The organism is uncultured Shewanella sp. (assembly GCF_947491715.1).
GTDB lineage: Bacteria > Pseudomonadota > Gammaproteobacteria > Enterobacterales > Shewanellaceae > Shewanella.
Window position 1 is genome coordinate 1 of the sequence record NZ_CANLKR010000040.1, and the last position, 46657, is coordinate 46657.

Annotated in this window: 29 protein-coding genes and 1 tRNA gene; 19 read left to right on the forward strand and 11 right to left on the reverse strand. The window is 39.8% G+C overall.

What is annotated here, in order from left to right:
* The 4 genes from Q0779_RS19855 to rplY all read left to right on the forward strand — a co-directional run.
* The coding region (locus Q0779_RS19855; protein WP_298775361.1) for a response regulator at positions 1-496 on the forward strand (496 nt) is incomplete at its 5' end.
* A 154-nt stretch (positions 497-650) separates the two neighbouring features.
* On the forward strand, positions 651-2033 hold the full coding sequence (locus Q0779_RS19860; RefSeq protein ID WP_298775364.1) for a L,D-transpeptidase family protein: 1383 nt from the start codon (positions 651-653) through the stop codon (positions 2031-2033).
* A gap of 115 nt (positions 2034-2148) precedes the next feature.
* The gene (locus tag Q0779_RS19865; RefSeq protein WP_298775366.1) at positions 2149-2697 is read left to right on the forward strand and encodes a DUF882 domain-containing protein; all 549 of its coding nucleotides are present in this window, start codon (positions 2149-2151) and stop codon (positions 2695-2697) included.
* A 183-nt stretch (positions 2698-2880) separates the two neighbouring features.
* Complete coding sequence (rplY, locus tag Q0779_RS19870; RefSeq protein WP_298775368.1) at positions 2881-3168, forward strand: 50S ribosomal protein L25; 288 nt, start codon at positions 2881-2883, stop codon at positions 3166-3168.
* Between the two features lie 45 nt (positions 3169-3213).
* Here rplY and Q0779_RS19875 read toward each other — a convergent pair whose 3' ends face one another.
* The 4 genes from Q0779_RS19875 to sodB all read right to left on the reverse strand — a co-directional run bounded on the left by Q0779_RS19875 (position 3214) and on the right by sodB (position 8821).
* Positions 3214-4731, reverse strand: coding sequence for a SpoVR family protein (locus tag Q0779_RS19875; protein WP_298775369.1), 1518 nt, complete (start codon positions 4729-4731; stop codon positions 3214-3216).
* Between the two features lie 8 nt (positions 4732-4739).
* The gene (locus Q0779_RS19880; RefSeq protein ID WP_298775371.1) at positions 4740-6008 is read right to left on the reverse strand and encodes a YeaH/YhbH family protein; all 1269 of its coding nucleotides are present in this window, start codon (positions 6006-6008) and stop codon (positions 4740-4742) included.
* Positions 6009-6056: 48 nt separating this feature from the next.
* Positions 6057-7991 (reverse strand): PrkA family serine protein kinase, encoded by a 1935-nt coding sequence (locus Q0779_RS19885; RefSeq protein WP_298775372.1) that lies wholly within the window; start codon positions 7989-7991, stop codon positions 6057-6059.
* Positions 7992-8236: 245 nt separating this feature from the next.
* Complete coding sequence (gene sodB, locus Q0779_RS19890) at positions 8237-8821, reverse strand: superoxide dismutase [Fe] (protein WP_298775373.1); 585 nt, start codon at positions 8819-8821, stop codon at positions 8237-8239.
* A 230-nt stretch (positions 8822-9051) separates the two neighbouring features.
* Between sodB and Q0779_RS19895 the strand changes: the two genes are divergently transcribed.
* The 6 genes from Q0779_RS19895 (at position 9052) to Q0779_RS19920 (ending at position 17232) form a co-directional block, all read left to right on the forward strand.
* Positions 9052-9390 (forward strand): Grx4 family monothiol glutaredoxin, encoded by a 339-nt coding sequence (locus Q0779_RS19895; RefSeq protein WP_298775374.1) that lies wholly within the window; start codon positions 9052-9054, stop codon positions 9388-9390.
* Positions 9391-10225: 835 nt separating this feature from the next.
* The gene (locus Q0779_RS19900; protein ID WP_298775376.1) at positions 10226-10873 is read left to right on the forward strand and encodes a LysE family transporter; all 648 of its coding nucleotides are present in this window, start codon (positions 10226-10228) and stop codon (positions 10871-10873) included.
* Positions 10874-11047: 174 nt separating this feature from the next.
* Positions 11048-13186, forward strand: a complete 2139-nt coding sequence (rlmKL, locus tag Q0779_RS19905) for a bifunctional 23S rRNA (guanine(2069)-N(7))-methyltransferase RlmK/23S rRNA (guanine(2445)-N(2))-methyltransferase RlmL (RefSeq protein ID WP_298775377.1) — start codon at positions 11048-11050, stop codon at positions 13184-13186.
* Positions 13173-13412: a glutaredoxin family protein gene (locus Q0779_RS19910; RefSeq protein ID WP_298775378.1), complete on the forward strand. Its 240-nt coding sequence runs from the start codon at positions 13173-13175 to the stop codon at positions 13410-13412. Before rlmKL ends, Q0779_RS19910 begins: the two co-directional genes overlap by 14 nt.
* Positions 13409-15340 (forward strand): ABC transporter ATP-binding protein, encoded by a 1932-nt coding sequence (locus tag Q0779_RS19915; RefSeq protein ID WP_298775379.1) that lies wholly within the window; start codon positions 13409-13411, stop codon positions 15338-15340. The genes Q0779_RS19910 and Q0779_RS19915 overlap by 4 nt, the downstream gene beginning before the upstream one ends.
* 26 nt (positions 15341-15366) lie before the next feature.
* Positions 15367-17232, forward strand: a complete 1866-nt coding sequence (locus Q0779_RS19920; RefSeq protein ID WP_298775380.1) for a DUF3466 family protein — start codon at positions 15367-15369, stop codon at positions 17230-17232.
* Positions 17233-17423: 191 nt separating this feature from the next.
* Here Q0779_RS19920 and fabA read toward each other — a convergent pair whose 3' ends face one another.
* Together fabA and Q0779_RS19930 are read right to left on the reverse strand one after the other, a co-directional pair.
* Positions 17424-17939: a bifunctional 3-hydroxydecanoyl-ACP dehydratase/trans-2-decenoyl-ACP isomerase gene (gene fabA, locus Q0779_RS19925; protein ID WP_298775383.1), complete on the reverse strand. Its 516-nt coding sequence runs from the start codon at positions 17937-17939 to the stop codon at positions 17424-17426.
* Positions 17940-18009: 70 nt separating this feature from the next.
* Positions 18010-19704 carry a S16 family serine protease gene (locus Q0779_RS19930; RefSeq protein ID WP_298775386.1) on the reverse strand — a complete coding sequence of 565 codons (1695 nt, stop codon included), beginning with the start codon at positions 19702-19704 and terminating at the stop codon, positions 18010-18012.
* A 282-nt stretch (positions 19705-19986) separates the two neighbouring features.
* On the opposite strand from Q0779_RS19930, the gene Q0779_RS19935 reads away from it, so the two are divergent.
* Positions 19987-20077, forward strand: a tRNA-Ser gene (locus tag Q0779_RS19935).
* A gap of 286 nt (positions 20078-20363) precedes the next feature.
* On the opposite strand, the gene Q0779_RS19940 is transcribed toward Q0779_RS19935, so the two are convergent.
* A complete protein-coding gene (locus Q0779_RS19940) occupies positions 20364-21575 on the reverse strand; it encodes a multidrug effflux MFS transporter (RefSeq protein ID WP_298775389.1) in 1212 nt (403 codons plus the stop codon).
* 150 nt (positions 21576-21725) lie between these two features.
* On the opposite strand from Q0779_RS19940, the gene Q0779_RS19945 reads away from it, so the two are divergent.
* Both Q0779_RS19945 and Q0779_RS19950 read left to right on the forward strand, forming a co-directional pair.
* Entirely contained in the window at positions 21726-22157 is a 432-nt protein-coding gene (locus tag Q0779_RS19945; protein ID WP_298775391.1) for a hypothetical protein, read from the forward strand.
* Between the two features lie 199 nt (positions 22158-22356).
* On the forward strand, positions 22357-23601 hold the full coding sequence (locus Q0779_RS19950; RefSeq protein WP_298775408.1) for an alpha/beta hydrolase-fold protein: 1245 nt from the start codon (positions 22357-22359) through the stop codon (positions 23599-23601).
* Between the two features lie 131 nt (positions 23602-23732).
* Here Q0779_RS19950 and Q0779_RS19955 read toward each other — a convergent pair whose 3' ends face one another.
* Both Q0779_RS19955 and Q0779_RS19960 read right to left on the reverse strand, forming a co-directional pair.
* Complete coding sequence (locus tag Q0779_RS19955) at positions 23733-24722, reverse strand: hypothetical protein (RefSeq protein WP_298775394.1); 990 nt, start codon at positions 24720-24722, stop codon at positions 23733-23735.
* A gap of 27 nt (positions 24723-24749) precedes the next feature.
* Positions 24750-25229 carry a CesD/SycD/LcrH family type III secretion system chaperone gene (locus Q0779_RS19960; protein ID WP_298775397.1) on the reverse strand — a complete coding sequence of 160 codons (480 nt, stop codon included), beginning with the start codon at positions 25227-25229 and terminating at the stop codon, positions 24750-24752.
* Positions 25230-25916: 687 nt separating this feature from the next.
* Between Q0779_RS19960 and Q0779_RS19965 the strand changes: the two genes are divergently transcribed.
* Positions 25917-26738, forward strand: a complete 822-nt coding sequence (locus Q0779_RS19965) for a DUF3891 family protein (RefSeq protein WP_298775398.1) — start codon at positions 25917-25919, stop codon at positions 26736-26738.
* Between the two features lie 14 nt (positions 26739-26752).
* On the opposite strand, the gene tolC is transcribed toward Q0779_RS19965, so the two are convergent.
* Together tolC and Q0779_RS19975 are read right to left on the reverse strand one after the other, a co-directional pair.
* Positions 26753-28102 carry an outer membrane channel protein TolC gene (tolC, locus tag Q0779_RS19970; protein WP_298775399.1) on the reverse strand — a complete coding sequence of 450 codons (1350 nt, stop codon included), beginning with the start codon at positions 28100-28102 and terminating at the stop codon, positions 26753-26755.
* Positions 28103-28201: 99 nt separating this feature from the next.
* Complete coding sequence (locus tag Q0779_RS19975; RefSeq protein WP_298775400.1) at positions 28202-28951, reverse strand: hypothetical protein; 750 nt, start codon at positions 28949-28951, stop codon at positions 28202-28204.
* Positions 28952-29920: 969 nt separating this feature from the next.
* Between Q0779_RS19975 and Q0779_RS19980 the strand changes: the two genes are divergently transcribed.
* The 5 genes from Q0779_RS19980 to Q0779_RS20000 all read left to right on the forward strand — a co-directional run bounded on the left by Q0779_RS19980 (position 29921) and on the right by Q0779_RS20000 (position 46453).
* The gene (locus tag Q0779_RS19980) at positions 29921-33202 is read left to right on the forward strand and encodes a non-ribosomal peptide synthetase (RefSeq protein WP_298775402.1); all 3282 of its coding nucleotides are present in this window, start codon (positions 29921-29923) and stop codon (positions 33200-33202) included.
* Between the two features lie 97 nt (positions 33203-33299).
* Entirely contained in the window at positions 33300-35105 is a 1806-nt protein-coding gene (locus Q0779_RS19985; protein WP_298775403.1) for a non-ribosomal peptide synthetase, read from the forward strand.
* Positions 35106-35150: 45 nt separating this feature from the next.
* Positions 35151-40661: a type I polyketide synthase gene (locus Q0779_RS19990; protein ID WP_298775405.1), complete on the forward strand. Its 5511-nt coding sequence runs from the start codon at positions 35151-35153 to the stop codon at positions 40659-40661.
* A 63-nt stretch (positions 40662-40724) separates the two neighbouring features.
* On the forward strand, positions 40725-44786 hold the full coding sequence (locus tag Q0779_RS19995; RefSeq protein WP_298775406.1) for an amino acid adenylation domain-containing protein: 4062 nt from the start codon (positions 40725-40727) through the stop codon (positions 44784-44786).
* The gene (locus Q0779_RS20000; protein WP_298775407.1) at positions 44783-46453 is read left to right on the forward strand and encodes an MDR family MFS transporter; all 1671 of its coding nucleotides are present in this window, start codon (positions 44783-44785) and stop codon (positions 46451-46453) included. The genes Q0779_RS19995 and Q0779_RS20000 overlap by 4 nt, the downstream gene beginning before the upstream one ends.
* The last annotated feature ends 204 nt before the right edge of the window (positions 46454-46657 follow it).

The following is a 46657-nucleotide window of genomic DNA, read 5'->3' on the forward strand; positions in this document are numbered from 1 at the left end:
TAATACAGATAATACAGATAATACAGATAATACAGATAATACAGATAATACAGATAATACAGATAATACAGATAATATCGAGAAGGTGGATCTGGCAAATAAAAATATTTATAAGCCACTTATTTTAGTCGTAGAAGATAACCTTGTTAATCAAAAAGTGGCGACGATGCTTTTGAAAAAAGGAGGCTATGATTATGATATTGCAAATAATGGCCAAGAAGCCGTGGATAAAGTGTGTTCGGGTGAGCAATACTCGGTTATTTTAATGGACTGTATGATGCCCATTAAAGATGGTTTTCGTGCAACAGAGGAGATCAGGGCATATGAGAAAGACAAAGAAATTAATCCTGTAGCGATCATAGCGCTAACGGCGAGCGTATTAGATGAAGATATCCAGCACTGTTTTGATTGCGGTATGAATGATTATACGGCCAAGCCTTTCAAAAAAGAGGCATTATTAGCTAAGATAGATAAATATATTCAACTGATCACATAAATCTCCATTGAAAGATTGGTTTAGATCTGTAGGAGAATATTGAAGGTTATTTTTGGGTATAATGAGTCACCTCTACATTTTGTCACAAACAGTCGTTTAATTTTCGCCATACTTAAGTAGTAGCCCTTTAGTCTCGATTGATGGTGATAATGTGATGTTTAAGCGAAGTGCTTTAATATGTTGTCTTGTTGTTTATCTTTCTTCAATTTCATTGTTTGCTCAAGAGCGTGAGAAATTAAGCCGTCAATTAATCGCCGATCACTTGTTATTCCTATCCTTTGTTGATCCAGATAGCGCCTTCTATGATTATTACTTGCTTGTTGAAAACAAAGATCTGACTTATCACAGCGCATTGAGAAACAGTATTGAATCTGAAGTATCGAGTTATTGGGAAGGTAAAGCGATCCCTTTGAAAGATCCATATTTTAGATTAGAAGCTGATGTTTACCAACGGGCCGTTGGGCTGGAACCTCAGCTTGATGACTTTTTGTTTCTAACGAATAATATTAAGCATTTTACATGGCTAGAAGACTCTTATTCTTGGCCGCTGTTATCTTTGACTCGACTGATTAAGGAAGGAGATAAGGATCCTGTTCTCAATCAAATTGGGTTGAGATTATGGTTATTAGGGGATTTGATGGACTCTAGTATGATAGGCAGTGATTATACCGAACAACTGGTTGGGGCGGTGAAAATATTTCAACAACGTCATGGTTTAGAAACCGATGGTGTTATTGGTCCTGCAACTTTGCGTTGGTTAAATGTGAAACCTCGAGATAGAGCGAGAATGTTGGCTGAAAATTACGTTAAGAAGCATACTTTCTTGGCTAATCGAGAGCCGCAATTTATTGTGATTAATATTCCGGGCTTTGACATGTTACTTGTTGATAATGGTGAAATAAAGTTAGATTCCCGTGTGATTGTCGGTAAGCCTTCACGTCAAACACCTTTACTCAGCAGTGCAATAACAAATGTCATTATTAATCCTAGTTGGCGAGTTCCCAAGCGTATAATGTACCGTGATTTATTGCCTAAAATTAGACGCAATGGCTTGTATATTAATCAAGGAAATTATGAAGTGTATGATAGAGATGGGCAACGATTGTTTCGCACTCCCTCTCAATGGAGTGATATTGCTAAAGGCGCTTTTCCATATCGTTTAGTACAAAAACCAGGGGAAAAAAATACCTTAGGGCGTTATAAGTTTTATTTTCCAAATGACTTCAGTATTTATTTACATGATACAGTGACACCTAACTTATTTAACAAAGCTAATAGAGCATTATCATCAGGATGTATTCGTGTTGAAAAGGTCAAATTTTTGGCTGACTGGATGGCAGAGAATTTAGTGAACGATAAAAAAACATGGCAACGAATGCAAGTGAAACGAGAAGAAAGTCGTTGGTTTTCTCTCAAGTCATCCTTGCCTGTGCATCTTGTTTATTGGACATCTTGGCTAGATAAAAAGGGGAAAGTGCAACACCGAGCTGATATTTATAACCAGCAAAAAGCGCAATTACTTTCAGTGGCTCACTAACCTTATTCAACAACTTAGCAAGGGAAATGTTAAATAACAACCATATTGCTTGCTTTGTGACCAATTAAAGGGTAGCTTCTCCTCTGTTGTTTATTTATTGTTCAGTGGGGATTCAGTGTCTGTTGTATGTTCTGCTCGAAGACAGTTATTGTTAGGGCTCGGAGGCGCTGCTGCGTTTTCGGTATTACCAAAAAAAGCCAATGCTAGTCGGTCCACAAAAGGCGTGAGAACCTTGAGTTTTTATAATCGCCATACAGGGGAGCGTGAACAAGGAAGTTACTGGGTTGATGGGGATTATCAAACTAATATTTTAACTGAGTTTAATCAAATACTACGGGATTTCAGGCAAAACGAGACCATTCCGATGGATAAGCGTTTGTTTGATTATGCCTTTAAACTTCAAAATGCACTTAATGTGAAAGAAGAAATTCATATTATTTCTGGTTATCGCTCACCGAAAACGAATGCAATGTTAGCAAGAAGAAGCAGTGGTGTGGCGAAGCACAGTTATCATATGAAAGGAATGGCGCTTGACCTTGCTTTACCGAGTGTAAAATTGGCCGATGTCAGAGAAGCGGCTATGTCATTGAAGCTGGGTGGCGTGGGATATTATCCTAAGTCAGGGTTCGTGCATATTGATACCGGCCCAGTAAGGCATTGGTGAGGGAATAAATCTTCAAACAGGGCTCACTAGAGCCCTGTTTTTATTGTTTTGTTTGCCTATACATGGATTAGAATAAAGTGTTTGTTGGTTTGTCGCTTTTGTGGTAGGATGCGCTTCGCTTTAAAGCAGGGTATTTTTGGTCGAAAAAAATGCCTTTTATTTTTTAATTTTAGTGAGTAAATTATGTCTTATACTATTGTTGCACAAATCCGTACTGAATTAGGGAAAGGTTCGAGCCGCCGCCTACGTCATGCAGATAAAGTTCCTGCTGTTGTTTATGGACCAGGTAAAGAAGCGATTTCTATTGTTTTTGATCACAAAGATATCATTAACATTCAAGCTAATGAAGATTTCTACACTTCAGAGCTGACATTAACTATTGATGGTAAAGACACGAAAGTACGTGTTCAAGATATGCAACGTCATGCGTTTAAGCCTCTTATTGAGCATGTTGATTTCAAATTCGCTTAAATTTTAATAAGCGAAAAAAGCGCCTGAAAGGCGCTTTTTTTATGTCTAATGAGAAACTTTCTCTGGGCAAGCTGCGAGTAAAACAATATCTCCTTGTTCATTTTCTTGTTCGATTTTTACGTTAAATCCCCACAGTTCGTGTAAATGTTTAACGACTTCGTGACAACTGTCGTCGAGTGGAATTTGATGGGTAGGAATATACCTGAGTGTGAGGGAACGATCGCCTGAAATGGCAACATTTTGAACTTGGATGTTGGGTTCTAAATTGGATAAGTTGTATTGCTGGGATAACATTTGCCGAATATCTTGGTAGCCTTGTTTATCATGAATCGCTGACACTGATAAATGATCCTTGCTATTGTCATCAAGAATAGAGAAGAGTTTAAATTGCCGTATGATGTTAGGTGAAAGGTATTGGCTAATGAAGCTTTCATCTTTGAAATTTTCCATTGCGAAGTGCAAGGTGTCTAACCAAGGTGTCCCAGCGATATCGGGAAACCAGTGTTTATCCTCTTCAGTAGGGGATTCACAAATACGCCTTAGATCAACAAACATATTAAAACCAAGAGCATAAGGATTAATACCGTTATAGTAAGGACTATTATAGGCGGGTTGTGTTACGACATTAGTGTGGTTTTGTAAAAATTCAAGCATAAAACGCTCGGTCACTTTTCCTTCATCGTAGAGGTGGTTGAGAATGGTGTAGTGCCAAAACGTTGCCCAACCTTCATTCATGACTTGTGTTTGTTTTTGCGGATAAAAATATTGCCCCATCTTGCGCACTATACGCACGATCTCGCGTTGCCAAGGTTTGAGTAGAGGCGCATTCTTTTCAATAAAATAAAGAATATTTTCCTGAGGCTCTGAGGGGAAGTTAGGTTCTTTTGTTTCAGCTATCGTTGCTTTGGGGGTGGGGATGGTTCGCCAAAGATCATTAACTTGGCTTTGTAGATAGGCTTCACGTTCTTTTTGTCTGAGTTGTTCTTCTTTGAAGGATATTTCACTGGGGCGTTTGTATCGATCGACACCGTAATTCATTAGAGCATGGCAAGAGTCGATAATACTTTCTACGGCTTCTATCCCGTGAACTTCTTCACATTCACTAATATAGTTACGAGCAAAGACAAGGTAATCAATAATAGAACTTGCATCTGTCCATGTTTTAAATAAGTAATTATTTTTGAAAAAGCTATTATGGCCAAAACTGGCATGGGCCATGACAAGGGCTTGCATCGTGATGGTATTTTCTTCCATAAGGTATGCAATGCAGGGATTGGAGTTGATAACAATTTCGTAGGCTAGTCCCATCTGCCCACGTTTATAACCTTGCTCTGTTTGAATAAAACGTTTTCCGAAAGACCAGTGAGTATAACCTATCGGCATACCTATGCCAGCATAAGCATCCATCATTTGTTCAGCGGTGATCACTTCAATTTGATTAGGGTAACTCTCTAACTTGTAATGCGCCGCAACACGTTCAATCTCTATTAAATAGTCTTGTAGTAAATCAAAGGTCCAGTCTGGTCCATCATTTAGTGGTGTTCGAATCGTTTTTTTCCCCATAATGCCCCCTAAACCGATTGTTTCTTGAATAATTCTCTAAAAACAGGATAGATATCGTCAGCGTGTTTAATATGTTGAACGGCAATGTTGGAAAATGATTTTTGCAAGTTTTCATATTCTCGCCAGAGTGTCTGGTGAGCTCTATTGGTAATTTCAATATAACTAAAATAACGAACGAGAGGTAAAATATTTTTTTCCAATAGCTTATGGCATTGAGGAGAGTCATCAGCCCAATTATCACCGTCAGATGCTTGTGCTGCGTAGATATTCCATTCAGTTTCAGGGTATCGTTTTTGTTGAATTTCATGCATGAGTTTTAGTGCACTTGAAACTATGGTTCCTCCTGTTTCTTGAGAATAGAAAAACTCTTGTTCATCGACTTCTTTGGCTTGGGTATGGTGCCTAATATACACGACTTCGAGGTTTTTATAGGTTCTTGTTAAAAATAGATATAAAAGTATGTAGAAGCGCTTAGCAATATCTTTTGTGGCTTGATCCATTGAACCTGAGACATCCATTAAACAAAACATGACAGCTTGACTTGAAGGGATTTCTTTTTTGATGAAATTATTGAATCGTAGATCGAAAGTATCAATAAAAGGGACTTTGGCAATCTTGTCTTTTAAGGTTTTAATTTCAGCTCTTAGTGTGATGATTTTTTCAGCTTCAGCACCGGGTGTATCTTCTAGTTGCCTTAATTCATCTTCTAATTTTTTAAGCTCTGCTCTTTTTGAGGCAGATAAGGCAATGCGTCTAGCCAGAGATGAACGTAAAGAGCGGACAATATTGATATTCGCGGGGACACCATCATTGGTAAATCCGGCACGAACAATTTGATATTCGACTAATTTATTGAGCTGGTTTTTTTGTAAGTTGGGCAGTTCTAAATCTTCAAATAGCAGTTCTAGGTACTCATCTTTTGATATTTGAAAAATGAAATCATCTTGGCCTTCACCGCTATCAGAGGCATCCCCTGGACCCGAGCCACCTCCTTCACCTGAGGGAGGACGATCTATTTTATCGCCCCGCATAAATTGATCGTTACCTGGATGGACTCTTTCTCTTATTCCCCCTTGGCCTTGATGAAAAGAAGGTTCATTAATATCACGGGTTGGAATACTGACTTCTTCTCCTTTATCTACATCGGTGACACTGCGACGGGTGACGGCATCACTGACTGCCTGTTTAATCTGTTTTTTATAGCGATGAATAAATCGTTGACGATTAACGGTGCTTTTACCTTTAGCATTTAAGCGTCTATCAATAAAATTAGCCATATGGACCTCCAAAACGACGAGATCAATTGATCTCGTCTCACCACTCAGTTAAGAAGACTTACGCACTCTTAAATACCATTCAGATAAGAGCCTGACTTGTTTTTTTGTATAGCCTTTTTCCATCATTCGGTTAACAAAGTCATCGTGTTTTCTTTGATCGTCATTGGAGGTCTTAGTATTGAAAGAGATAACAGGTAGTAAATCCTCAGTATTAGAAAACATTTTCTTTTCTATTACCGTCCTCAGTTTTTCATAACTGGTCCAAATGGGGTTCATACCATCATTGTTGGCTCTTGCTCTGAGTACAAAATTGACAATCTCATTGCGGAAATCTTTGGGGTTACTTATCCCTGCTGGTTTTTCAATTTTTTCGAGTTCTGCATTTAAGGCAGCACGGTCGAATAATTGTCCTGTATCTGGGTCTCGATACTCTTGATCTTGGATCCAAAAATCGGCATACACGACATAGCGATCAAAAATATTTTGTCCGTATTCAGAATAAGATTCGAGGTAAGCTGTTTGGATTTCTTTACCAATAAATTCGACATATTTAGGAATGAGATAACCTTTTAAGAATTCAAGATAGCGCTCTGCAACATCAGCAGGGAACTGCTCTTGTTCAATTTGCCGTTCTAATACATAAAATAAGTGAACGGGGTTAGCGGCAATTTCGGTATTATCGAAGTTAAAGACCCTAGAGAGGATTTTAAAGGCGAAACGGGTCGATAAACCTGACATTCCTTCATCGACGCCTGCATAGTCGCGATATTCCTGATAGGACTTTGCTTTAGGATCGGTATCTTTTAAGCTTTCCCCGTCATATACGCGCATTTTAGAGAAAAGAGATGAGTTTTCTGGTGGCAGAATGCGAGATAAGACACTAAATTGTGCCAAGGTTTCTAATGTGCCAGGGGCACAAGGAGCCTGATGGAGTTCAGAGTTACTGATCAGCTTTTCATAAATCTGGATTTCTTTGGTTACGCGAAGACAATACGGGACTTTAACAATGTAAACGCGGTCAAGAAAAGCTTCATTGGTTTTATTATTTCTAAAAGTCGACCACTCAGATTCATTTGAGTGGGCAAGAATTATCCCGTTATAAGGCAGTGCGGACAGTCCCTCTGTGCCGTTATAGTTGCCTTCTTGAGTGGCTGTGAGTAAAGGATGTAGCACCTTTATTGGAGCTTTAAACATTTCCACAAATTCCATAATACCTTGATTGGCACGGCATAATGCGCCTGAATAGGAATAAGCATCGGCGTCATTTTGAGCAAAGTGTTCTAACTGTCTGATATCAACCTTTCCCACTAGAGAAGAGATATCTTGGTTATTCTCATCTCCAGGCTCTGTTTTGGCTATGGCAATTTGATCTAAAATGGAAGGGTAGACTTTAATGACTTTGAATTTAGCTATGTCCCCACCGAATTCATGGAGTCGTTTGACTGCCCAAGGTGACATGATGGATTTTAAGTAACGTTGGGGTATTTGGTATTCTTTCTCGATTAATTTGCCATCTTCTTCAGGATTAAAAAGGCAAAAAGGGTGATCATTGACAGGACTTCTTACTCCATCAGCACTTAAGACATAAATGGGAATATTTTGCATTAAGGCTTTGAGCTTTTCTGCTAAAGATGACTTCCCTCCGCCAACTGGCCCCAATAAATAGAGAATTTGTTTTGACTCTTCTAGTCCTTGGGCTGAATGCTTAAGGTAAGCCACTATTTGCTCTATGGCGTCTTCCATGCCATAGAATTCATTGAATGCGGGGTATTTGGAGATTAATCGGTTAGAAAATATTCGACTAAGAATCGGATCTTTAGCCGTGTCAATTTGTTCTGGCTCTCCGATAGCGAGTAATAAACGCTCAGCTGCAGAAACGTAGGTGGTTTTATCTTTTTTACAAAGAGTTAAGAATTCTTCTAATGAATACTCTTCATCGAGTTTTTTTTCATAGCGTTGCTGGTAATGTTCAAAGATACCCATAGTGCACTCCCCCCCTGATACGCCAAAATATAATGATAGTGGTTTGAATGATTTGGCCCACTATTATTAATTTTAGACCTAAAAAGGGGACTTGGTATGTAAATCTCAATAAAAACAACAACAAATAGTTGCGATTGCAACAGTTGCATTTGTTTGTGGGAGGTAATGGTTGAGGGTTAGGGGGACGGTAAGTGGTTAAAAAGCAGATATCACTGATACCTGCTTATCAATAATAAAAAATGATATTACGCAGCAAAGTTCTGGTTAACAAACTCCCAGTTTACTAATTCCCAGAAGTGTGCCAGATAATCAGGGCGAACATTGCGGTAATCGATATAATAAGCATGTTCCCACACATCAACGGTAAGTAGAGGTGTCACGCCTTCATCTGTTAATGGTGTTGCTGCATTGCTAGTATTAACAATGGCTAATGAACCGTCGGCTTTTTTGACTAACCAAGTCCAAGCACTGCCGAAATTGTTTACAGCAGAATCGGTGAATTGTGCTTTAAAGGCATCAAATGAACCAAAGCTTTTTTCAATGGCGTTGGCAATTTCGCCTGTTGCAGCGCCACCAGCATTGGGGGCTAAACCATTCCAGTAGAAAGTGTGGTTCCAGATCTGAGCTGCATTGTTAAAAATACCGCCAGATGAGGTTTTAATGATGTCTTCAAGTGATTTGCTTTCCAGCTCAGTGCCTTCGATCAAACCGTTTAGCTTAACCACATAGGTTTTGTGATGTTTACCGTAATGAAACTCGATAGTTTCTTGAGAGATGTGTGGCTCAAGGGCGTCGTTTGCGTATGGTAATGCTGGTAGTTCAAAAGCCATTAGCTTTCTCCATTAACTCTAAGTTTATGTTTATATGTCTTGCTCACTGTTAATCATTTTACCCAATAAAAGGGGTGAGTGTCTCTTTCTTTGTGAAATATTTTAAAAATATTTATCCTTGATTTGTTTTTGTCAATACCCTTTTAAAAAGTAGGTTTTTGTTCTGGTGTAACCTGACGTACAATAGTTGCTAGACATAGGTTATGTTTTACCAGCTTAGGAATAAAAAAATGGAAACAGTAGATAAAATTAAACAGCAACTTTCTGAAAACCCAATTATTTTATATATGAAAGGGTCGCCTAAGTTACCGAGCTGTGGTTTTTCATCTCAAGTTGCTCAGATCATGATTAATTGTAATGAGCAATTTGCGTATGTGGATATTCTTCAACATCCTGATATTCGTTCTGAATTACCTAAATATGCCAATTGGCCGACATTTCCTCAGCTATGGGTTGAAGGTGAGTTGATTGGCGGTTGTGACATTTTGACTGAAATGTATCAAAAAGGGGAATTACAGCCCATATTGAAAGAGACGGCGGATAAATATAGGACGGAAGAGCAAGATTAATTTGCTTTTTGATAAAATGGCCGATCACTAATATGTTGTTCGGCTGTTTTGACGCCATACCGGTTTGTATGGTAATGACATTACTGCTTTTGAGTACCGTTTTTATCACCTAAAAAATATGTGGTGATGATGTGAATCGACATATCATTTCATTCGCTCGTTTTCCTTTATAGAGCAAATCGAGAGGATATTTTGCAACTGGACGTCATCATAATGTGAAGCGACACCTTACGTATTGTTTAATAAGATCCTTGAAGTCATATCCAGTTAGTCGTTAATATCAAAGTCGCAATTGTCTTTTATTTACTGAAAAAGTAACAGGCTCTGCTTTAAACTGTAATGTGTTTGTTTGTTAAACATTAGGTTAGAATAATTGCACTTATAGCATTTTAGACTGAACTAGTATGACAAATTGATGTACTTGATGTGTCTTATTCTCTATTTATATATTAATCAGTAGTAAAATTACCTTTTAGTTATTTTATATTACGTTCGTTGATAATTTGTAATATATTGATTTTATTGCTTTAAGTTTGTTATTGATAGCTTCGTAATTCAATTGTTAACAATAAATATTTGTTAAAAACTACTGATAATTAAAGGTATTTAATTTGTTTTTTGATTGAGATAAATAATGAGTATAGGGAAAGAAGGTGTGCCAATAATATCGATTGTGTGATGAATTAATACGACATTATCTTTCTTGTCATCGCGATTTTAACGTTGTTACTCTAAAGTACTGCATTAATATCCAATACATAAATTATTTGTGAATATAATTTAATGAATATAATGATAGCCTTTATTTATTGTTTTTCAGTTAATGGTTGTCAATATGGTATCAATGATTTTACTTGGTTTGTCCTTTTCTGCCCCTATCGGGCCAGTATCGGCAGAAGCAATTAGACGCGGGTTGATTGGCGGCTTTATGCCAGCTTTTAAAGTAAAATTTGGAGCAGCGTTAGGGGATATCGTATTTATTGTTGCTGCTTTTTACGGTATGTCAAAGATAGCGAGTAATACGTTATTGTTGGGGGTGTTGTCTTTATTCGGTGGTGCATTACTGCTTTATATTGGAATCAAAAACATCATAAAAGCGATTAAGTATCGTGAAATGTTGAATCAAGATAATCATGATGATACTGACGCAGGGAAAGCAAATCAGGTTGAAAGTTTATCTAATGGAGTGCAAGTGGGTTTTGGTATTTCGATTATGAATCCTTTTGCTTTGGCTTTTTGGTTAACTATTTTTACCAGTGGCGAATTTAGTTGGGGGACGGATAACACCAGTATTCTTTTGAATGTGTCATATCTATTTATCGGGATTTTGCTTTGGGATGTGATTTTGGCCGGTATGCTAGAAGGGGGGAAGCGGATTGTGAATGCCGTGACCATTCGACTCGTGACGGGTGTTGCTGGTTGTTACCTCGCTTGGATTGGTATGACATTTGTTTTTGATAGTGTGATGCGTTTGATGGGATAGAAACCCTTTATATTGAGTGAATTTAATCAGAAGGTGATCAAGGGATCCCTTTTATTGTCGATGCAAGTGAAGGCTGCTTCTTATTGAAGAGGAGATTCTTTGATTCTTTGATTCTTTTATGGTGTTGAAAAGGTATAATGTGGCATTGATTTTTCTTGTGATCTGATTATACCCATGTTGAATTTTTTTGCTGCGGCCCCTCGAGGCTATGAATATGCACTTTCTTTAGAGCTGGCAGAGCTTGGTGCGACAAATATTAAAGAGAGTGTTGCGGGGGTGTATTTCTCTGCACCTCTCGATCTAGCTTATCGCATTACCTTGTGGTGTCGGCTAGCAAGTCGGATTATTTTAGTGATCTACAAAGGGCCCTGTGAGAGCCCCGAACAGCTTTACAATGCGGCTTACTGTGTGGATTGGCAGACCCATTTCTCGAATAAAAGTACCTTTAGTATTGATTTTCATGGGTTGGGTGGATTCATTAACAATACCCAGTTTGGTGCACTTAAAATAAAAGATGCGGTGGTGGATCGCTTTCGTGATGATGGCAGCGCACGCCCAGATGTATCCCGTGTCGATGCTGATTTTAGAATCGATGCCCACTACCGGCGAAATGAAATTACTTTAGGCCTTAATTTTTCGGGCCCAGCATTGCATCAACGGGGTTATCGAACCAATGTGGGTGAAGCGCCCTTAAAAGAGAATTTAGCCGCCAATATGTTAGTGCGTAGTGGGTGGCAAAAAAATCCACAAACCTTGTTTGATCCTTTTTGTGGTAGTGGCACCTTGTTGATTGAAGCTGCGATGATGGCGTGTGATATTGCACCTGGTTTGCAGCGCAAATCATTTGGCTTTGAGCATTGGCTACGTCATGATGTAAAAGGGTGGGATGCTTTGTTAGAAGAAGCCAAAGCTCGCGCATCATTAGGTAAAACACGTTGTGATATACAGTTTTATGGCTCGGATATTGATTCACGCATGATTGCCTTGGCAAAAGGCAATGCCGATGCGGCGGGAGTGTTTGAGTTAATTGACTTTAAAGTCATTAATGCGCTTAATGTTAGTGTGCCTGCTGAAACAGGATATTTAATCAGCAACCCGCCTTATGGGGAACGTTTAGGCAATACCACTGAGTTACTGCAATTGTATTATCAATTGGGTGATAAGTTGAAAGCGGAATTTGGGGGGTGGCAGGTCGGAATCGTGAATAGCGATACTGAGTTATTGTCTTGCCTGAAGTTAAAAGCCGATAAACAGATGAAAATGTTTAATGGTCAACTCGAATGTGCCTTTAACCTTTATACTTTGCATGCGAATAGCACTCGCCGAGTGGATCCTGCGAACATCAAACAGTTAGGCGCGCCGAGTGAAGCAGCGCAGCCTTTTGTAAATCGTTTAAAGAAAAATGTGAAGCAATTAGAAAAGTGGGCAAAAAAAGAAGGGGTGGACAGTTACCGTTTATATGATGGCGATATTCCGGAATATAATGTGGCCATTGACCGTTATTTAGATCATGTCATAGTACAAGAATATTCAGCACCTGCTGAAATACCTGAATCTGTGACTAAGCGCCGTATTACCGATGTGTTACTGTCTTTGCCGAGTGCATTGGATATTAGTCCGGAGCATATTGTGCTTAAGACCCGTGAGCGTCAAAAAGGCAGTAACCAGTATCAAAAAAGAGAAGATGAAACATTAGAGCGTATTACACAGGAATATGGCGCTAAGTTTAAGTTAAATCTTAAAGGGTATTTAGATACAGGTTTATTTTTAGATCATCGTTTAACCCGTAAGCTGGTTGGGCAAAAATCATCTGGGCGCGATGTACTGAATCTGTTTGCCTATACGGGGTCTGCCTCTGTGCATGCGGCATTAGGCGGTGCCAAATCGGTGACAACGGTGGATATGTCTAATACCTATCTAAATTGGGCTAAAGATAATTTTGAGCTTAATAACCTTGCCGGTAAGCAGTATGAGTTTGTACAAGCGAATTGCCTGCACTGGATAAAAACGTGTCATCAAACCTTTGATTTAATTTTCATCGATCCACCGACATTCTCAAATTCAAAGCGCATGGAAGATTCTTTTGATGTTCAGCGCGATCACGCCAATATGCTGGTGAATTTGATGCGATTATTAAATCCAGAAGGTGAGATCATTTTTTCAAATAATAAGCGCAAGTTTAAGTTAGATAAAGCGGTGCTGAGTGCGGCTAACATCCATGTGCAAAATATTGATGACAAGACATTGCCATTAGATTATAAACGTAATCCACACATTCATAATACTTGGCTGATTAAACATGCAAAAGGGTGATTATGTGCTTTACGGCACTGAGGGGTGTCATTTGTGTGAGCTAGCCGAGGTGTTAGTGGCAGATTTTCAGTTAAGTGTGCATCATCAAGATATTTGTGATGATGAGAGTTTAGTCAAGCAATATGGGATCTCTATTCCCGTATTAAAGCAGGTTAAGACGGGTCAGGAAATTGCTTGGCCTTTTACGCAAGTCGAAATACAAGAATTGATTAGGGGTGTCGTTTGAGTCTGGTTCGTATTAATAATGGTTCGTTAGCGTACGGTTATACGCCACTCTTGCTTAATGCTGATTTTACCATTGAAGCTGGAGAGAGAGTCTGTATTGTTGGGCGTAATGGTGCGGGTAAGTCTACATTATTGAAAGTGTTATCAAAAGATGCACAGCTTGATGATGGTGAATTCAATATTACCAATGATGTCAAAGTGAGCCGCCTGCAACAAGATCCGCCAAAGGCAGAAGAAGGCACTGTGTATTCTTACATCGCAGGTGGACTAAAAGCGGTGGGGGAAAAATTAGAACGTTATCATCAGTTATCCCACGATGTCGCTCATGCCTCCCCTGATGATATGGAGCGCATGCTGAATCAAATGCAGCGTTTGCAAGAAGAGTTAGATCACAGTAATGGTTGGTTGCTTGATAGCCGTATTCAGCAAAATTGTGAACGTTTAGGCCTTGATCCTGATAAAGCATTGAATGCGTTATCTGGTGGTTGGCAACGTAAAGTCGCTTTGGCTCGCGCTTTAGTGAGCGAACCGGATTTATTACTCTTGGATGAGCCTACTAACCATTTAGATATTGATACCATTGAATGGTTAGAAACATTTCTACTCGGCTATAAAGGTGCAATTGTCTTTATTAGCCACGATCGGGGATTTATCTCGCGTATGTCGACGCGCATTGTGGATCTTGATCGTGGTGTGGTGACGTCTTGGCCTGGAAATTACCAACAGTATTTAGAAGGTAAAGCAGAGTGGCTCAGGGTGGAAATGGAGCAAAATGCCCATTTTGATAAAAAACTGGCTGAAGAAGAGGCGTGGATCCGTCAAGGTGTTAAGGCGAGACGGACTCGCAATGAAGGCCGAGTGCGCGCGTTAAAAGCACTTCGAACAGAGCGCAGTGAACGCATTAATCGTCAAGGTGGCGCTAAAATGGCCGTATCGGATACAGAGCGTTCCGGTAAGCTTGTGTTTGATATTGAGAACTTAGAATATAATATTCCTGAGAAAAACTTAGTTAAAAACTTTACCAGTGCGGTGATGCGCGGTGACAGAATCGCCTTGATTGGCCCCAATGGTTGCGGCAAGTCGACCTTAATTAAATTATTAATTGGGCAGCTTGAGCCACAATGTGGTGAAGTGAAAGTCGGCACTAAGCTTGATATCGCGTACTTTGATCAATATCGTGAAGCGCTTGATCCGGAAAAAACCGTTGAAGACAATGTGGGAGAAGGCAAAAAAACCGTCACTATTAACGGTCAAGATAGGCATATTTTAAGTTATCTTCAAGATTTTTTGTTTTCGCCAATGCGCGCCAGAACGCCAGTAAAAGCCTTATCGGGGGGTGAGAAAAATCGTTTATTATTGGCACGATTATTATTAAAGCCTGCGAACTTAATTATTCTCGATGAGCCTACCAATGATTTGGATATTGAGACCCTTGAGTTATTAGAATCTTTGTTAACCGATTATAAAGGGACCTTGCTCATTGTTAGCCATGATAGGGAGTTTATCGATAATACGGTAACCAGTAGCTGGTGGTTTACCGGTAATGGACACTGGAGTGAGTATGTGGGGGGCTATCAGGATGCGGTGCGCCAAGGTGCTAAATTTTATTCTGAGGAACCTGCTAACGAAAAGGCTGTCCAAGCACCTGTTGAACAAAGCAATATTAAGCAAGTGAAAAAAGACAAGACCTCGGTTGAAAAAGTTGAGAAAAAATTGTCCTATAAATTGCAACGAGAGCTTGAAATGCTGCCGGCAACTATGGAAACCCTTGAGGAAGACATTGATACTTTGACCAATGAAATCGCCGCGCCAGCATTTTATGAACAATCACAAGATATCGTTAATAAGAAGCTCGCCTTATTAGCGGATAAAGAACAACAATTGGAAGTTTGCTTTGAGCGATGGGAAACGCTTGAGTCGATGAAGTAAGCTTAAAATAATAATAGGAAATAACAATGACGTTTACAGTAAACAGTGCCTTATCGTTAGTGGCCCTTGGGGTATTTGGTGTGTTACAAAGCGCGACTGCAGCGGATGTCTATGAAGTCGTGAATTTAGATGAAGTCTACAATAGTAGCGATACGAACCCAAGATTAACCGGCACCTTGTCAGCCACGCAAAAAGGCTTTGGCATGGTGATAAACAATAACGACTTTTCTCTCGGTACAGCCACCAATATTGCTAAAGCTGCATCAAATGGTGTGAGCTTGGCGGATGCCATTGCACCGTCAGAGTCCAGTACAGTGACTCCATTAGACAGCAGCGGTAGCTCAACAGACAGCAGTGGTAATGCTTATAAAATGTCAAATACCACCGCCATGGTGGCCAGTCAGTTTATTTTTACCAGTGATCTTAATGATGCCAATACTGCATGGACGCCCAACTTTGTGAGCGTTAATGGGCAAGTCACGCCCGTCTATCCTGATGGTGGTGAAAATACGGTTGATAGTTACTATTATGGGTTAAATGATAGCGACTTACGAACGGGGGCTATGACAGCGCCAGAGCAAACGGACAGTTCTACGGGAACGACTTATTATTATCGTGATTATGAACTGCGGGGCTTTGTACAAGAGAGCACAAATACTGAAATTGAATTAGTGCCACCTTATACAGATTATACAGGTACGGACAGTAATGGTGATAGTGTGACTGTGACCTTGGGGGGCTGGTCAGTCGGCGCGGGGGTGAATACTAATAGTATCGTCACAGGTTATGCGAGCACCGGTTTAAGCAGTACCAGTCAAGGTTATGTCGATGCTTGTATCACGGGGAGTGCAGCACTTGATGCTTGCATTCAAAATGAACAATATAGTGGTAATATTGATTATCAATTGCGGGCTTATGTGTGGCAATATGATTCTACAACGAGTGCTGTTACGGCCACTCAGTTACCCCTTGGTGCCACAGAATCAGGCACAACGGTATACGATGCGCAAGGCTTAGCCATTAATAATAGTGATGTGGTGGCGGGGCGCTCTTATGTGTATCGCAATAATGGCAGTAGCTTATATTATGACGCAGCATATTGGACGCCAAACGGTGATGGGACTTATGCCTATAACTGGATAGATACGGGCAGCAGTACCACAACATCCATTGCGAAAGGGATTAACGATAACGGCATAGTAGTGGGCAGTTACACTAAATACATTAACAGTTACCTTCGCAGTAAGTTCTTCTATTATGATACACAATCCGGTGGCTCTGTTGTGACACCGAATGATTTTTACAGCAGTACCTCAGACTTAAGCAGCGAAGCCTATGACATCAATATTAATAATCAAGTCGTGGGCTGGATTGAGTCAAAAGACAGCAATACGTCGACTAATCGTCCTAAATCCGGCTTCCTGTATAACATGAATGCGCAGGAGTTCAATGATGTCAATGATTTATTGACCTGCGAGTCGAAAGGTTATCAACAAGATACAGCAGGCAATTGGAGCCGTAAACAAGTTACGGTGACAAGTGGTACTGGTGAAGTATTCACTTATGATGAAGATATTGATATTGTTCAAACCAATAGTATTAATGACAATGGTGTGATAGTGGGAATGGCTATGGTGCAAAAGCCTGTCTACTCAACCAGTAATGGCAGCGTGGTGATTGGTGCTAACGGCTTACCGAATATTGAGAAGGCAGGTAATGGTGGCCCTGTGACCTCTGCGGTATCTCGTATGGTAGTGCTAAAGCCTGTATCAGGTGGTACGGCTTGTACTGTGAGTTCTGGCAATGAAAACTATACCCGTGAAGGGGCAGCCAGTTTTGCTTGGTTGTTGTTTTTACCCATATTATGGTTTAGACGCCGTTATAGTGTTTAATATCACTGATTGATTAATGAGAGTATGAAGAGCGGACAGCAATATCCGCTCTTTTTTATGCATCATGGATATATTCGTCGTGAACAAAAAATCCCTTCATTCATGTAATGAAGGGATTTTATTTTGTCGGCTTGTGAGCGTAATAAACGCTTTTAAGCAGGGCTACTTTGTGTTTAATTAGAGATCAGTGATTAGAAATCTGAGGTATCCGTGAATACGCCCACTTTCAGATCCTTGGCCGAATAAATTTCACGGCCGTCTACTTCCATTGTCGCATCGGCAATGCCCATCACAAGCTTACGATATACTTTACGTTTGATAGTGAGCTTATAAGTGACTTTTTTCGCTGTAGGTAAGACTTGTCCGGTAAATTTCACTTCACCTACACCAAGTGCTCGACCTTTTCCTAGCGCTCCTTCCCAGCTTAGGAAAAAGCCAACCAGCTGCCACATGGCATCGAGTCCAAGGCAGCCAGGCATGACAGGATCCCCCGCAAAATGACAATCAAAAAACCATAGATCGGGATTGATATCTAACTCAGCAACAATTTCTCCCTTACCAAATTCACCACCATCACCATTAATTTTTGTTATACGGTCGATCATTAGCATATTGTCTTTAGGAAGACGAGGAGAGTTGGCTTCAAATAACTCTCCTAAACCAGAAGCAATAAGATCTGCTTTATCGAAATTGTTTGCGTTACCCATTGTATTTTTTACTCCAGCAATTTGAGCGCTTAGATTAGCGAACACGTGTAAGCTAAACAACTCCGATCAGCTAGAAAAAACGGATTTTTTCAAGGAATTTGCTCAAGAGTGTTTTTTCTTCCTCGGGATAACCCGCTAAACGATCTAACCTAGCCTGTACTAGACCATACAACGAATCTTCAGGGAAGTGATGGTCTGCATTGGCTTTTCCTGCTGATTTTTTCATTAGCAGTTCAACGGCTTCATCAATGTGCTCTACTTGATATATGCGAAATTGTTGTTGCTCAACAGCTTTAATGATAGCGGGCTTTAAATTGAGCTGCTGACAATTTGCGGTGGGTATAATCACACCTTGCTGTCCAGTGAGGCCACGTCTTTCACATAAATCAAAGAAGCCTTCGATTTTTTCATTAACGCCACCAATGGCTTGTACATTGCCAAATTGATCAATTGCGCCGGTTGCCGCGATACCTTGATGGATAGCTTGTTCACTGATGGCTGAAATGAGGCAGCAATATTCTGCCAGTGAGGCGCTGTCACCATCAATCTCTTGGTAAGATTGTTCAAAGACAATATTTGCATTGAGGTGAAGTGGGGCATCGCGGCCAAAAATACGGTATAGGCAAGCAGATAGGATCATCATTCCTTTTGCATGAATATTGCCACCAAGTTCAGATTTTCTTTCAATATCAGCAACCTCACCATCACCATAATGCACGGATGCCGTAATGCGGGCGGGTTCTCCATAACGATATTCGACAGTGTCGAGTACCGTGAGTCCATTTATTTGACCGATCAGTTGTGTGTCAGTGGACACATTAATAAACTTATCATCAAAATTTTGTGCTGAGAGTTGGGCAGAGGCATTGTGGCGTTGATTGAATTGATGAGTAGCCCTTTCGATATCGACATCCTTGATAGTGTCAGTTTGGCTGTATGCTTTTGCTTGAGCTAACACTTGTGCGATAAAAGTAGAAAGTAAAGTGAACCTTTGCTGGTGATCAGCCATTTTCGATGCGTAATTGAACAAAGGCTTAAGGCTCGATTGTGAAAGTGTTACATTTTGGGTGCTGGCAACGGCAATGAGCCAATTAAGATAATCGCTTTCACTGTACTGGCTGCGGTCGATTTCATGAGTCAGTTCGCCAAGTAGTGGAAAATGGGTTGAAAAGAGTCGTTCTTCTACCCAAGCATGGCTATAAAGTGATGAACTGCCAATGAGAACAATATTGGCTGTTAACGGGATTGGAGCGGCGGATTGGCTGATTCTATATTCCCTTTCGCATAAAATGTGCATCATAAGATCCCAAAGACGCTCTTGTTTTAATAGCGATTCAGCACATATAAACACATAGTCATATTGGCTTAGAGCACCACCTTGAGGAACATGTTGGGGAGGAGACGGTAAGTGGCTTGGTTTGCCAATCAAATCAGTACGTTTAATATTGCCAGCTAAATAGCAAAAACGTGTATTTACTGGGTGAATGTTTTTGACTAAGGCTGTGATGAAAGGCAACCGACTTATTCCTTCACTATCTGCGATGTACATATGTTGCTGGGGTATTTTTGCTAATAATGTAAAGGCATCGATTGTTCGCTCTTGACCTAATAATAGTGCACTTTTTGCATCAGCCTGAGGCGGATTGCCTTCATTTTGTAGGAAGGCTTTATTCTGATTGTCTTGTATTTGAGTGGTATGCTCTGCAATCTTCGGGATGGAAAATTGGGGTGATAAGGCTGTAGTTGGAATAACCGTTGAGTTCATAAAGGCGAACACTTAGCAATATAAAGAGATGATAATGGGATAGTAGCATATCTTTTTCAGTGCTTGATGAATTCATCTCTTTTTTAAAAGAGATGGTTGACTTTATTATAGGGCTAGCTAGTTAAGGGGAGAGTGACTGTAAGTCAATCCGTTGATTGATTATGCTAATAAAAGTGTGCTGGGGAAACTTCGATCGCTTTGTTGCTTATCTCAGCACTTAACTCATTTAAAGAGAGATAGCAGTTTACAATGAGAACAGGTCGATATATTATTCTCGCCACTGGAGAGATGGCAGAGTGGTCGAATGCACCGGTCTTGAAAACCGGCATGGGTTTGTAGCCCATCTAGGGTTCAAATCCCTATCTCTCCGCCAAATAAAACAAGAAAGCCCATCAGCAATGATGGGCTTTCTTGTGTCTACAACTTAATAGTCCAGTGGGTATGGAATGGTTTTGTAGCGCGACTATGTAGGGTTCAATCCCTATCTCTGTGCAAAATAAAACAATAAAGGCAACCTGTTAAGGTTGCCTTTATTGTATCTGGGATAAAAATGAAAACGGCATGGTTTTATAGCACGATTATGTAGGGTTCAAGTCCCTATCTTTGTGCCAAATAAAACAATAAAGTTGATCAGTAGTGGTCGTTTTTTATGTCAACCTTCAAGCCAAGTTATTGGTGGGTTTTATTTTTCGGTACATTAAACACAAGGCAGTTGCTAGGCAGCCTAATATTATCAGCGTTAGGCCTAAAGGGAGTGTTGAAGTGACCTTCCATTGTAATACAAATGTAGAGATCAGAAAGGCAAACACAAATTCGCAGCAGCCAAATAGCGCTGAGGCTGTACCAGCCATTTCGCCGAAAGGTTCAATAGCGCCGCCGGCCCCAGCGCCCAATAACATGGCTCCGCCTAGGCCCATTAGCATCATGGGCCCCATAAAACCAAACAGGCTTAAGCCAAAATAAAGATACCATCCAATCATCAACAGGCCACTGAGTGTCATGAGAATGGCCCCTAAAAATACCGTATTAAAGGTCCCTATTTTTTTAGCGGCAAAGCCACTGATAAAGCTACCGATGAAAAACACAATGCCTAGAGAGGCGAAATAAAATCCAAAATGATCCGGTGTGATGTGCAGTAGAGAAATAATGATGTAGGAAGAAGAAGAAAAAAAGGTTAAAAACCCTGCAAACCCGCATGAAGCGCACATAGTAAAGATGAAAAACGTTTGGTTGCTAAAAATGTGGGCATAAGTTTTCAATAAACCGGTGGACATTGTTGTTCGTTTTGTCATTGGTAAGGTTTCATTCAGTGTGATACTCACCGACAGTAAAATCATCAAACTAATACTAGCCAGCGCCGCAAAGGTGATACGCCAATTAAACCAATGTTCAATATAGCCACCGATGATGGGGGCAAGGATGGGGGATAGGGCTATGGTTGAATTTAAAAAGCTATAGACTTTTGCACAATCATCACCTGAAAAAAGATCTCTGACAATGGCAAACGCCGATACCATCATGCCACAAGCGCCTATTGCCTGCACGATGCGACCCATAATCAGCATGTTAATATTCGTTGAAAGCGTACAAATGATAGATCCTATCGTAAAGATAGTAATACTGGAGAAAATAATTCGAAGCCTGCCAAATTGGTCGCTTAATGGTCCCATTAATAATTGGCCTAAACCTGCCATTAATAAAAAAAGACTAACGGTTAACTGTACTGTTAATTGACTGGCATTAAAGTACGCTTTAATGGCTGGAATGCTTGGGACATAAATATCTAATGCTAAGGCAAAACTAAAAATTAAGGGGGCGAGAATGAGTATGACTGCAAACGTTGAACGTGATTGGATGGTTTTTGGGGTCAAAGGTGCTGCCCTTATTTAAATGATCATCTTAAGTTTAGCCAAGTTTTATTGAGGTGAAGGTTATATGAACAAAAAAATGAGATAATGCTGATAGAATGGGGCTTAGAGGAGTGGTAGAATGAATGTTTCAAGTTAGATTAAGGCGGTAATATGAAAGTATACTTAAAGGCTCCTGTGATGATGTTGACCTTACTTCTGTTATCGGCTTGCGCGAATAAAGTATTAACAGAACGTACTGAGAATCAAGCTTATCAAGGCCAGTCGATACATGATTTAATGAGTGATATTGGAAAGCCTCAAGATGAACGGGTTGAGTATAACGGTGATCGTGAGTATGTATGGTCATTTACTCAAGGGCTTAAACAGAGTGATAATCAACTAGAAAGTGTCATTAAGCCCAGTTTGAATAAGGTCAAGCTTGATTCGTTCCAACAATGTCAATTTTCGGTATTAACCAATCGTAATAATGTCATTAGAAGTATTAATTTTGAGCTTGATTCACCCAGTTTCGATCCAAAATACTCTTCAATGTGCATTGAGGTTTTAGAGAAAGGGATTCCTATCCTTGCCAATGCGTATTGAATTTATTGCTCAAGATTGTTGTTGGTCGTTTATTTTTAATTTCTGTTATTTTTTGAGTTGAGCTGGTATGTTCCTTTATGGTAATGCCCTGTTTTAATTAGATGAAATGGGCATAAAACGCATATAGGATCAAGGTTGGTTCTAAAATAAGTAGAAATGGATTATGATAAAATCAATAGCAAGGTGCTTATGTTTGGTTGTGTTATGTTTTTCTTCGTGGGCGTTCTCTGCCCAGATTACTTTAGGTGAAAGAATCATTTTTGACTCATTATTGCTTAATGAGGAACGTCAATTTCAGGTGCTGTTACCTGAAAATTATCATGCTGATGAAACCACAGATTACCCCGTTCTCTATCTTTTAGATGGGGACTATTTGTTTCATGGGGTCTCGGGGATGTTAGATTTGTTAGCCAATAAAGGACAACTCATTCCCGATCTTATTGTCGTGGGGGTGGCGGATAAAGGGACAGACAAATATCGACAATATATGACGCCTCAGGGTTTAAGTGCCCCTCGAAAAGAGAAAGATAAAGGCAAAGCGTCAGAGTTTTTAGCTCATATCAATGAAGAGCTTATGCCTTATATGGCCAAACATTACCGCATTGCTGATAATGCGATATTATTTGGTCATTCTATCGGGGGGCTTTTTGTCTTGAATGCATTACTTGAATCACCTGATCATTTCAACAGTTATTTATCATCGAGCCCATCTGTTTGGTTAAATGATTATGCGTTTGTTCAGCGGGCGAAAAAAGTGTTCGCCAAAAGCCAACATGAGCCAGTATCTTTATATTTATCTTTGGGTGACGAGACTCGCATGGGGCAATATGGCCTGCTTGATGTGTTAGATGATCTACAGCCGAAGCATATTAAGTGGCAATTTACTCATTACCCAAATGAAAATCATGTTTCGGTGGCATTGGTGAGTCTTCGAAATAGCCTTAAACATCTTTTCAATGGCTGGTTTATTCAGGAAAAAGTACTGAATAACATTCACTCAGCTGATGATATTGTTGCACATTATAAACCCTTATTAGCCTTATTTAATATCAAACAGGCTATCCCCACTTCTAGCGTTAGGGCGGCTATTCGTTATTTTTATCGGAATGAAAAACAGGCTGATATTGAGGCTTTTATGCAAAAAGTGAAACAAGATCTGCCGAGCTCAGAATCGGCTTTTGTGATGATGTTGGCGAGTTATCGAGGGCATTTTGATTCGACTCAAGCAGGTATTGCGCTTTTATTGAGTAGAGAAACAGATTTTAGCCACTCAATCGAATATATCAAGGCGATAGCCGCAGAATATGAGAAGGCTGGCAATCAAAAATTGGCTGTAGATTATTATCAAAAAGCATTTACTCTTGCAAAAAATCAGCATGTTAATCAATGGCAAGTGAATATCATTGAGGCGAAGTTATTACAAATGAATACGATAAAACAATAAATTGTTACTGTGACAATGGTGAGGTTACGTAATGAGCAACCTCACTCTTCATATTGGTTTGTTTCTGTTCAATAAATCCGTTCTTTTTTTGCTAGTAAGGCTTTAGCGATATCCTCGTTTATATTCTTAGACTAGACAAGAAGGTGAACACATTGTTTGGGGGGCGCAAATTCACTATTGGCACTCTCTAAGTTTGTCATGGTTTGTTTTCTTGCGAGTTGGTGTAGCTCTAAACTCGATTCAAGTTTTATTAGTTGCGATTTAAGAAGAGCATTTTCTTGTTGTACCTGTTTTAATTTTTTTTCACTTTCCGTATTGGCTTCGAATTGTTTTGCATTGCGGCTGGATGTTTTTAATCGATTTCCCTTATTTCTGGTGTCGGTTATTCCAAGATCGAGTCCCATGCCTGCCACACTGCTGGTCGTACTTTTCCCCATCTTTATCATCGATAAAGTACTGCCAATTGCACCTGGTACACTGGCAGCAGATGTTGCACTGCACCATAATGTGCTTACAGTGAGCGCTGTTTTTAATACAACTGATGTCGTATTGGCCCAATATGTGGCATCTTCATTATTCATGCCCATTTTATCAAGCATGGTATAGACGGCATTTGCTAAAGCATCTGAGCCCATTTTAAGGCCATCTCCTCCTCCAGCTTTGCTGCGCCAATCGGCAAATGCGCAGCCCGCATCAGAAACCACAAGGGCAAATGCAACACCAGACATTGCCATGACCGGAACGCCAGCTCCGCCTGTTAACACAGTGGCTGCAATGGATAAGCCTAATCCTACACCGGCCAAAGCAACATTAAATAAGGCCTTAAAAAAGTTCTTTTTGGCGAGCTCAACACCATTATCTTTTGCTTTTTGGGTGAGCTCTGTTGAAAGTTTTATTAAATCCATCGATTCTAGCTTTTTTTTATTAAGATCACTAACCTCTGATAAATCCAATGCTTCTACTGTTCTGTCAATAGGGCGCGTCACATGTACCCAATCTGAACTTATATTCGAAAGGGGGACCTGCGTGCTATCAAATTTACTGGTTGATACTTTTGGTTTTTCTTGAGGGGTAGCGAGGTCTAGTGCGGCCCTACTACTTCTACCAACATTTTGAGTCATGAGCATTCTCCTTAATGAGGTGTATAACTAGCCAATGATTTCTTGAAGTAAATTCTGTGCTAGTGTTCTTATTTCTAGCTGAACAGGATCGATGAAGCTTTGATCTATGCAGGTTTGTAGGGCTTCAATAGACTCAATAGGTCTGTCTATCGAGGAGTAACATTGGGCAATTCGAAAGGTCACGCCAGCATCACAAGCATCCATTAAGGCGGCATAGCCGTAAAAAGAAAGGGCATTTTCAAATTGATCTAAGGCATGTAAACAAGAGGCGAACCCAACAATATAGGCTCGCTTCCAAGGGTTATTCATCACTAAATAAGTGAAGGAGACTAGGGCTGATTGCATGTTTTGTTGCTGATACTGTTCAAGGGCATCTCTGTAGGCATTATCGAGTTCAGTGCCTGTCACACCGTTATATTCAGCTTGAGTTTGATGTTCTCCAATGGCACGCTGTATTGCGTCTACGAGCTGATTGAGTTCAGGAGTCATCTGTTTACTGCTTGTCATTTTTCCCCCTTATACCGCAAAGTTTGCTAATTATTTTGGCATTAGTTTTTAGCTTGGTCTTTTTAGTACGTTTATTCATCTTTTCATTGCATTTTATTTTTGGATAAATGTGATGGAAATAGATAAATTAACCAGTGTTAATGTAATAATAAGTTGATGGGGAAATAAATTGCTATCACTTTTATACTCAGAGCGTTATAAACTCATCAGACCAGATTGGGCTTTGTTAGACCTTGGTCTTATTTGAGTTTTATTTTTGGTTGAAAGGTGAGCGATAGGGAATGGATAATCAATTTTGAACGCCTTTTTCGTTCCTATAATAAAAATGGTCAGTGCAGAGCAATTGTTTTGCATGTGTGAACAACAAGGGGTATTAATTAGCTCAGGCAATTTGTTTAGTAGTCGAGATTGTTATCAAGATTGTTTTAGATTGAATATCGGTTGGCCTTTGAATGATGATATTAAAGCGCAGTGACAGATCGTGTGTCAGAGCTGTCATAGATTGACTTATTTTGAATGATGCTGGTAGAGAAGTCTTTTTTGTTTTCGCATGATTGAGAATGGTCCAGCTTCTATCGAGGGTTATTTCTATGGCGAGCGCCTAGTGAGTGACGTTCAGTTGAGCATGTGACGACTCGTGCTACATATACTGCTATATTTGATGATACGGTATAAAGAGGTTAATACATGATTGTGCAAAGTGCTCCTCAGGGGGAGCCTCATTTCATTGTGACAATGGCTGAGCACTGTTTGCTAGCAGGGCGATTCGCCAAACTATTTGGTAATGCTTATTTTGAGCCTGTAGTGCCCTTAAATGAGATGCTCTATCTTATTAACCATCACGATCGAGGGTGGTTTGAGTTAGATGCCTTTCCCTGTGTGGATCCTCAAACTGGCTTACCTTGGCATTTATCCAATACGCCTAATGCATTAAAAGTCACCACTATGATGAAGTCAGTTAATTTTAATCAAGCGCATCATCTTTATTGTGGTTTATTAGCTGTCATGCATATGTGGGGAATTTATCATGGTCGCTATGGATTAAGTAATAATGCCTTGATTGATACCATTCCTAAGGAATATAAGGATGAATTTAATCAACAGTGTATTTTATTGGAGCAAAGGAAAACTTTGCTTGAAACGCAATTAAAGCAAGATTCGATCACTCAAGCTTGGTTAAAACGATATCTATGGCAAAATTATAAGCAATTACAATTTTTTGATACTTTATCACTTTACTTTAGCTGTACTTGTGCATCACAACGACAACCACATATTTTTGCTCAAGTCCCAATGTCAGCGACAGCAACTCAAACAGTAACAATTCAGCCATTAGATAATCATCATTATTTGATGAGTCCTTTCCCCTTTAAACATAAAACGGTGAGCTTACGTTTTAAAGGGCAATATTTACAGTCTGCAAAAAGAGATAAGCCTGAATTATTTCAAGCCCTCAAGGATGCGCCATTGCAGGAACAAATTGTGAACATTGTTGAATTAAAAACATAAGTATATTGCTCACCTTAACTTGGTTTTGTAATAGGATCACTTGGGGTTATCAAGCCTTCATTGATATCAATTAAATCTTTTTTGGTGAGTGTTCCTGCTGCTTGTTTTAGTGCTAATACTGAATCGATGTAATCATAGCGACTTTGTGCCAATTCACTTTTTGAATTGTATAAGGTGCTGGTGGTATTAAGGACGTCGACTATGGTACGTGTGCCCACCTCAAAACCCGCTTGTGTGGCTTTGGCTGCTATGTTGGCAGAAACAACCGATTGTTTATAGGCTTTTATTGTGCTTATGGATGCGTTCACATTATTGTAATCACTGCGTACATGTTGAATGATGCTACGATGGGTTTGCTCTAATACTTGACAAGCGTTAACGTAATCATCTTGAGCTTGTCGTACTTGGGAGTTGATCTTGCCCCCTGAATAAATAGGCACATTCAGATCGAGCGATATTGATCCCGTATTGTAGTTATAATTGTTCGGATAACTTGAATTATTAATATCTTCACTGTATTTGTTAGCACTGGCATCTAAACTTAATGTCGGTAAATGACCTGCTTTATAGTAATTAATATTTTCTTCAGCGATTGTTTTCCCCACACTATCTGAGAGTAGCGAGAGATTTTTGTTATTCGATATTGTTACCCAATCTTGAATATTGATAGGTAAGATAGGACTGGTTTCAAAATGGGCGGTGTCGAGAATATTAAGGTTTTTATCATCAACACCTGTAATAGCTCTCAGGCTTTCATAATCGTTAGTTAAGGTATTCTTCGCGGTAATGGACTGTGCGGTGGATAAATCGTATTGTGCTTGAGCTGATTGCACATCGCCAATGGGTGAAAGCCCTACTTTAAATCTAGCTTGAGTTTGTGAGAGTTGACGCTTGTAAGCCTGCTTTGCTGCTGTTTTAAAACGATAGTCATCTTGAGCTGTGAGTACGTTGAAGTAGGCTTTACTGACCCTAACAATCAAGTTTTGCAGTGCTGCGGCATAGGTAATATCCGCTTGAGCAGCGGTTTTCTCAGCAATGGTCAACTTGGACCAGAGGCGACTATCATAGATAGGTTGCGATAGGGTTAGGCCTGCAGAGGCAACATCGCCACTTGTACTGAGGCTGGAATACTGATTATCCCAAGAACGAGAGGCGCTAAGCGTACCACTGATATTGGGTAATAAATCGGCTTTGGATTGATTAATATTCTCATAAAGTGAATCACGTTTTGCTTTAGCTTGCAATACAATAGGATCGTTGTTGAGTGCTTGTTTGTAGACATCGAGTAAGCTTGTGGCATGCGCTGTTTGAATGGAAGCTAATAAGATTAATGAAAGATACAAGCTGTGGCGTTTCAGTTTCATGTGTTTATCCTCTAGGGATGGCCACTTTTCGTTGAATGGCGTTAGAGTGATTGTCTCAGATGCTAATGGGTTTATTTATAGGAGAATAAAAGGAAGCGATTAAGGGGGCATCAGATAATCTTTCAAGCAAGCAGCGGTAATCCCATTTTCTTTTAACGCAATAAATAAGGCCGAAGAAGAAAATCCTTGGCAGTTGAGCTTGGTTTTAATGGTGTCGATTCGCTTGCGCTCTGCTGTTTGACTGCATTGATGTTTCCAAGCAATTTCTTTTAATGAATTGAGTTCTAATAACCAATGTATGCTCTCCATTTCTTTACTGGTAAATTTTATTTTTCCAAATTGGAAACACTCATGTTTGACATCAATATCTAGGGGGTTAAGTGTTGTAGGGCATTCTAACTTTTCTAGAGGAAGAGGCTTTATATTGAATTTACACCAAATCGAGCTGGAAATACTGCTAATGATAGGTTTTTTTGCATATAAAGAAAGCAGATCTTTGTCTTTTAGGCTTCTTTTGGTTGCGACAGAAAAAATATCAACAATATTACCATAATTATCTGTAATATCAGTCTTATACTTTATATTTTTATTTTTTAATACCTGCTGATGTTCATCATCCATGTGATCCCATGATTTTATTCCTGTGTTGATCCTTTGTCCTATTTTTTTATAGAGACCCGATGACCAATATTCGACTAACCAATCATAGTCTGTTGAAATAGGGTAAATTGTTCTGTTATCTATGTTTAATTTACTAAAGAATGTGTGGATAATTTCTTCTTTTTGTTGCATTATTTGTTTTTTGAAAAAAGCGCATGCTTGTTTTATTTCTGCTGAATGAATATCCATCTTTTCTCCTAAAATAGAATACGTTATTTTAAGATGTGCATTCTTATTTTCTGACTGCTTACCAATACTGATTTAAAGTGCCTATTGCTTTATCTTAGATAGACCATAATATCTTATCCATTAACCATCAACATGAAATATACCTTTTACTGTAATATGGTTCATGTTTGTTATGAAGAACAAAACTTCGCTCGTATTTTACTCATGTAATACAGTTTAATCACGTTAATATTGATTAACTGTTTATAGAGTTTAATAACTGAATTATTGTTAACTTATAATTTAGATGGACAGTTTTTATTATAATTCTAGTTACCCTGTATTCCATTTTTACATGGAATAGTTATTTTATTAATCGCTGTTAATAAGTTATTTAGTATCTTTTTATATTTTGGTGTTAAAATATTTAATGTACACTATTGAAATAGAATGGTTGTTTGTTTTTTATATACTAATATTTTTATTTATTTTGTTGTTTTATATGGTTTTTATTGTTTTTTTATTGTTTTTTTAGTGTAACGGTAATCAATATTTTAATGTTGGCATTGGTCAGAATATAATATATATTTATTAGTTAATCATTTCTATTTAGAGTTAACTCTCTATTTAATTCGACTCTCAGATCTCTAGCATAACTTATAATGACATTCAAGTTGTAGTTTTTATAACCTGACAAAGTTTATTTTTATTCTTAGAATGTATTGAACGATAAAATTGAATGAAGAAAATAGAGAGTCATTAATTAACTTACTTAATCAATAAAGCATGATGATTTTAATCTTTATTAAGTATTTCTAATTTTATCGATATGACATGCTTATCGCTATCAATAATGGTCATTATTGTCTCTGGTGATATTAATATTTTAGTGGGATTAGTTTTGCACATTGATATAAAGAACAATTTATTTTCTCTTTGTTGTCATACTGATTTCTGTCAAAAAAGGTGCTGTTCAAAAGGTGAGTGCGTATGGGGTTTTTATCGATAAGTCACATTATTGATCACGTATCAAAGTTGGAAGGAGATAATCTTGCTATTCAAGATCTTAAGCAAGTTATTACTTATAGAGAATTAAAAACCTTATCCGATCGTGTGTCGTGTTATTTGCAACACCTCTGTGAATATGAACAAGGGGGGATTGTTCTCGTTCATACTGAAAAAAATGTTTATTTACCAGTTGTATTATTAGGAATATTAAAAGCAGGTTTAGCCTATATTCCACTATCAGAATTTCACACACATGACCAAATAATGTCGATTGCTCTCGATGCCAATGTGAGTATCTTTTTGACAGATAATAAAAATCTTGAAAAAAAACTCGTTAATGATTTGGATTTGTGTTCCTGTGATATGGCTGAAATGTTCACAGAAAAGCGTGATATTGAGTTGCCCCCTGTCCAAATTGAACCCAATGATCTTGCTTATATTCTTTATACTTCGGGATCCACAGGAAAACCTAAAGGGGTCATGATTGAGCATGCACAGCTGAGTTATTATTCTGCTTGGTTTGCACAGCAGTCTTGGGGAAGTGACAAGTCTTGCTTGCCTTTCACCTCTGCGGTGAGTTTCGCCGCAGCAGTCAGTCAAATATTTTACTCGTTACGTCGTGGCGAACTGTTGTATATATTGCCGGAAGATTGTTTGCGTAACTTTCAATTTTTGCTGACTTGGTTTGGTCAACATCATCATGCAGCCCTCTATTGCGTCCCTACGGTTTGGCGAGAACTGTTGGTTTTTTTCAAATTAGCCAATCATGAACACAATGAATTGGCATTACCCAAAGTGGTGTTATTGTCTGGAGAGGCTGTTCCTGAGACCTTAAAAAGAGAGAGCTTTCAATTAGTACCAGAATTACGACTCTTTAACTTATATGGCCCAACCGAAGCGACAGCAAATGCGACCTTCTGTGAACTATTGCCTGAGATCCCCGTGCATTTAGGACTGGGCATTGAAGGTACGGATATTTTGTTATTAGATGATCAAAAAAAAAGGGTGACTAAGGGGGAAGTTGGAGAGCTTTTTATTGCGGGTGAAGGAGTGGCGAGAGGTTACCTAAATGATCCTGAGCGGACGCAGCAGCGTTTTTGTTCGGTATTGAATAAACAAGGTCAACGGATATGGGCACATGCCAGTGGTGACTTAGTCAAAATAAATGAAGATGATAGGCTGATATATTTAGGGCGAAAAGACTGCCAATTAAAATTGAATGGTATTCGATTCGATGCCGAGGATATTGAGCAATTGATCTGCCAATACCCTAGTGTGAGTGCGTGTCTTGTCACTATCTATCATAATCTTAATGATATTCAGTCCTTGGTGGCTTATGTGTTGCTTGAAGAAGATAAAACCTTGCTGTCATCGAAGTGTAAAACCCTGCTTCGAAGACAATTAAGCGCATTTTTACAAGCAAAAATTGTGCATGCTTTATTGCCAAGTCATATTATTTTGTTAAGTGCGTTTCCCAAGTTACCCAATGGAAAAGTCGATAAATCCCGTTTGCCTCATCCTAAGGGAGATAAACATCAGGCTGCCTGCCGCATTCAAGGCGGTAAACCCCGTGCTACCGTCAAACAGGAGTTTGGCAATGAACTTTCAATTGAGAAAGCGTCCATTGAGAAAGCATCCATTGAGAAAGCATCCATTGAGAAAATATCCATTGAGAAAACATCTATTGATGAGAAAGCATCCATTGAGCAAGCAATGCTTGCTATCTGGCAATCAGTTCTTGAGTGTGGAGTGATTAGCCCACACGATAATATCATTGCATTAGGGGCTAATTCTCTGCATTTGATCCGAGCGCAATCCCTTATTCAGTTAACGTTAGGCTATATGTTGCCTTTCAATGATTTTTTCGAATATCCCAGCATTGAGGCGTTATCAAAAAAGGTAATGTCAATGAAACAAAGCCAGCAAACTTCAGCAATCAAACCTGTTCGTTCTAAGGCATCATTGAGTCATGAGCAAACCTATTTCATGATGCTAGATTTATTCAGTGATAATACAGATTATCAAATTTATTTTTGTCATGAGATTAAAGGAGAATTGGATAAACAGCGCTTAAGAGCAAGCCTTTTGAGCCTTGTTGAGCAAAATCCGGTGTTATTGACTCGAATTAATCTCGATGAACCGGACGACATTGATGTGCCTTTTACACTTGATGACATTCGGATTATCGAAAAAAATGTGTCACAGAGAAACGTTGACGATCCCCAGTGGCTGCGTCAATATGCCCAGTCTGTTTGTGCTGACATAGACTCAGGCCCCTTGATCCATTTTCAGCTGTTAACGGTTGGGGATGAGCATCATGTGTTATTGCACACTGTGCATCATATGCTGTTTGATCATGAGTCAATCAAGCTTTGGTCTCATCAATTAGTGAAGCTGTATCAAACATTAGCGCAGGATAAAACGAAGGTTGCAGAGCAAGTTGATGAGTATGGTGACTATATAGCGTATCAACAAGGTTTTATGTTGGAGCATCGTCAGGCTGGATTAACTTTTTGGCGCGAGCAGCTGAGCGCTGATTTTACGCTTTCAGCAGCTGAGTGTGTTTCCGCTCAAAATAGCGATGGGGTAAAGTCGTCAATATCAAATGGGATCACACAGGATGCTGTGAGACTATGCTGTACAATGAGGTGTGACAATCTACTGACGCAGGATTATCGATTGGGTGTGTTAAAGCACATTGAGGAATATGCTAAACGTCAGCAAACGACAGTCTCTATGGTGTTACTCACTGCTTTTTACTCTGCTTTATTACAAACTCATACGCAACAAGCTTGCCAAGTTGGGATCCCGGTTTCTAACCGAAGTCGGGCAGATTTTCCTCACGCCTTGGGCTGCTTTGTTAATATGATTAATTTTAGTGTTCAAGGTTGTAAAGAAGTGCCATTTACGGCGTTGCTCACCCAATGTCGAACCAGTTTTTTTAAACGTTTACCCTATGCGTATATGAGCTATGGTGAGCTTGTTGATGATTATCGCCAAGAGAAACAATCAGCAGTACTCCCTTTTTTAGCCAATTTCAATTATTTAACGCAATTACCCGAATTTAATCTTGAAAAGTCTTCGTGGGTGGTGAAAGAGTTACAACCGAATGCCGTAAGGCAAGGGATCATGCTTACGGTTGAAGAGCATCAAGATGCATTAATGGGGTATTTAAGTTTCGATATTCAACAATATTCCAATGATGACATTAATCAATTTTCAAGTGTGTTTGAAAACATAATCAATCGTGAAGTGTATCAATAAAATTTTTAATATTATTACTCATGTTTATTAATTTATATTTTTAAATTAATGCAATAAGGATTATTTTTTATAATTTAAAATAAGGTGGAGGCATTATATGGCTTTTGAACGTTTATTGCACTCAGTATTAACGCGATCGTTTACATTGTTTTCCAATAATACTGCAATAAAAATGGATAATCGAAATATTCATTATGAACAGTTATCTTCCATGAGTGATGTGATTGCTCAAGAATTAAGAGAAAATGGGGTCAAGCCTGGAGAGGTGATTGCCGTATATTTAAATAAAAGTGCCGAAATGATAGCTTGCTTAATTGGAATCATGAAGGTAGGCGCAATTTATTTACCTTTAGATACGTCTTTTCCTGAAGAAAGACTGAAGTTCATGATAGAAAACTCAGAAGCAAAAGGGGTGATTGATGATAAGAACAATAAACCGTTTCCAGTTGTTCATTCATTATTAAATATTAACCTAGTTGATATTGATTGGGTAAAAAAGGTAAGGTTTGAATCACCAATGATTGATGACAGCAGTCCTTGCTATGTTATTTATACATCAGGTTCAACAGGTCGGCCAAAAGGTGTATTAGTCTCACATCGAACGGTGGTGAATTATTTGCATTGGATGCAAAATACGTTTTCGTTATCGCCAAAAGATGTTGTCCTAGCTCAAACAACTTTTAGTTTTGATGTGTCGGTTTGGGAAATGTTTTGGCCACTTTGCATCGGAGCAAGTTGTGCTCTTATTGAGGACGAGAAAAAATACGATCCTGTATTGCTTATTGATTTTATGCAAGCGCATGGTGTCACCGTTGCCCAGTTTGTGCCCACGGCTTTGCATACCATAGCAGATGCTCAAGTGTTCAAAGGTTGTCACCAGCTCCAGCACCTTTTTTCTGGAGGAGAAGCCTTAGATCAAGCATTAGTCAGGCAATTATCATCGCAAACCTCAGCGATTATTCATAACTTATACGGTCCAACAGAAGCCAGTATATTTTGTTTCCATTGGAGGGCAACCGCTAAAAAAGATAAAGGTTATGTGCCCATTGGCAAGCCTATTCCTCATGCAAAAGCGTATGTACTGGATGAGAAAGGGGGGCTTGTTTCTCAGGGGGAGACGGGTGAACTTTATTTAGCTGGGGATATTTTAGCGAAAGGCTATATTAATAATGTGTCTATGACTGAGTCTAAGTTTGTCGATAATCCTTTTATTGATGCGTTTTTTAATGATACTCGCATGTATAAAACTGGAGATAGAGTTCGAGAGCGTGAAGATGGCGTGATGGAATATTTAGGCAGAATGGATAGGCAAGTCAAAATACGAGGTCATCGAATTGAATTGAGTGAGATTGAATCTGTTATTTTTAATATTGATGAAATAAAAAATATTGCGGTGAGTTATGAAAATGAAATGAATGTTAATAACAATGCAGGTGTCTATAATAAAGTATTGAAAGCTTATTTTACCTTGAAAGACGGTGAAGAATTAAATGTTCAATCAATCAAAGACTATCTTAGTGAATATTTGCCTTTTTATATGTGCCCATCTCAATTTATTGAATTAGAAAAAATGCCTACGCTGAATAATGAAAAAACAGATTATTCACAGTTAGAGTCGGTGAGGAAAATTATTGGTAAAATTAAAAGAGAGTACATTATGCCTATATCTAAAAGTAATATAACGAATGATACAGAGTCAAAGATTTCTGCTATTTGGAAAGAAGTATTAAATAAGGGCGATATTTCATTGAGTGATAATTTTTTTGATGTTGGAGGTAATTCACTATTAATGGCCAAGGTTCATAGATATATAAAGAAAGAGGTAACGGATAAAGTCTCAATAATGGATTTACTTCAATTCCCAACCATTAAAAAACTTAGTCAACATATAAATAAGCAATAGTTACATCATCTATTTACTTTAGCGATTATTACAGGGGTAAACACAATGAAGTCTACTACGAGCACGAAGAATAAAGATATTGCTATTATCGGAATGGCTGCACGATTACCGGGTGCTGCCAATGTAAACGACTTTTGGGAAAACCTCTTGAACGGGGTAGAGAGTATTACGCAATTTAGCAAAGAAGAGTTAAGAGAGTCGGGTATTGAAGAGGCGCTTATTGCCTCTCCAAATTATGTTCCACGTCGAGGGATTATCGGTAATGCACAGCATTTTGATGCACACTTTTTTGATGTTACCCCAAGGGATGCTGAAACCTTAGATCCGCAGCATCGTGTGTTTTTAGAGTGTTGCTGGCATGCGTTTGAGGATGCGGGTTATGTCCCTGAGAAGTACCCTGGAAAAGTCGGCGTGTTTGGTGGCACTGGAACGGCTTGGCATTTAAACGAAGTGAATAATCATCCCGATGTGCATCAATATGCCAGTGGTACGTCAATTGTGACGAATAATGATAAAGATTATGTCACGACACGTGTGTCTTATAAGTTAAACCTTAAAGGGCCCAGTGTAAATGTGCAAACAGCCTGCTCTACAGCATTAGTGGCAACGGTCATGGGCATGCGCAGTTTACAATGCGGTGAAAGCGATCTCATTCTGGCTGGCGCCGCATCCATTGATACGCCTGAAAGAAGAGGCTATGAGTATAAACAAGGTGGTATGGAGTCGGCGCAAGGACGATGTTATACCTTTGATGCAAGAGCTGATGGCACTATCTTTAGCCGTGGTGCCGGTGTCTTGATTTTAAAGCGACTTGAAGATGCAGAGCGGGATGGCGATCATATTTATTCTGTCATTAAAGGTGGGGCCATTAATAATGATGGTAACCTAAAAGCAGGTTTTACTGCTCCCAGTATTGATGGGCAAATTGCGGTGGCTAAGAGTGCGATTGATGGATCGGGTATTGATCCCAGCGACATTCATTTTATTGAGGCTCATGGAACCGCAACGGCGTTGGGCGATCCTATCGAATTTTCATCATTATCACAGACTTTTCAAAGCTATACTAACAAGAAGCAATTTTGTTTACTAGGCTCCGTAAAAAGTAATATTGGGCATACAGATGTCGCCTCTGGTGCGGCAAGTTTGATCAAAACGTCCTTATCGCTTAAGCACCATCAATTACCCGCATCATTGCATTATCAATCACCTAATCCGAATATTGATTTCGAGAACAGTCCTTTTAAAGTTAATACTGAATTGACGCGCTTAGACATGAAAAAAGCGCCCTTAAGAGCCTTAATTAATTCCTTTGGTGTTGGCGGAACCAATGCCTGTGTGATTGTAGAAGAAGCGCCCATTCAGCGACAAAGTGATCTGGCTAAAGGGCACTCTATATTTCCACTATCGGCGAAGAATCGACAAGCTTTAGACACTATGAAAGGAAATTTAGGTCACTACCTTGAAGCCAATCCTGATGTTAATTTGGCAGATGTGGCTTATACCTTACAGATGGGGCGTGAGCGGTTTAATTTTAGCAGTTTTGTTGTGGTGAATGATAAAGCCAGTTTATTGGATAAAGTCAATCAGGCTCAAGTGATTAAATCAAGCTTTAAAGATACGCCAGAGTTGGTCTTTATGTTTCCGGGTCAAGGGAACCAGTACATTAATATGGCAAGGCCTATCTACGATACTTATCCCGTATTTAAAGCCACATTTGATGCTTGTTGTGAGAGCTTGATCCCGATTTTGGGCCGCAATATTAAAGAGATTATTTTTCAAGAAACAGATAGTCATGATCTTGAAAAAATAAATGAAACTCAATTTACTCAACCTGCTCTGTTTATTGTGAGCTACGCCATGGCCAAATTATTGGCGTCATGGGACATGACCCCCAGTGTCATGATAGGCCACAGTGTGGGTGAATATGTGGCCGCGTGTTTAGCGGGTGTATTCAGTGTTGAAGATGCACTAAAAGCGGTGGCACTGCGTGGAAAATTAGTGCAAGGCTTACCCGCGGGATCAATGCTTGCGGTGCTATTGATCGAAGAAGAGGTGAAAGGGCATATTCAAGGTACAAGCATTGACATTGCGGCAATGAATTATCCAGGGTTGTGCGTATTAGCGGGTGAGCTGGATGAAATCGCCGAATTGCAAGATCAACTTGAAGATGATGGGATTTTCTGCAAGCACTTAGATACCTCCCATGCTTTTCATTCCTATATGATGGAGCCGGTATTAGAGGGGTTTAGAGAAGTGATTGAGGGGATCACATTAAATGCACCTAGCACACCTTTTGTGTCAACAGTGACGGGGGACTGGATAACGGATGAGCTAGCAATCGATCCTGAATACTGGGTGCAACACGTTCGCCAACCCGTGAAATTTAGCCATGCCCTTAAAACCTTATTGGCAACCGATGCTGAACTGGCTTTCTTTGAAGTGGGCCCTGGACGGTCTTTAGACTCAGCGGTTAAGCAGCATTTCAAACCCGGTGAAACATTAGTTGTGCATGCGTCGATGCCTATTGCTAAAGAGCAAGACATCTCTGTTGAGCACTTATTAACCTCATTGGCGAGTCTCTGGGCCAACGGAGTGAGCTTACCTTGGGCTCAAATGCATCAAGGGACAGTGAGAAATCGCTTATCACTGCCAGGTTATCCTTTTCAGCGTAAAGAATTCAAACTACCGAAAGCAAAAGTGGCTGCTGAGGGGGCTGAGCTGAGTTCTGTAAAAGCCTTAAAACAGAAAAAAGCCGATATCGGGGATTGGTTCTATATTCCTTCTTGGAAACGTATAGGCCAGTCTTACCTCAATAAACACATTACAGCGCAAGCCTCTTGCTGGTTGGTGTTTGCTCAAGAAAATAGCCTATCAGAAATGATTAAAACCGAGTTAATGGCCAGAGCTGAACCCATTATTTGGGTGACCAAAGGGGAGGGCTTCCAACACGTTGACGATGATAATCACTATTGCATTAACCCAAGTGAAACGGGTGATTATCGTTCGTTATTTAATGCCTTAAAAGAGCGTGATCTTCAACCTAATCGTGTGTTGCATTTATGGAATTTAGAGGCTCAAGTATCGAATGTGCAGTCGTTAACACAAGAGGGGATTGCTTGCGCCAGACAAGGGATTTTGACACAAGAAATTGATGGTTTCTATAGCCCGCTTTACTTACAGCAAATGCTTATAGAAGCAAATTTATTGGATAATTTACAGTTAGTGTTGGTTTCAAATAATACTTATAGTGTGGCTGGTGAAACGGTTTATGCACCAGAAAATGCCTTACTGATGGGACCTGCTCGTGTGTTTTATCATGAATACTCTGAAGTTCAGTGTCATCAGGTTGATATTGATCTGGTGAATATGTGTTCAGAGCAAGATATTGCTCAGCAATTGATTATTGAAGCTCTTATTCCATCTGACGGGCAAGTGATTGCTTATAGAGGGAAGCTACGTTTTGAAGAAGACTATCAATCAGTTTATTTAGATCAGCACTCTCAAGGTATGCCTAGTTCGGTTCGTGAGAACGGTGTGTACCTGATCACTGGCGGGGTCGGCGGATTGGGCCTACTTATGGCAGATTATTTGTCGACGATTTCAAATAGCACCTTATTACTCACTTATCGCTCTAGTTTACCTGAACGTTGCGAATGGCAAAACTGGATAGTGAGCCATGCTATTGACGATCCTATTAGTGTGAAACTTGCGAGTATATTGCGTCTAGAGGAGCGAGGAAATAAGGTTCATTTATTACAAGCGAATATTTGCGACTTTGATGAAATGAAAGCGGCGCTGGCGCCCTTTAAGCAAATTCACGGCGTTTTTCATACTGCTGGAATTGCTGGTGGTGGCATTATTCCACTTAAGCAAAAAGAAGACTGTGCTAAGACGCTTGATCCTAAAGTGAAAGGCACATTGATATTAGATGAGCTTTTAATTGATCATTCATTGGATTTCTTAATGTTGTTTTCATCTATTACGGCGGTGCTAGGTGATGAAGCTCGCTTAGATTATTGCTCAGGTAATGCCTTTATGGATGCTTATGCCGCTTATCGTAATCAGCGGACGAGTGGCAATACCGCTTCCATTAATTGGGGGCAATGGGGTGATGTCGGTATGGCGGTGAATTGGACCAAGCAAGTGGATAGCAATAATGAAGCTATTGGGGTGAAATTGGGTTTTGAAGCTCAAGAAGGGCAATTATTAACCTTAATCAATAAGCATCGAAGTGATGAAGAATATCGGATTAACTTGAAGGTCAATCAAGACTGGGTGATTGATGAACATAAGTTGAAAGGTCAGCCCACACTTGTTGGGACGACTATTTTAGCCATGTTACATGAATTACTGGCTGATTTTAAAGCTCATGAGTTATTGCAAGTGGGTAGTTTAATGTTGACCTCTCCCATTATTTTTGAAAATGCATGGCCAAAAAGTATGAGCTTGTTTGTCTCAGAAACAGAAAAAGGCTATCACTATAGCTTACGCAGTCGTGGAATATTGGAGCTTGAATGGCAGGAACATGCCTTTGGTACGATTAACCGCTTAATCTTACCTGCAGATTGTAATAAAGAGGCCTTAAAAACACTCCAGCAGCGCTGTTTAACCTCTGTTTTTGAAGTGGAACTCAATGAGAGTCTGCGAAAAGATGATGGGGGCTTTTTATACTTGAGTGATCGCTGGAACAATCATGCGAGCATAAGTGAAGGCGAGGGAGAATGGATTATACATAAGCAATTGGCCGATGTATTTAGTGATGATTTACAGGTATATTCCTATCATCCTGCGATGATAGATTCTACGGCAATTGCTTGTATTAGTCGATTATCGAAGAATAACTTCCTACCAATCAGCTACGGAAAAATCATATTCAACGCGCCAATTGAGTCTGATTGCCATGTGCATGTGGCATTAAAACATCCTTTTAAACAAGATGATGCCAGCATCATGATGAACATTACCTTCTACTCTCCTAATGGAGGGGTATTACTCGTTCTTGAGAATTATACGCTTATTAAAGTGGGCGCAGAAAATCCTGTGGGGATGAGCAATGAGGACAAGAGAGCCATTAACGTTCCTGATGTTGAACTAGGCGATAAGGATATTCTTTATCATGAAGGGGTGAGTTCAGTTCAAAGGCTTATGCAAAATATCGAATTAGAGCAAGTGGTTGTGGCAACAAGTGACTTGGGACAGCTGATTCGAGAAACCGTGCCTGAAAAAACGGACACTGATCTTGATACTGAATCTTCTGCTAATGCAGAAGGCCATAGTCGTCCTGAACTCTCGGTGGATTATGTTGAGCCATCAAGTGATATTGAGCGTGAAATTGTTAAAGTCTGGCAGTCTATTTTAGGGATTGTGGGTATAGGGGTGAAAGATAACTTTACCGAATTAGGCGGCAATTCATTGCTTGCGGTGCAAGTAATTTCGGCGGTATCTGAGTTGTTTGAAATCGATATTCGAGTGGACTTGTTTTATCAAGAGCAAACGATATCGGGTTTGGGGAACTTAGTGCTATCAGAGCTTGAAGCCTTGTTAGAAGCTGAGTAAGACAGCAGTCAGGCAACCTATCTCGTTGCCTGACGATTTTGTTTCTTTGGTGAGGAATTCATTATGTCGTCAATTAAAAATCAGCTTCAATCCTTAAGCGTGTCTGAAATAAAAGCCTTAGCGAAAAAGAAGGTTGCCAATAAATCGAAGAAAAAAGACTTTGCCCTTAAGCGGCATCATGAACCGCGAGCTCATTACCCGTTGACAGAAACACAAAAGAGTATTTGGCTGCTTAGTCAGAAAAAGGGTAATCATCTTGCTTACAACAATCCTGTTGCGGTAGTTTGCCGCGTTGATACCCCCTTTCTAGCGGCGTTATCTGAAAAAGCGGTGGCGCATATTGTGAAACAACATGCCATTTTTAGCACGGTTTTTACCGAAGTGAATGGTGAGCCAGTGCAGAAAGTGAGCACAGGTAAAGCATACCGTTTTGCTTATGATGACTTTAGTCATGGTAGCGAAAGTGAGAAACAAACCTGGCTTAAACAAGCTGCTATTGAAGAAGGGTTAAGGCCGTTAGACTTGTCTCAAGGGCCACTGGTGCATTTTCGAGTCATTAAAGTGAATGATGATCGCAGTGCATTATTAATGTTGTTCCATCACATTATTTCAGATGGATGGACAGTGAACTTATTCTTACAGGCGTTTTTAGACACCTATGACAAGCTTAATCAAGGTCTGACGCCAACGGTGACTGATACATTGCAATTTTTTGATTATGCACTTTATGAACAAGCATGGATAACATCCGATGAATATCAAAAGGGCATGACATTTTGGCAAGATAAACTTGCCAATGTTGAAGGGCAACTGCTGATCCCAACGAATAGGATAAAAACGTCAACCAATAATGATAAAGGCGAAATGTATTCGCTTAAGCTAAGTGCCTCGCAATGGGAGATGATCCAAGCTGCCAGTAAGGTGGTTCATGGAACAGAGTTTCATGTTTTTCTTGCTGCTTTTCAGTGGTTATTGCATTTGTATAGTAGTCAAAAAGAAGTGGTTGTTGGTGTGCCTTTTGCGAATCGAAACCTGGCCAATAGCCAAATGTTGATGGGCGTGTTCACCAATGCGTTGCCGATTATTGGCCATGTCTCTGCTGATTTGACCATTGCCGACTTGGTTAACGGAGTTAAAACAGAAAGTCAGCAGGCTTTCGCTCATCAAAATATTCCGTTTAGTCATATCGTACAGGCATTAGAGCAACGACATTTCGAACAAAGTAACCCCCTTTATCAAGCAATGTTAAGCTATCAAGTTTTTCCTTTTCACGACCCTGAAAAACTTCAATATGAGTCGTTAAAAGTCGATTATGGGGTGACAAAGCTCGACTTAAACTTATGGGTGGAAGCCGAAATCGATAGCATTATTTTGACGATGTATTATAACGCCGACTTATTTAATATTGATTTTATTAAGAAAATGATGGCTGATTTTGCTCAGATATTAAATTGGATGTCGCAGGATTCTCAGGCAAAATTACAGGATTTTTCGTTACTTGACCGCCCTCAATCACAAGCCTTTGAACAAAAAGCATTACCTAAAAAAGCCAGTGTTAAAACGGTGTGTCAACAATTTGAAGATCAAGTTGCTAAACAACCATTGGCGCAGGCTGTGCGGTGTGAAGGTCGCAGCATGTCCTATGCAACATTGGATATCAAGGCCAGTACGTTAGCGTGTTGGCTGAAACAGCAAGGGGTGGAAAGTGGTGAGATTGTTGCTTTACAGCTGCCTAAAAATGAATATTATGTTGTGGTTATTTTAGCATTGTGGAAAGCGAATGCTTGTTATCTTCCCTTAGATGAAACATTAAATGATAAGCAAATTACCCCTCTATTAACCCAAGTCGGTGCGACGTTACTGATCGGTGATGGGCCTAGATTGGGGGCACCGATAAACTATTTAAATCATCTTGATTGTCCAAACGATGTGACGGGTTGTGAGAATTATTTTTGGGGAGATGATCCTGATTTACCTGCGTATATTTTATTCACCTCCGGCAGCTCAGGAACCCCTAAAGCTGTTGATGTGACCCATAACCAGTTAGCCCAATACTGCGAGGCGATGACACCTAAGCTTGCGCAAAAAAACAATGCCCATTATGGCATGTTTTCATCCTTTAATACCGATCTAGCCCACACCATGGTCTTTCCAGCGTTAATTAATGGCGGCTGTTTGGAGGTGATTTCTACGACATTATTGGATGATCCCAATGCGCTATGCACCTATTTGACTCAGTATCCTCTCCATTGTGCCAAAATGACACCTTCACATTTAGAGGTGTTACTTCAACTTGAGGAAGCAAAGGTGATTTTGCCCCGTGATTTGTTGGTAATGGGAGGAGAAATATTAACTAAACAGCTTGTTGATAAAATCAGAGAAAAATCGCATTGCCGTATTTTAAATCATTATGGTCCAACTGAAACCACGGTCGGAGTCGCTTGTTATGAGGTGCCCAAAGCACTGCTTGAAGGATCAGCAAGCGTGCCGATAGGTTATGCGTTTGCAGACAGTCAACTTTTTATATTGGATGAAGAGCAACAAATATTGCCTGTGGGTCGTTCAGGGGAGCTATATATTGCTAGCCATCATATGGCCAATGGTTACCTTCACCAAGAGGGGTTAACTCAAAAGATGTTTATTCATCATCCCATGTTTTCGGATCATCGTTTATATCGTAGTGGCGATCGTGCGATGGAGCGGCCAGATGGAACCATTGTGTTTTTAGGCCGTATGGATAGGCAAGTCAAAATTCGTGGCTTTCGTGTGGAGCTGGCTGAAATAGAGCATAGATTATCCCTGATCTGTCAGCAAGCAGTTGGTGTACTCCACAGGCCTCATCCGCTGAAAAATGGTGAGGGAAAGGCGCAACTTGTTGCTTATATTCCTTGTATTGACAGTGTTGATCAAAAAGCGATTAAAGCTCGGCTGAATACAGAATTACCGCATTTTATGAAGCCCGATCATATTGAGTGGTTAAAGGTTTTACCACTCAATCACAGCGGGAAAGTGAATTATCGTCAATTATCACAGCAGAAATTACATATTCAGCAAGTGATTAATCGGCCCAAATCAGATACGGAGCAAAAGCTGCATCAATTGTTTTGCGACACGTTAAAAGAATCTGCAGTAGATATTAAAGCCAACTTTTTTGACATGGGTGGGCATTCGTTAAACGGGTTGAACTTAGTGATCAATATTAATCGTAATTTTGGTAAGGATATGAGTATTAATGATTTTTATGATAATCCGAGTATTGAGCAATTAACCCTTTTCATTGAGCAAGGAGCGGTAAGTCAACCTCAGGTGCTGGTGTGTTTACAAGCAGGTCAACCTGAAGGTTATCCAACCTTATTATTGATCCATCCTGCGGGGGGGAATGTTGTTTGTTATCATGATCTTGCTAATGAATTAGGATGTGACATTCCCATTTATGCTATTCAAGTCGCTGACTTTACTCGTTTGGATGAGAAAGATAAGCACATTAGTTCTCTTGCGGATAAATATCTTCAAGACGCTTCTGGCATTATTAATCGAGAGAATATTATTCTTGGTGGATGGTCTCTTGGGGCAACCATTGCCTTTGAAATGGCGATACAACTGCATGACAAAACAGGCAGTACACCTCGTCTATTGATTTTAGATCAAGGTGCACCAAAGGTGAGAGTCGAGAATTCAAGCTCAATGGATGATGTTCATAAATTGGCGCACTTTGCGAGTAAAGTGAGCCGGTTTATGGGGAAAGATCTTATTATCACGCCAGAAGGGTTATCGAGTCTTGATGACGGGCAGCGATCACGTGTCTTTTTTGATGAATTTAAACGAGCTGGATTAGTTCCACAGAGCGTGTCTGAGGAGGATTTTGCTTATTTCATTCGGATCTTACAGACTCATATTGACGCCACTGAGCAATACTCTGGAGCCATGTATGCAGGAGAGATTATTGTTGTAGAAGCAAAAACAGTATTGAAAGGAAGAATAACACTCTCTCATAAAGGATTAGGGTGGCAGGCCTTTACTCAACAGCCTTTGTGTCATTTATGGGCTAAAGGCGATCATTTATCCATATTAAATCCACCTTATATCGGATCCTTGGCACAAAAATTGTTGCAGGTTTTGATATGAGCCAAGTATCAGCTTCCACGCTCATCGATAAGGGATCACCTTCAAACCTTGATGAACAGGCCGCTCAGCAAAAGGATGGTGCGTTATTACCTGAAAGCAACCAGCAACAAAAAGCGGTGTCATCCTCTCAGTGGTGGGTGATTATTGGAGGCCTTATTGGGGGCTTCATGGCCATTTTGGATATTCAGATCATGAATTCCTCTATAAAGGTTATCCAAGGCGCATTGTCCATGAGCCAAGATCAAAGTTCGTGGCTCATGACCTCTTATTTCACCGCTGAAATTGTGGCGATACCGCTGGTGGGCTGGCTGACTCAAGCGTTTGGTACTGGGCGTTATGCGCTTTATTGTATTGCGGGTTTCATTGGCGCATCGTTTTTATGTGCCAATGCGTGGAACTTAGATTCAATGTTGCTTTTTCGCACCATTCAGGGTTTTTGTGGTGGCGCGCTTATTCCCATTTCTTTTCGGTTGATTATTGAATTATTGCCTGATGAAAAACGGCCGATGGGCATGACATTATTCAGCGTAGTGTCAACTTTTGCGCCAGCCATCGGCCCTTCATTGGGCGGGTGGTTAACCAGTCACTTCTCTTGGAATATGATTTTTTACATTAATTTTTTACCCGGTTTAGTGGCGGCGGGATTGATTTATCAAGGAATGCTGTTTAACAAGGTGAGATGGGAAGTTTTACGCGCGGGGGATTTTGTTGGCATTATTTCAGTGATGTTGTTTTTAGGCTCTTTGGAGGTCATTTTAGAAAAAGGGGGAACGGATTATTGGTTTCAAAGTAGCTTGATATGCTATTTGAGTGTGGTGGCGGCGATAAGCTTTGTCGTTTTTATCTATGATCAGCTTCATTGTCATTACCCACTCATTAATTTAGCCATGTTCAAGGATATGAGTTTCTCCTATTGCATGGTGGTTTTCATTATGATGGGAACCGCTATTTATGGCACGTTATTTTTAGTGCCTTATTACCTGTCCATGGTACATGATTACAGTGCTTCACAAATTGGCTCTGTTGTTATTTGGATGGGGCTACCACAACTATTAGTGTTACCTTTTATTCCTAAATTAGTCAAAATCATTAATCTTAAATATATGATTGTCATTGGTTTTGGTGTGCTGGCATTGAGCGCTTTTATGGACAGTCAAATGAGCATGAACTTTATGGGTGAGCAAATGACCTTATCCTTGTTTATTCGTGCGTTAGGCCAGCCTTTTATTATGGTGCCTTTATCTTTGTTGGCGACCAAGAATGTCACGCGTAAAGACAGCGCCTCTTCGGCCATTATCATTAATGTATTTCGCAGCATCGGTGGGTCTTTTGGTACTGCCATGTTGACTACATTCTTTATTACTCAAGTGCATATTCATAGCAGTAACATTCAATCCAGTATTGCCGTTGGCAGCCAGGGTTATGCTAATTTTATTAGCCAAGTCAAGACGATGGTGATGCACAGTGCCCATGTAGGGAACAATGGAACTGTGGGGCAAATAGCTTCATCGATTTTAACGGAACGTATTACACAGCAAGCAGAGATCATGGCATTTAATGACTTATTTCTCATCATGGGGGGGCTCATGTTGGGGACTGCTGTGTGGGTTTTGCTATCTAATCGAGACTTTAGATTGTTTCGTCACGTCACTCCTATAAAGGGTTAGCTGTTACGGGGGAGCAGAGATGTTTAATTGTTTTGTCTTATTTCGTCACATAGAGGGTTAGCTGTTATGGTTCAATCGAGACATTAGATTATTTCGTCATCGTCACTCATGTCATTCATCATATTGATATAAAGGGTTAGCTGTTACGGGGGAGCAGAGATGTTTAATTGTTTTGTCTTATTTCGTCACATAGAGGGTTAGCTG

What these genes read in the sequence shown, in the direction of transcription:
- Q0779_RS19860 (WP_298775364.1), top strand. Translation starts at nt 651, where the DNA reads ATGTTTAAGCGAAGTGCTTTAATATGTTGTCTTGTTGTTTATCTTTCT.
- rplY (WP_298775368.1), top strand. Translation starts at nt 2,881, where the DNA reads ATGTCTTATACTATTGTTGCACAAATCCGTACTGAATTAGGGAAAGGT.
- Q0779_RS19875 (WP_298775369.1), bottom strand. Translation starts at nt 4,731, where the DNA reads ATGGGGAAAAAAACGATTCGAACACCACTAAATGATGGACCAGACTGG.
- Q0779_RS19880 (WP_298775371.1), bottom strand. Translation starts at nt 6,008, where the DNA reads ATGGCTAATTTTATTGATAGACGCTTAAATGCTAAAGGTAAAAGCACC.
- Q0779_RS19885 (WP_298775372.1), bottom strand. Translation starts at nt 7,991, where the DNA reads ATGGGTATCTTTGAACATTACCAGCAACGCTATGAAAAAAAACTCGAT.
- sodB (WP_298775373.1), bottom strand. Translation starts at nt 8,821, where the DNA reads ATGGCTTTTGAACTACCAGCATTACCATACGCAAACGACGCCCTTGAG.
- Q0779_RS19895 (WP_298775374.1), top strand. Translation starts at nt 9,052, where the DNA reads ATGGAAACAGTAGATAAAATTAAACAGCAACTTTCTGAAAACCCAATT.
- Q0779_RS19900 (WP_298775376.1), top strand. Translation starts at nt 10,226, where the DNA reads ATGGTATCAATGATTTTACTTGGTTTGTCCTTTTCTGCCCCTATCGGG.
- rlmKL (WP_298775377.1), top strand. Translation starts at nt 11,048, where the DNA reads ATGTTGAATTTTTTTGCTGCGGCCCCTCGAGGCTATGAATATGCACTT.
- Q0779_RS19910 (WP_298775378.1), top strand. Translation starts at nt 13,173, where the DNA reads ATGCAAAAGGGTGATTATGTGCTTTACGGCACTGAGGGGTGTCATTTG.
- Q0779_RS19920 (WP_298775380.1), top strand. Translation starts at nt 15,367, where the DNA reads ATGACGTTTACAGTAAACAGTGCCTTATCGTTAGTGGCCCTTGGGGTA.
- fabA (WP_298775383.1), bottom strand. Translation starts at nt 17,939, where the DNA reads ATGGGTAACGCAAACAATTTCGATAAAGCAGATCTTATTGCTTCTGGT.
- Q0779_RS19930 (WP_298775386.1), bottom strand. Translation starts at nt 19,704, where the DNA reads ATGAACTCAACGGTTATTCCAACTACAGCCTTATCACCCCAATTTTCC.
- Q0779_RS19945 (WP_298775391.1), top strand. Translation starts at nt 21,726, where the DNA reads ATGAAAGTATACTTAAAGGCTCCTGTGATGATGTTGACCTTACTTCTG.
- Q0779_RS19955 (WP_298775394.1), bottom strand. Translation starts at nt 24,722, where the DNA reads ATGACTCAAAATGTTGGTAGAAGTAGTAGGGCCGCACTAGACCTCGCT.
- Q0779_RS19960 (WP_298775397.1), bottom strand. Translation starts at nt 25,229, where the DNA reads ATGACAAGCAGTAAACAGATGACTCCTGAACTCAATCAGCTCGTAGAC.
- Q0779_RS19965 (WP_298775398.1), top strand. Translation starts at nt 25,917, where the DNA reads ATGATTGTGCAAAGTGCTCCTCAGGGGGAGCCTCATTTCATTGTGACA.
- tolC (WP_298775399.1), bottom strand. Translation starts at nt 28,102, where the DNA reads ATGAAACTGAAACGCCACAGCTTGTATCTTTCATTAATCTTATTAGCT.
- Q0779_RS19975 (WP_298775400.1), bottom strand. Translation starts at nt 28,951, where the DNA reads ATGGATATTCATTCAGCAGAAATAAAACAAGCATGCGCTTTTTTCAAA.
- Q0779_RS19980 (WP_298775402.1), top strand. Translation starts at nt 29,921, where the DNA reads ATGGGGTTTTTATCGATAAGTCACATTATTGATCACGTATCAAAGTTG.
- Q0779_RS19985 (WP_298775403.1), top strand. Translation starts at nt 33,300, where the DNA reads ATGGCTTTTGAACGTTTATTGCACTCAGTATTAACGCGATCGTTTACA.
- Q0779_RS19990 (WP_298775405.1), top strand. Translation starts at nt 35,151, where the DNA reads ATGAAGTCTACTACGAGCACGAAGAATAAAGATATTGCTATTATCGGA.
- Q0779_RS19995 (WP_298775406.1), top strand. Translation starts at nt 40,725, where the DNA reads ATGTCGTCAATTAAAAATCAGCTTCAATCCTTAAGCGTGTCTGAAATA.
- Q0779_RS20000 (WP_298775407.1), top strand. Translation starts at nt 44,783, where the DNA reads ATGAGCCAAGTATCAGCTTCCACGCTCATCGATAAGGGATCACCTTCA.